Source organism: Stenotrophomonas sp., from assembly GCF_032099025.1.
Lineage (GTDB): Bacteria > Pseudomonadota > Gammaproteobacteria > Xanthomonadales > Xanthomonadaceae > Stenotrophomonas.
This window is the reverse complement of sequence record NZ_DAMCID010000014.1, coordinates 65,780-120,651: the sequence shown is the minus strand read 5'-3', so window position 1 is coordinate 120,651 and position 54,872 is coordinate 65,780. Positions and strand designations below refer to the sequence as shown.

42 protein-coding genes and 1 riboswitch (1 of these 43 cut by a window edge) are annotated in these 54,872 nt (G+C 68.0%); of the genes, 22 read left to right on the top strand and 20 right to left on the bottom strand.

Going from position 1 to position 54,872, the window contains the following annotated elements:
• The 5 genes from RT456_RS11920 to mdtD form a co-directional block, all read left to right on the top strand.
• Window positions 1-365: shikimate kinase (locus RT456_RS11920; RefSeq protein WP_313346815.1), on the top strand; the 365-nt coding region annotated here is incomplete at its 5' end.
• Window positions 362-1,471: a 3-dehydroquinate synthase gene (gene aroB, locus RT456_RS11915; protein ID WP_313346813.1), complete on the top strand. Its 1,110-nt coding sequence runs from the start codon at window positions 362-364 to the stop codon at window positions 1,469-1,471. The genes RT456_RS11920 and aroB, both read left to right, overlap by 4 nt.
• Window positions 1,472-1,553: 82 nt before the next feature.
• Window positions 1,554-1,805, top strand: coding sequence for a WGR domain-containing protein (locus RT456_RS11910; protein ID WP_313346811.1), 252 nt, complete (start codon window positions 1,554-1,556; stop codon window positions 1,803-1,805).
• A gap of 61 nt (window positions 1,806-1,866) precedes the next feature.
• Window positions 1,867-2,940, top strand: coding sequence for a uroporphyrinogen decarboxylase (hemE, locus tag RT456_RS11905; protein ID WP_313346808.1), 1,074 nt, complete (start codon window positions 1,867-1,869; stop codon window positions 2,938-2,940).
• A gap of 193 nt (window positions 2,941-3,133) precedes the next feature.
• The gene (gene mdtD, locus RT456_RS11900) at window positions 3,134-4,537 is read left to right on the top strand and encodes a multidrug transporter subunit MdtD (RefSeq protein ID WP_313346805.1); all 1,404 of its coding nucleotides are present in this window, start codon (window positions 3,134-3,136) and stop codon (window positions 4,535-4,537) included.
• A 46-nt stretch (window positions 4,538-4,583) separates the two neighbouring features.
• Here mdtD and RT456_RS11895 read toward each other — a convergent pair whose 3' ends face one another.
• The 4 genes from RT456_RS11895 to RT456_RS11880 form a co-directional block, all read right to left on the bottom strand.
• Window positions 4,584-8,081, bottom strand: coding sequence for an ATP-binding protein (locus RT456_RS11895; RefSeq protein ID WP_313346824.1), 3,498 nt, complete (start codon window positions 8,079-8,081; stop codon window positions 4,584-4,586).
• 158 nt (window positions 8,082-8,239) lie between these two features.
• On the bottom strand, window positions 8,240-11,416 hold the full coding sequence (locus RT456_RS11890) for a two-component regulator propeller domain-containing protein (RefSeq protein WP_313346802.1): 3,177 nt from the start codon (window positions 11,414-11,416) through the stop codon (window positions 8,240-8,242).
• Window positions 11,417-11,454: 38 nt separating this feature from the next.
• Window positions 11,455-14,949 carry an ATP-binding protein gene (locus RT456_RS11885; RefSeq protein WP_313346800.1) on the bottom strand — a complete coding sequence of 1,165 codons (3,495 nt, stop codon included), beginning with the start codon at window positions 14,947-14,949 and terminating at the stop codon, window positions 11,455-11,457.
• Window positions 14,950-15,109: 160 nt separating this feature from the next.
• Complete coding sequence (locus tag RT456_RS11880; protein ID WP_313346797.1) at window positions 15,110-18,670, bottom strand: ATP-binding protein; 3,561 nt, start codon at window positions 18,668-18,670, stop codon at window positions 15,110-15,112.
• Between the two features lie 152 nt (window positions 18,671-18,822).
• Here RT456_RS11880 and RT456_RS11875 point away from each other — a divergent pair, with 152 nt between their 5' ends.
• From RT456_RS11875 to RT456_RS11865, 3 genes are read left to right on the top strand one after another with little or no spacing between them, the layout of a single operon-like run.
• Window positions 18,823-19,509, top strand: coding sequence for a YceI family protein (locus tag RT456_RS11875; RefSeq protein WP_313346794.1), 687 nt, complete (start codon window positions 18,823-18,825; stop codon window positions 19,507-19,509).
• Window positions 19,506-20,078 carry a cytochrome b gene (locus RT456_RS11870; protein ID WP_313346791.1) on the top strand — a complete coding sequence of 191 codons (573 nt, stop codon included), beginning with the start codon at window positions 19,506-19,508 and terminating at the stop codon, window positions 20,076-20,078. Before RT456_RS11875 ends, RT456_RS11870 begins: the two co-directional genes overlap by 4 nt.
• Window positions 20,079-20,080: 2 nt before the next feature.
• Window positions 20,081-20,653 carry a YceI family protein gene (locus RT456_RS11865; protein ID WP_313346789.1) on the top strand — a complete coding sequence of 191 codons (573 nt, stop codon included), beginning with the start codon at window positions 20,081-20,083 and terminating at the stop codon, window positions 20,651-20,653.
• A 39-nt stretch (window positions 20,654-20,692) separates the two neighbouring features.
• Here the strand turns inward: RT456_RS11865 and RT456_RS11860 are convergent, their stop codons facing one another.
• The gene (locus RT456_RS11860; RefSeq protein ID WP_313346786.1) at window positions 20,693-20,938 is read right to left on the bottom strand and encodes a glutaredoxin family protein; all 246 of its coding nucleotides are present in this window, start codon (window positions 20,936-20,938) and stop codon (window positions 20,693-20,695) included.
• Window positions 20,939-21,069: 131 nt separating this feature from the next.
• Between RT456_RS11860 and RT456_RS11855 the strand changes: the two genes are divergently transcribed.
• Together RT456_RS11855 and RT456_RS11850 are read left to right on the top strand one after the other, a co-directional pair.
• Window positions 21,070-22,452: an L-serine ammonia-lyase gene (locus RT456_RS11855; protein WP_313346784.1), complete on the top strand. Its 1,383-nt coding sequence runs from the start codon at window positions 21,070-21,072 to the stop codon at window positions 22,450-22,452.
• 70 nt (window positions 22,453-22,522) lie between these two features.
• Window positions 22,523-23,524: an alpha/beta hydrolase gene (locus RT456_RS11850; RefSeq protein ID WP_313346781.1), complete on the top strand. Its 1,002-nt coding sequence runs from the start codon at window positions 22,523-22,525 to the stop codon at window positions 23,522-23,524.
• A 101-nt stretch (window positions 23,525-23,625) separates the two neighbouring features.
• On the opposite strand, the gene RT456_RS11845 is transcribed toward RT456_RS11850, so the two are convergent.
• Genes RT456_RS11845 through RT456_RS11835 form a run of 3 tightly spaced genes read right to left on the bottom strand, consistent with a single transcriptional unit; the run spans window position 23,626 to window position 26,959 of the window.
• The gene (locus RT456_RS11845; RefSeq protein ID WP_313346779.1) at window positions 23,626-24,693 is read right to left on the bottom strand and encodes a homoserine dehydrogenase; all 1,068 of its coding nucleotides are present in this window, start codon (window positions 24,691-24,693) and stop codon (window positions 23,626-23,628) included.
• Window positions 24,690-25,934, bottom strand: a complete 1,245-nt coding sequence (locus tag RT456_RS11840) for an O-succinylhomoserine (thiol)-lyase (protein WP_313346777.1) — start codon at window positions 25,932-25,934, stop codon at window positions 24,690-24,692. Before RT456_RS11840 ends, RT456_RS11845 begins: the two co-directional genes overlap by 4 nt.
• A complete protein-coding gene (locus RT456_RS11835; RefSeq protein ID WP_313346774.1) occupies window positions 25,931-26,959 on the bottom strand; it encodes a homoserine O-succinyltransferase in 1,029 nt (342 codons plus the stop codon). The genes RT456_RS11840 and RT456_RS11835 overlap by 4 nt, the downstream gene beginning before the upstream one ends.
• 79 nt (window positions 26,960-27,038) lie before the next feature.
• A riboswitch (SAM riboswitch) is annotated at window positions 27,039-27,158 on the bottom strand.
• Between the two features lie 156 nt (window positions 27,159-27,314).
• Between RT456_RS11835 and RT456_RS11830 the strand changes: the two genes are divergently transcribed.
• The 4 genes from RT456_RS11830 (at window position 27,315) to RT456_RS11815 (ending at window position 32,799) form a co-directional block, all read left to right on the top strand.
• Window positions 27,315-28,205: a M23 family metallopeptidase gene (locus RT456_RS11830; protein WP_313346771.1), complete on the top strand. Its 891-nt coding sequence runs from the start codon at window positions 27,315-27,317 to the stop codon at window positions 28,203-28,205.
• Between the two features lie 75 nt (window positions 28,206-28,280).
• A complete protein-coding gene (locus RT456_RS11825; RefSeq protein WP_313346768.1) occupies window positions 28,281-29,885 on the top strand; it encodes a peptide chain release factor 3 in 1,605 nt (534 codons plus the stop codon).
• A 91-nt stretch (window positions 29,886-29,976) separates the two neighbouring features.
• A complete protein-coding gene (locus RT456_RS11820; protein ID WP_313346821.1) occupies window positions 29,977-30,615 on the top strand; it encodes a hemolysin III family protein in 639 nt (212 codons plus the stop codon).
• 201 nt (window positions 30,616-30,816) lie between these two features.
• Window positions 30,817-32,799, top strand: coding sequence for an AsmA family protein (locus tag RT456_RS11815; RefSeq protein WP_313346765.1), 1,983 nt, complete (start codon window positions 30,817-30,819; stop codon window positions 32,797-32,799).
• Window positions 32,800-32,844: 45 nt separating this feature from the next.
• On the opposite strand, the gene RT456_RS11810 is transcribed toward RT456_RS11815, so the two are convergent.
• Genes RT456_RS11810 through mtgA form a run of 3 tightly spaced genes read right to left on the bottom strand, consistent with a single transcriptional unit; the run spans window position 32,845 to window position 35,044 of the window.
• Window positions 32,845-33,276 carry a CBS domain-containing protein gene (locus tag RT456_RS11810; RefSeq protein ID WP_313346763.1) on the bottom strand — a complete coding sequence of 144 codons (432 nt, stop codon included), beginning with the start codon at window positions 33,274-33,276 and terminating at the stop codon, window positions 32,845-32,847.
• A complete protein-coding gene (locus RT456_RS11805; protein WP_313346760.1) occupies window positions 33,236-34,255 on the bottom strand; it encodes a glycosyltransferase family 2 protein in 1,020 nt (339 codons plus the stop codon). Before RT456_RS11805 ends, RT456_RS11810 begins: the two co-directional genes overlap by 41 nt.
• A 39-nt stretch (window positions 34,256-34,294) precedes the next feature.
• Window positions 34,295-35,044 carry a monofunctional biosynthetic peptidoglycan transglycosylase gene (gene mtgA / locus RT456_RS11800; RefSeq protein ID WP_313346757.1) on the bottom strand — a complete coding sequence of 250 codons (750 nt, stop codon included), beginning with the start codon at window positions 35,042-35,044 and terminating at the stop codon, window positions 34,295-34,297.
• An 84-nt stretch (window positions 35,045-35,128) separates the two neighbouring features.
• Here mtgA and RT456_RS11795 point away from each other — a divergent pair, with 84 nt between their 5' ends.
• The 3 genes from RT456_RS11795 (at window position 35,129) to RT456_RS11785 (ending at window position 40,199) form a co-directional block, all read left to right on the top strand.
• The gene (locus RT456_RS11795) at window positions 35,129-36,022 is read left to right on the top strand and encodes an Hsp33 family molecular chaperone HslO (RefSeq protein WP_313346754.1); all 894 of its coding nucleotides are present in this window, start codon (window positions 35,129-35,131) and stop codon (window positions 36,020-36,022) included.
• A gap of 152 nt (window positions 36,023-36,174) precedes the next feature.
• Window positions 36,175-36,999: a hypothetical protein gene (locus RT456_RS11790; protein WP_313346819.1), complete on the top strand. Its 825-nt coding sequence runs from the start codon at window positions 36,175-36,177 to the stop codon at window positions 36,997-36,999.
• A gap of 368 nt (window positions 37,000-37,367) precedes the next feature.
• Window positions 37,368-40,199: a TonB-dependent receptor gene (locus RT456_RS11785; protein WP_313346751.1), complete on the top strand. Its 2,832-nt coding sequence runs from the start codon at window positions 37,368-37,370 to the stop codon at window positions 40,197-40,199.
• 144 nt (window positions 40,200-40,343) lie between these two features.
• Here RT456_RS11785 and RT456_RS11780 read toward each other — a convergent pair whose 3' ends face one another.
• Window positions 40,344-40,946, bottom strand: a complete 603-nt coding sequence (locus RT456_RS11780; RefSeq protein ID WP_313346748.1) for a TetR/AcrR family transcriptional regulator — start codon at window positions 40,944-40,946, stop codon at window positions 40,344-40,346.
• 156 nt (window positions 40,947-41,102) lie between these two features.
• Here RT456_RS11780 and RT456_RS11775 point away from each other — a divergent pair, with 156 nt between their 5' ends.
• From RT456_RS11775 to RT456_RS11765, 3 genes are all read left to right on the top strand, one after another.
• The gene (locus RT456_RS11775) at window positions 41,103-42,023 is read left to right on the top strand and encodes an alpha/beta hydrolase (RefSeq protein WP_313346745.1); all 921 of its coding nucleotides are present in this window, start codon (window positions 41,103-41,105) and stop codon (window positions 42,021-42,023) included.
• Window positions 42,020-44,497, top strand: coding sequence for an acyl-CoA dehydrogenase (locus tag RT456_RS11770; protein ID WP_313346742.1), 2,478 nt, complete (start codon window positions 42,020-42,022; stop codon window positions 44,495-44,497). The genes RT456_RS11775 and RT456_RS11770 overlap by 4 nt, the downstream gene beginning before the upstream one ends.
• Before the next feature lie 64 nt (window positions 44,498-44,561).
• On the top strand, window positions 44,562-45,035 hold the full coding sequence (locus RT456_RS11765) for a hotdog fold domain-containing protein (RefSeq protein WP_313346739.1): 474 nt from the start codon (window positions 44,562-44,564) through the stop codon (window positions 45,033-45,035).
• Window positions 45,036-45,709: 674 nt separating this feature from the next.
• Here RT456_RS11765 and RT456_RS11760 read toward each other — a convergent pair.
• Complete coding sequence (locus RT456_RS11760) at window positions 45,710-46,066, bottom strand: DUF1304 domain-containing protein (RefSeq protein WP_313346736.1); 357 nt, start codon at window positions 46,064-46,066, stop codon at window positions 45,710-45,712.
• Between the two features lie 29 nt (window positions 46,067-46,095).
• On the bottom strand, window positions 46,096-47,433 hold the full coding sequence (locus tag RT456_RS11755; RefSeq protein WP_313346730.1) for an MFS transporter: 1,338 nt from the start codon (window positions 47,431-47,433) through the stop codon (window positions 46,096-46,098).
• 175 nt (window positions 47,434-47,608) lie between these two features.
• Between RT456_RS11755 and RT456_RS11750 the strand changes: the two genes are divergently transcribed.
• A complete protein-coding gene (locus tag RT456_RS11750) occupies window positions 47,609-49,201 on the top strand; it encodes a choline dehydrogenase (protein ID WP_313346727.1) in 1,593 nt (530 codons plus the stop codon).
• Between the two features lie 154 nt (window positions 49,202-49,355).
• Window positions 49,356-50,753 carry a serine hydrolase domain-containing protein gene (locus RT456_RS11745; protein ID WP_313346725.1) on the top strand — a complete coding sequence of 466 codons (1,398 nt, stop codon included), beginning with the start codon at window positions 49,356-49,358 and terminating at the stop codon, window positions 50,751-50,753.
• A gap of 274 nt (window positions 50,754-51,027) precedes the next feature.
• Here the strand turns inward: RT456_RS11745 and RT456_RS11740 are convergent, their stop codons facing one another.
• The 6 genes from RT456_RS11740 to RT456_RS11715 form a co-directional block, all read right to left on the bottom strand.
• A complete protein-coding gene (locus tag RT456_RS11740) occupies window positions 51,028-51,579 on the bottom strand; it encodes a hypothetical protein (RefSeq protein ID WP_313346722.1) in 552 nt (183 codons plus the stop codon).
• A gap of 581 nt (window positions 51,580-52,160) precedes the next feature.
• Window positions 52,161-52,355, bottom strand: a complete 195-nt coding sequence (locus RT456_RS11735) for a hypothetical protein (RefSeq protein ID WP_313346719.1) — start codon at window positions 52,353-52,355, stop codon at window positions 52,161-52,163.
• A 128-nt stretch (window positions 52,356-52,483) separates the two neighbouring features.
• Entirely contained in the window at window positions 52,484-52,879 is a 396-nt protein-coding gene (gcvH, locus tag RT456_RS11730) for a glycine cleavage system protein GcvH (protein ID WP_313346716.1), read from the bottom strand.
• Window positions 52,880-52,975: 96 nt separating this feature from the next.
• Window positions 52,976-54,088: a glycine cleavage system aminomethyltransferase GcvT gene (gcvT, locus tag RT456_RS11725; RefSeq protein WP_313346713.1), complete on the bottom strand. Its 1,113-nt coding sequence runs from the start codon at window positions 54,086-54,088 to the stop codon at window positions 52,976-52,978.
• A gap of 171 nt (window positions 54,089-54,259) precedes the next feature.
• Window positions 54,260-54,691, bottom strand: a complete 432-nt coding sequence (locus RT456_RS11720; RefSeq protein ID WP_313346711.1) for an NfeD family protein — start codon at window positions 54,689-54,691, stop codon at window positions 54,260-54,262.
• A gap of 1 nt (window position 54,692) precedes the next feature.
• Window positions 54,693-54,872: the 3' portion of an SPFH domain-containing protein gene (locus RT456_RS11715; RefSeq protein ID WP_313346708.1), read on the bottom strand. The gene runs 783 nt beyond the window's last position; the window shows 180 of its 963 coding nt (coding positions 784-963); the start codon falls outside the window, past its right edge; it ends in the stop codon at window positions 54,693-54,695.

Below are 54,872 nucleotides of genomic sequence, written 5' to 3'. Positions count from 1 at the left end.
GCCAGCACGAGCGTGAGGTGCTGCAGGACCTGCTTGCGGGCACCGGCCAGCTGATTTCCACGGGCGGCGGTGCGGTACTGGACGCCGGCAACCGCGAGGCCATCGCGCGCCGCGGCTTCGTGGTGTACCTGCGGGTGAGCGTGCCGGCGCAGCTGGAGCGGCTGGCCCGCGACCGTGGCCGCCCCCTGCTGCAACGCCCCGACCGCGAGGCGGTGCTGCACGACATGGCCGCGGCCCGCGACCCGCTCTACCATGGCCTGGCCGACCTCACCCTCGACACCGATCTCTACACGCCCGCCGAGGCCACCGCGCAGCTGGTACTGCGCTTGGCCGCGCAGTGGCAGCGACTGGACACTTCCGCATGACATCCGCCCCCCGCACCGTCGCCGTCGGCGGCGAAACGCCGTACACCATCCACATCGGCCCGGGCCTGCTCGCCCGCGGCGACCTGCTGGCGCGTCACGTGCGCGGCCGCCATGTGCTGCTGCTCAGCGACACCTCGGTGGCGCCGCTGTACCTGGCCGGCGTGAAACAGGCACTGCTCGGCGAGCGCCCCGACCTGCACGTGGGCGAACTGGTGCTGCCCGCCGGCGAAGCGTCCAAGACCCTGGCCAATTTCGGCGCGGCAGTCACCGCGCTGGCCACGCTGGGTGCCACCCGCGACGCCTGCGTGCTGGCGCTCGGCGGCGGCGTGGTTGGCGACCTGGCCGGGTTTGCCGCCGCCTGCTGGATGCGCGGGGTGGATTGCGTGCAGTTGCCGACCTCGCTGCTGGCCATGGTCGACTCGTCGGTAGGCGGCAAGACCGCCGTGGACATCCCCGAAGGCAAGAACCTGGTCGGCGCCTTCCATCCGCCGCGTGCGGTGATTGCCGATACGGCGGCCCTGCGTACCCTGCCGCCGCGCGAGCTGCGTGCCGGCCTGGCCGAAGTGATCAAGTACGGTGCCATCCGCGACCCGCTCTTCTTCCAATGGCTGCAGGCAGAACAGGCTGCGTTGCTGGCCGGCGACGATGCCGCACTGGCCCAGGCCATCGCCCGCAGCTGCGAGCACAAGGCCGAGATCGTCGCGCGCGATCCACTGGAACGCGGTGAGCGCGCGTTGTTGAACCTGGGCCATACCTTCGGCCACGCCATCGAAACCGAACAGGGCTACGGTGCACCGGACAACGACAACCTCAACCACGGTGAAGCGGTGGCGGTCGGCATGGTGCTGGCCGCGCGCCTGTCGGCCCAGCTCGGCATGAGCCACGACGACGATACCCGCCGCCTGCGCGAGCTGCTGCTGCGCTATGAACTGCCCGTGGAGATTCCCGCCGGCTTGTCCGCCGAGGCGTTGCTGGCGCGGATGCGCCTGGACAAGAAGAACGTGGCCGGCCGCCTGCGCCTGGTGCTGTGGCAGGGCATCGGCCGCGCCGAAGTGGTGGCTGACGTCGACGAAGCCGACGTCCTGCGCGTGCTCGGCGCGGGCTGAACTGCGACCGTTGGCCGCAGCCGCCCAGCGGCGTGGTGACGGCCACGTTCGCGGTTCGCGGTTCGCGGCTACAATCGCCGGCATGCGCGTCTTCCTGCAGCAATCCCCGGGCGGGGCCGATCCGGCCCGATACCTCCAGCTGACCCTGCAACCGGACCTGTTCGGTGGCTGGGAGCTGCTGCGCGAGTCGGGGGTGCTCGGCGGCGCGTCCAAGCTGCGCCGCGAGCTGTTCCTGCAGGTCGACCAGGCCCAGGGCGCGTTCGAGAAGGCGCGCGATGCCGAACTCAAACGCGGCTACCAGATCACCTATACCAGTGGCGTGCCGCCGCGCTGAACCGCGCGCCGCGCCCCGCCTTCACCCGGCCCTGCGCCACCCGATTCCAAGGAAGCATCCCGTGACCAGCCCTTCCCGCCATGATCGCCTGCTGCGCGCCCTGCGCCGCGAACCGGTGGACTGCACCCCCATCTGGCTGATGCGCCAGGCCGGCCGCTACCTGCCGGAGTACCGCGCCACCCGCGCCAAGGCCGGCAGCTTCCTGGCCATGGCCAAGAACCCCGACATTGCCTGCGAAGTGACGCTGCAGCCGCTGCGCCGCTTCGATCTGGACGCGGCAATCCTGTTCTCGGACATCCTGACCATTCCCGATGCGATGGGCCTGGAGCTGTACTTCGTCGAGGGCGAGGGTCCGAAGTTCCGTCACCCGGTGCGCGATACCGCCGCGATCGCCCGGCTGGCCGTGCCGGACATGGAAACCGAACTGCGCTATGTCATGGACGCGGTGCGCGTGATCCGCCGCGAGCTGGATGGCCGCGTGCCGCTGATCGGTTTTTCCGGCAGCCCGTGGACGCTGGCCTGCTACATGGTCGAAGGCGGCGGCAGCAAGGACTTCGCCCGCATCAAGGCAATGGCGCTGAACGAGCCGGCCGCGCTGCACCAGCTGCTGTCGGTGGTGACCGATGCGGTGGTGGCCTACCTTGCCGCGCAGCGCGCGGCCGGCGCCCAGGTCCTGCAGGTGTTCGACACCTGGGGCGGCGTGCTCAGCCCGTCGATGTACCGCGAATTCTCGCTGCGCTACCTGACCCGCATCGCCCGCGAACTTGAGCGTGGCGACGGCGACCAGCGCACCCCGCTGATCCTGTTTGGCAAGGGTACCGGCCTGCACCTGGCCGACCTGGCCGACACCGGCGCCGATGCGCTGGGCGTGGACTGGACCCTCGACCTGGCCGACGCGGTGGCCCGCACCGGCGGCCGCGTCGCACTGCAGGGCAACCTTGACCCGGCCACGCTGTACGGCAACCCGGAGGCGATCAAACGCGCGGCGGGCAAGGTGCTGGACAGCTACGCCCAGGGCAACGGCGGCTCGCGCGAGGGTCATGTGTTCAACCTCGGCCATGGCATGTCGCCGGACATGAATCCCGAGCACGTGCAGGTACTGGTTGAGGCGGTGCACGCCCACAGCCGACGTTGATCGAAAGGCCGGACCTTGCCAAACATCAACGTTCGACCCCCAACCCGGTCGACCAAGGATCGTAGTGACACGCCATGCGTGTCAACGCCATGATCCTGCGCACGTAACCGAGCCATGCGTGTCCTGGGCGTCCGTCACCGGACGTTGCCCTGCTTCTGCGATCATGTGCACCTCGTTGATGACGGTGCACACGATGACGACGCCCAGCTACGCCTCGTTCCGGCCCCTGTTGTGGCTGGTGTCGCTGGCGATCTTCATGCAGATGCTGGATTCGACGATCGTCAACACCGCCCTTCCCGCCATGGCCCGCAGCCTCGGCGAGAGCCCGCTGCAGATGCAGTCGGTGGTGTTCAGCTACGCGCTGGCGGTGGCGACCTTCATTCCGGCCTCCGGCTGGATCGCCGACCGCTTCGGCACGCGGCGGACATTCCTTGCCGCCATCATCCTGTTCACGCTGGGCTCGCTCGCCTGCGCGCTCGCCCAGACCCTGCACCAGCTGGTGGCCGCCCGCGTCCTGCAGGGTGTGGGTGGCGCCATGCTGCTGCCGGTGGGCCGCTTGGCCGTGATGCGATCGGTCTCGCGCGAACAGTTCCTGCGCGCCATGAGCTTCATTGCCATCCCCGCCCTGATCGGCCCGCTGATCGGCCCCACCCTCGGTGGCTGGCTGGTCGAAGTGGCGTCCTGGCACTGGGTATTCCTGATCAACCTGCCGATCGGCGTCATCGGCTACATCGCCGCAGTGAAGGTCATGCCCGACCACTACGCCGAACACCGCACCCGCTTCGACATGGCCGGCTACCTGATGCTTGCCTTCGGCATGGTGGTGCTGTCCCTCGCGCTGGACGGCATCTCCGGCATGGCCACCCCGCACGCGCTGGTCATGCTGATGACCGTGGCCGGCCTGGCCGCGCTGGTCGGCTATTGGCTGCATGCAGCCAACTCCACCGCCCCGCTGTTTTCGCTGGCCCTGTTCCACGTGCCCAGCTACCGCATCGGCATCCTCGGCAATCTGTTCTCTCGCATCGGCAGCAGCGCCATGCCGCTGTTGATCCCGCTGCTGCTGCAGGTGGGCATGGGCATGAGCCCGATGAATGCCGGGCTGCTCATGATCCCCGTCGCCGCCGCCGGCATGCTGGCCAAGCGCTACGCGGTCAGGCTGGTGGAGCGGTTTGGCTACCGCCGTGTGCTGATGGTGAATACCGTGCTGGTCGGCCTTGCCATGGCCAGCTTCATTTTCATGGTGCCCGGCCAGCCGCTGTGGGTACGCGTGGTCCAGCTGGCCGTGTTCGGTGCGGTCAACTCGCTGCAGTTCACCGTCATGAACACCGTAACCCTGCGCGACCTTGACCGCGACTTCGCCAGTTCGGGCAACAGCCTGCTGTCGATGGTGATGATGCTGGCCACCGGCTTCGGCGCCGCCGCCGCGGGCAGCCTGCTGGCCGCCTTCGAACACCTCGATACCCTGCACGGGGCGACAGCCGCGCTGCACGCCACCTTCGTCTGCGTGGGCGCCATCACCCTGACCTCCACCGTCATCTTCTGGCAGCTCCCCGACACCCGCCCCTCCCCGCGGGACGTGGAGGAAGTCGCGGAATAACCGGCCAAGGCCGGATTGAACGGCATCGGACCTTCGGTCCGATGCGTTACAACCGCGCGTCCACCAGCACCCGCGCGATTGCCTGCTCCAGCAGGTCGCCGGTCACCGGCTTGCGCAGGAAGCCCTGCAGGCCGGCATCGCGCACCTGCTGTTCGATGCCCGGGTCCGTGCGCGCCGTGACGGCCACCAACGGCATGTCATAGCCCTGGTTGCGCAGGTGCCCGGCGAGCTCCATCCCGCCCAGTCCAGGCAGGTCAAGGTCGAGCAGCGCCACGTCGAACGGTGCATCACTGACTTCGCGCAATGCCGCCAGCGCATGCATGGCATGCACCACCTCATGCCCCCGCGCGCCCAGCAGGCCCACGATCACGCTCGCCACCGTCTCGTCGTCCTCGACCAGCAGGATGCGCAGCGGCGGCAGCGGCTGCCCTTCGGAAACACCGGCCGCGCCCACGCTCGCGTCCGCCATCTGCAGCGGCAGCGGCAGGCTCACGCTGAAACGCGTTCCCACGCCCAACTGGCTCTCCACGCCGATCTGCCCCTGCATCGCCAGCGCCAGTTCGCGGCAGATCGCCAGGCCCAGCCCACTGCCACCATACTGCGCCGCGGTTCGCGCACCGTCGGCCTGCTCGAAACGTCGGAACAGCCGCTGCTGCTGGTCGCTGCTGATGCCCGGCCCGGTGTCGGACACCTCGAAATACAGCCCGCGCTCGGGCGACGCCGCACGCACCGCGAGGCGCACCTCGCCGTGGCTGGTGAACTTCACCGCATTGCCCAGCAGGTTGAGCAGGATCTGCCGCACCCGCACCGCGTCACCCACGCTGAAGATACCGGGTGGCAATGCGTTGTCGACCACGAAGCGAAGCTTCTTCTGCTCGGCCAGCGCCGCCATCAGCATGCACACATCGTCGATCAATCCCTGCAGCGGGAACGGCTGCGTCTGCAGCTGCAGGCGCCCCGATTCGATCCGTGCCAGGTCCAGCGCATCGTTCACCAGGTGCAGCAGGTGCTCACCGGCATGCCGGATGGACTCGGTATAGCTGCGCTGCTGCGGGTTCAACGGCGAGCTCAGCAGCAGTTCGCTCATGCCCAGCACGCCGGTCATCGGCGTGCGCACCTCGTGGCCCAGGTTGGCCAGGAAGCGGGTCTTGGCCGCCGATGCCTGCTCGGCCAGTTCCTGCTTGTGCAGCGCCAGCTGGTACGCATGTCGACGCTGCAGACGACGCCGGTACAGCCACGCGAACAGGCTCATCAGCAGCAGCGCGATGGAGGTCAGCACCAGCAGGCCGGACAGGCTGCGCCACCATGGTGGCAACACGCGGAAATCAAGGACCTGCACGCGCGACCAGACCAGGTCCGCCGAGCGCGCCTGCACTTCGAGCCGGTAGCGCCCCGGCGGCAGGCTGGAGAACACGCGCTCGCCACCGGGCCCGACGTCCACCCAGTCCGGGTCGTAGCCGGCCAGGCGGTAGCGGTAGCTGTTGGACGACGAATCGGCGAAGGACAACAGCCGCGCCACGATGCGCAGGTCGCGATCGGCGTCTGCGATCTCCAGCGGGGCCAGGTGGGTCAGGTCGAGCACGCGTTCGCCACGGCGCACTTCCACCCGCTCGATCACCAGCGGCGCCCGCCGCGTTGCCGGCCGCACCTGGTCCGGGTCGAACAGCACCACGCCGGCCGGGGTACCGCCGGCGATGTGCCCACTGGCGGTCCGGATCAACGTGCCCCGGCGGAATTCCTGGCTCGGCAGGCCATCGCGCACGCCGTACTGGCGCACGCTGTCCTGTTTGGTGTTCACCCGGATCAGGCCGCGCGCACTGGCGGCCCATACGATGTCCTGTGTGTCGACCACCAGGCCCGTCGCCGACAGCTCCGGGTAGCCGGCGGCCCCACCGATCTGCGCCAGGCGTTGCAGCCGGCCGCCGCTCCAGCGGTACCGGGTCAGCCGCCCTTCCTCGGACACCCAGACGCTGTCGTCGTTGGCACGCGCCATGGCAAGGATGCTGGTCGTGGTGCCGCCGGGCATCGGCGCGAAGTTCGCGTGCGCGGATACCCACCGCATCACTCCCTGGCTGGTGGCCAGCCACAGTTCGTCCTGCGGGCCGCACATCAGGCCCTGCACCAGCTGCCCTGCCGCCAGGCCGGCCTGGCCGGGCCCGATCTGCTTCAGCACGCGTCCGTCCAGGTCGCGCTGCTGCAGGCCACCGGACGCATGGCTCCACACCGTTCCCCCAACGCACAGCACCAGCGATTCCACCACGCCTTCCAGCACGGCATCCGCCGGCGCATCACGCCCCCAGCGACGCAACGAGGCATCCGTCGGGTCATAGCGCAGCAGCGCATCATGCGAACCGATCCACACCTGGCCGCGTGCGTCTTCCACCACCGACTGCAACCACTGCGAGCCATCCACCCAGGTGCGATGCTGTTCAACGCGGCCCGTGACCGGGTCGAAACGGTCCAGCGCACCATGCGTGCCGACCGTCCACACCCCGCCGTTGGACGACGGCGCCATGCCCAGCACATAGCCGTTGCGCAGCGAGGCGGGATCATCTTCCAGCCGCGACAGCACCGAGAACTGCCACCAGCGCGGCAGCAGGTGCCACAGGCCACTGTTGGTGCTGGCCAGCCAGATGCCGCCCTCGCGGTCTTCATACGCGCCGGTCCAGTTGGGCCGGACCTGGCCGCGTGCAACCGCGCTGTACAACGGCACCTGCTGGAACTGGTTCTGGTAGGCCCGGCCGAGTCCCGAGCGCGTGTCGAGCCAGTGCCCGCCCTGCTCGTCGCGCAGCATCATGCCCAGCACCTGGTCGCCCTCGCCCACCTTCCACGGCGCAGGTTCAAAGCGACCGTCGGGGCGCCGCACCACCACCCCGGCATTGGTGCTGATCCACAGGCTGCCGTCCAGCTCGGCGGTCAGTCCGTTGACCACCGGCGTGGGCAGCTTCGATGCCGGCACCCGTTCAAAGTCATGCCCGGTCCAGCGCGCCAGACCGGCATTGGTGCCGATCCACAGGCTGCCATCGCGGGTGGTGGCCATGTGCGAGATCGAGTCCGCCGGCAGGCTGCGCGGATTGCCCGGCTCGGGCATGAAGCGGGTGATCGCACCGTTGCGATCCAGCCGGTGCAGCCCCCCGCCATAGGTCCCGAACCACAGCGCACCGTCACCGGTGGAGGCCAGGCTCCAGATCGTGTTGCTGCCGATCACCGGGTTGCTGGTGCGGTCGAAGAAACGCAGCTCGCGCCGGTCTGCCGACATCATCGCCAGGCCTGCGTTCTCCGTACCGATCCACAACTGATTGCGCGCATCCACGTGCACGCTCCATACGTGGTTGTCGCGCAGACCATCTTCGGCGCGCCAGATCCGGTAGTTGCGCCCGTCGAACCGCGCCAGCCCGTCATTGGTGGCCAGCCACAGGTACCCGTAGCCGTCCTCGGCCATGCGGTTGACGGTGTTGGACGGCAGGCCATCGAACACGGTCAGTTGTCGCGGCGTCGGCGGTACAGGCTGCGCCGCCACCAGCGACGGCCACAGCCACAGCATCCCGAACAGGAGCAGCCAACGCGTAGGCACCACCAATGGATCTCCCGGAGCGGTTCAAGGTCGGGCCGCGCAGCACGGCCGACCGGGCAGGACCCGCCGCACGTGGCGCGGGTCCGCTGGGGTAGATGGTAAACGCTTCGCCCGGCGGCGACGAACCGTCAGCCAGGCCAGGCCTTGTCCAGCGCGGCCTGCAGCGTGGCGGTGCAGGCGGGCTTGCGCAGCAGTGCCGCGCCCCCGGCGGCGGTGACCTGCCCCTCCAGCCCGGGCGTGTCCCGGTCGCTCATCACCAGCACCGGGGCACTCACCCCTTGGGCGCGCAGCATCCCGAGCAGCGAGAGCCCGTCGACACCGGGCAACGCCAGATCCAACAGCACCAGGTCCACGGGCGCGGACGCCAGTTCGGTCAACGCCGCCAGCGCGTGCGCGGCATGCACGGCCTGGTACCCCTGCGCGGCCAACAGCCCGCAAACGCGCGCGCCGGCGGCCGCATCACCGTCCACCAGCAGCACCCGGCGACCCGGGCCGGAGGGGGCCACGGCGTGGGCCCCACGCTGCGCCGGCAGGCACGCGTCGGCCGGCATCGGCAGGCTGACCAGCACCCGCCACTGCCGCCCCGCACCGGCATGGACACGCAGCGTGCCTCCCAGCGCCCGGGCCATGCGCCTGGCGCGCGCCAACGCCGTGGACAAGGCCGCCGGCGACGGCGCCGGTATGGCCCTCCCCGCACCGGGTGCGAATGGCATCCGGCGACCGGCCGTTCCGCTGGCCGCGAAGTCCAGCAGCAGGCCCTCGCGACCTGGCCGCCACCCCACCTGCAGGATGATGCGCCCGGCCCCCGTCCGCGACCCGAGTGTGCGTGACACGCTGTCCAGCATCTGGACCAGACGGTCAGGATCACCGTGCGCGCGCGCCCCCGGCGCCACATGCACGCAGAGGCTCAACGCCGTGCCATGCCTGCACGAGGGCAGCACCCGCCGGGCCAGCCACTGGCGGTGCACCTGCGCCACGTCGAACGGCAACGACTGCACGGGCGCGCAGCCGGCTTCCAGCCGTGCTTCGTCCAGGGCCTGGTTGACCCGCTGGAGCACGCGCAGCCCCCCTTGCCGGATGCGCTCCATCTGCGCCCGCTGGGTGGCATGCAGCGGAGAAGCGAGCAGCAGTTCGCTCATGCCCAACATGCCGGTCAGTGGCGTCCGCACCTCATGGCCCAGCGTGGCCAGGTACTGCTCTTTGGCGTGCGCCGTGCGCAGCGCGAGCGCCAGCCGCTGCTCCGAGGCCTGCGCGCGACGGGTCCGCGCCAGTCGCCGCAGTGCGGCCCACGAACCACCCCCGAGCAGCAATGCGCCGGCAGTCGCGCGCAAGCCGACAGTCGTCGGGTGATGCCAGCCGCTACGGTCTACCTGTAGCAATAAGGAGTGGGTGGCCGACCAGCCGCCGCCAGGCAGCCGTGCCTGGAACTCCAGGCGGTGTTCGCCTGGCGGCAGCTGCGGAAATCCGCGGGTGCCGGTGGTTCCCACGCGTATCCAGTCGCGGTCGAGCCCGCCCAGGCGGAAGCGATACTGCTGGCCCGCCTCCATCGCCGTGCCGAGCAACCGGATGCCGACCTGGATGTCGCGGTCGCCCGGTCGCAACTGCAGCACGGGCTGCGGCGCCAGCACCTGCAGTTGCCCATCGCGGTGCAGTTGCACCCGCTCGACCACCAGCGCGGGTTCGCCGGGGCACGCAGCCAATCCTGCGGGATCGAAGCGCACCGCCGCGCGTTCCTCCGGCAGCGCCAGCATATGTGCACCGTCTGCCCGCAACGCTGCGTTGAACACGGCCTCGGGAACACCATCGCTGCGCGTGTACAGCCGCACCTGACCCTCGCGCGGGCGCAGCCGCAGCAGCCCTCGCGCGCTGGTGGCCCACACCGCGCCGTGCGCGTCGGTCGCCAACGCGTTCAGCTGCACCATCGGCAGGCCGTGCCGCGCATCCACGACCACGCCGGGTCGCGCCACGTTGCCGTTGATCTGGTAGCGCACCACGCGGCCCGCGCCGGCCACCCACAGTGCCCCGTCGTCGGCAACGTGCAGCGCACTGATCTCGCCCTCCACGCCGGCCACTGGATGGAAGCGCCCTGCGCTCCAGCGCGCGAGGCCATGCCGCCCGCCCCACCACAGGCCTTGCGCCCCATCGCAGTGCACGGCCGACGCGCCTTCCGGCCAGGCGTTGTCCGGATCCTCCCGGGCCCAGCGCCGTACCCGCCCACCGCCGGGGGCAAGGCGCTCCATCTCCCGCGTGCCGATCCGCCAGCGGCTGCCATCGGTACAGACCAGCGCCTGCATCGGCTGCCCGGGTGTCAGCCGTATCCCCGCCACGGCCGGCCGTGCCGACACGGCAGCCTCGGCCGGCATGAAGTGCTGCCAGTGCGGCGGCAAACGCCACACGCCGCGTTGGACTCCCAGCAGCCATACGCCGCCGTGCCTGTCCTCGAGGGCTGCGCGGAACTGCGGCACGGGACTGCCGGCCGGCGCAAGGGCCACCCTGGAAAGCGGTTCGCCATCGCTGTGCCACAGCAGTGCCCCGTCACCCAGCCAAGGCCCGCCACGGCGTGCGGCGCCCAGCGCGCGCGTGTCGGTGCCTGCATCCACTGGCTCCAGGCGCCCGCCCTGCACGGATCGCCACGGCCCTGCCGCGCCCCCCACCCAGAGCCGCCCCGTCGCATCGACCACCAGCGCCGTCACCGGCGCGGTGCCCAGCAGGCCAGGTTCAGTCGCGAAGAAGCGTCCGTCGCGCCAGCGCGCCAGCCCACGAGGGGTCCCTACCCACAGTGAGCCATCGGCGGTCATGGTCAGGTGCTCGACCGTGCGATCGGGCACGCCATCGCCGCGCCGGGTGGGCAGGTACTGGCGCAGCCGCCGCTCGGGGCCCAGCCGGAACAGGCCTGCGTCGCGCGTGCCGAACCAGATCGTGCCGTCCGGGGCGGGCAGCACCACGCTGATCGCGGTGCCCGCCAGCGACGGGAAACGCGCGCCGTCGAACACCTCGACATGGGCCCGATCGGGAGACATCCGCATCAGCTGGCCATGGCCGGTACCGATCCACAACTGGTCGCGTGCGTCGGAGGCAATGGCCAGCAGCTGGTTGTCGGCCAATCCCTGCTCGATCCGCCAGACCTTGAAACGATGGCCATCGAAACGCGCCAAGCCGTCCTCCGTGGCGAACCACAGATAACCATGGCGATCTTCCACGATCTGGTGCACGGCGTTGGAGGGCAGCCCATCGGCGCTGGTGAAGCGCTGTGCGTCGTGGGGCGTCGCATGTGCCGCGCCGCTGAGCACCAGCCCCAACAGCACGCCGCACAGCGTCCTCCCGACGGCAGCCCATGTCTCCCTCACGCGGGCGCCCGGCATCGCGCGATACCGGCCGCCAGTCGCGCGCTGGTCAAGGGCAGACGCAGGAACAGATCGAAGCCTCCCGCGCGCGCATCCCGTTCGGCGCATGCGTCGGCCCGCGGTGTCAGGGCCAGCCGAGGCACGCCCGGCCACAGCCACGGCAGCCGGGCGTTGAGCCGCGCGCCGCCGGCCAGCATGTCCGGGTCGGCGGCGATCAGGTCCCACGGTCCGGGATCGACATCGCGCATCCATCCGTCCAGGTCGTCCACCCCGGTCACCCGGTGACCTTGTGCACGCAGCAGCGCACAGACCACGTCGGCGGCATCGGCGGACGGCAGCAGCACCATCACCCGCAGGCTGCGCGCCTCCGCGTCGCCGCCGCACGCCGTCCCGGTCGCCGCCGACGACGCCACCAACGAGGGCGCTGGCGACCACGGCAATACGAGCTGGAACCGGGTACCACGCCCGGGATGGCTTTCGACCTCGATGTCGCCGCCCATCGCCCGCGCGAGGTCGCGGCTGATGGCCAACCCCAGGCCGCTTCCGCCGTGCCGGGCCGCCGTCTGCGCGCCTTCGGCCTGACGAAAGCGCTGGAACAGCCCGTGCACCTGGTCGGCGTTCATGCCCGGACCGGTGTCGTCGACGCCCAGCACCACCCCCTGCCCATCGCGGCCCGCGCGCGCGCTCAGGCAGACCTGCCCGCGGGCGGTGAACTTCACTGCGTTGCCCAGCAGGTTGAGCAGGATCTGGCGCAGGCGCTGCACGTCGCCGTGGAAACACGCGTCCCCATCGAACGTGCTGCTCCAGTGCAGTGACAACCCCTTGCCGTGTGCGACCGGCAGCTGCAGCGCATGCAGCTCGCGCAGCAAGGGCTCGAGTGCGAACGGCGCGCCCTGCAGCTGCAACCGGCCCGACTCGATACTGGCCAGGTCCAGTGCATCGTCCATCAGGTGCAGCAGGTGGTGGCCCGCCTGCTGCAGGCTGCCGATCTGTTGGCGCTGGATCGGCGACAGCGGGGAGTGCAGCAGCAACTCGCTCCACCCCAGCACGGGTGTAAGCGGGGAACGGACCTGCCGGCCCAGCTCGGCCAGGAAGCGGCTGCGTTGCGCCGAGTCCTGTTCGGCGCGTATCCGCCCGGCGCGCGCCTGCCTTCGCCGGTCGCGCCACCGACGCTGGCGCTGGTGCAGGCGGGCCAGCAGGATCGCCACCGTGCACAGCGCACCCACGATCGTCGCGCGACCGGCACCGGTCTCCCACCACAGCGGCACCACCCGCAGCGATACCTGCCGCACCGCCGACCAGGGTCCCTCGGCATGCCGTGCCTGCATCAACAGCACGTGCTCGCCCGGCGGCAGCCGCGCGAACAGCCGCTGGGCGACCGGACCGGTATCGATCCAGCCGGGGTCCTGCCCGAGCAGCCGGAAGCGGTACTGGATGCGATCCGGATCGCCTCGACCGAGCAGGCTGACGGCCACCCGCACCGTGCGGTCGGCGGTGCTGAGCAACACCGGCGCTGCATCCAGCGGTACCGGCAGGAGACGGCCCTGGCGACGCCGGCTGATGGCCTCCATCACCAGCACCGGCACGTGATCGGGCTCACGCAGCGCACGCGGATCAAAGGCCAGCAGGCCACCTTCACCCATCCTCGCCAGCAACGCGCCCGACCCCAGCCGCAGCAGCGCCTGGCCCAGTACTTCCTGCACCGGCAGCCCCTGCGCATGTCCCAGCAGCCGCACGTCGCCCCGGCGTGGTCCTACCCGCACCAGTCCACGCGCCGTGCCTGCCCAGGCGGCGCCGTCGGTGCCTACCGCAAGCGCGTCCGCACGCAGCTGCGGGTAACCTTCCGCCGCAGCCACACGACGCAGCCGCTGAAGCCGGCCCCGATCAAGGCGATAGTGTTCCAATGCGCCGTGGCGACTGACCCATAGCGTGCCATCGTCGGCTTCGGCTACTGCCGCCGCCATGCCCCCGCTGTCCCCGTCGAGCGGCTCGAACCGCTCACGGCCCGATGACCAGCGCATCATTCCCTCCGGATCGGTGGCGAACACGTTGCCATCCCGGGTACACAGCAGCTGCCGCGCCGGCACGTCGGCGGTCAATCCGAGCGCCGCCGGCACGGTACTGCGCAGCAACGTTCCCGCGGTCGACCACTGTTGTATCGCCTGTGGATGCGACAACCACAGCTGCGTGTCCGCGCAGCGGTGCAGGGTGATCGCGGCGTGGCGCGTACCCAGCCCCGTGCGCCATTCCTGCCACTGGCGGCGAGCGGGATCGTAGCGGGCCAGGCGGTCCGCGCTGGCCGTCCAGACCCGGCCGGCAGCGTCTTCGGTCAGGCCGATCGCCAGCGCGCCGTCACCTGCGTGCGCGTAACCGATGTGCTCGCTGCTGCGCCCGTCGCGCAGGTCCAACCGCTGCAGGCGGCCCCCCCTGCCCATCACCCAGGCATGGTGTTCGCCCGATGCGGCCAGCGCCACTGCGGGCGGGCTGCGTAATCCAGGCCCGCCTGCCTGCACGCCAGGCAATGCGCTGAACTGCCGCCAGCGTGCGGAAAGCCACCACACCCCATGCCGCTCGGTCACCCACCACAGATCGCCATGGCGGTCCTGCAGTGCCTGGCGCACGACCACCGGCCCGGGCGCCGGATGCAGCGCAACCGGACGCGCCTGGTCACCATCGCGCCATTGCAGCACGCCATCGCGCTGCTGCCAGAGGACCGCATCCGCGCTGCGCAGCACGCTGCGCGTCCGCAGCGGCCCGGCCCGCACCCGCTGCCCGGCATCAAGCGCCCAGGTTCCGCGCGCGGTGCCCACTTCGATGCCGCCCTGCGGGTCCGGCCACAGCGACTGCACCGGCGCCACCACGGGCAGCGGGACAGTCACGAACGCGTTCCCGTCCCAGCGCCAGAGTGTCGTTCCTGCGCCCGCCCAGAGCGCGCCGGCGGCATCGCGGGCGAGCATGCCCACCGCGTCGTCCTTCAACGGATGATGCTGCCAGCGCGCCTGCCGCGGGGGTAAGCCATACAGGCGCCGGTCGTCGCCGATCACCCAGACCCAGCCGTCGCGCGTGCCCGTCACCTGACGCACGTGACCGGTACGGATCGCCGCCGGTGCCGACGCATCGACGCGCTGGAAGCCATTGCGGCTGGGGCCCATCATCACCAGGCCGCGCGTCGCCGTGCCCAGCCACAGCCGGTCCTGGGCGTCGACGTGCAGCGTGCGAACGTCGGCGTCCGGCAGGCCTTCGTCGTGCCGCCAAAGACGGTAGCGCTGGCCATCGAAGCGCATCAGCCCATCGCTGCCGGCCAACCACAGATAGCCGGTCGCATCTTCGGCGATCTCCCGTACGTGGGGATCGGGCAGGCCATCGGCGGCGCCAAGCTGGCGCGGCCACGGCACCTGCACGACGAGGGCGGAGACCAGACCCGGCCAGGCCAACCCCGCGACCAGCAGCAGGGTGGCCAGTTGCCCACGCGGGGCGACTCGCGGACGCGTCACCGTCTAACGCAGCGGCATCATTCTCATTCCTGCCACGGTAGAGGCACCCGTGCCAGGTTGCACGATGCGTTCTGTAAAGAGATCACACCAGCGCGAATCAAGTTTCAAATCAATTTCAGGATTCGACAACACGCAGACTATGAAAGGGCGACGCCCGCGCTCAGCGGTCGGGCATGCGGGCCGCGCGGGACGCACGGGCCTGCGCGATGGCATCGACCAGCAGGTCGCCGGTGACCGGCTTGCGCAGGAAACCGTCGAAGCCGCCTGCCAGCACCTGCTGCTCGGCATACGCGTCCGAGCGCGCGGTGACCGCGATGAGCGGCAACTCATAGCCCATCCCCCGCAGTTGCCCGGCAATGGCAATGCCGTCCAGCGCGGGCAGATCGAGATCGAGCAGACCCACGTCGAAGGCGCCAGCCGTTATTTCCGACAACGCGGCAAGACCATGCAACGCGTGCACCACGGTGTGCCCGCGCGCGCGCAGCAGGCCGGCGATGACCTCGGCGACCGTGGCGTCGTCCTCGACCAGCAGGATGCGCAGTGGCGGCAGCTCGATCCGCGCCCCATCCTGAGGGGCATGGTTGTCCGCACCGCCCCGGACACGCCACGGCAGGGGCAGGTGCACGGTGAACCGCGCGCCTTGCCCCAGCTGGCTGTCGATGCCGATGCGTCCGCCCATCGCCACCGCCAGCTCCTGGCAGATGGCCAGGCCCAGCCCACTGCCGCCATAGCGCGAGGCGGTGCGCGGGCCGTCGGCCTGCTCGAAGCGATGGAACAGCCGATGCTGCTGGTCCTCGTTGATGCCCGGTCCGGTGTCGGACACCTCGAACACAACGCCCAGGCCCTCGCCGAGCAGTTCGATCCCCAGGCCGACGTGGCCCTGCTCGGTGAACTTGATGGCATTGCCCAGCAGGTTCATCAGGATCTGCCGGACCCGCATCTCATCGCCGCTGACCTGCACCGGACCGGGCAGGTTGAAGCTGCGTTCGAAGGCCAGGCCGCGGTGATGCGCCATCGGTTCCATCAGCGCTTCCACCTGGGTCAGCATCGACATCAGGTCGAACGGACGGATGTCCAGCTCCAGCCGGCCCGCCTCGATGCGTGCCAGGTCCAGCGCATCGTTGACCAGCCGCAGCAGGTGGGTGCCGGCGTGCTGGATGGACGCGGCATAGCCGCGCTGAAGCTCGTCCAGCGGCGTGGCCAGCAACAGTTCGCTCATGCCCAGCACACCGGTCATCGGTGTACGCACTTCGTGCCCCAGGGTGGCCAGGAAGCGGCTCTTGGCCTGCGAGGCCTGTTCGGCGATCTGCTGCTTGTGCACGGTCAACTGCCACTGCTGGCGTCGGCGCAGCCGTGCGCGTGCGACCAGCAGCAGTACCGCGATCAACAGCAGCCACAGGATCAGGTAACCGAAAATGGCCCAGCCGCTGCGCCACCAGGGCGGCTGCACCTGCACACTGATGGTGCGCGACGGCGTCCACGCGCCGTGTGGCGTGGCCGCCTGTACGTCGATGGCGTACTGGCCTGACGGCAGCCGCGAAAGCAGGCGCTCGCCCTCGGCACTCTGCATCACCCAGTTCTGGTCGTAGCCCGAGACGCGGTAACGGTAACGGTTGCCCATGGGGCTGGCATACGACAGCAACCGCGCGGAGATGATCAGGTCGCGATCGTCCGGCCCCAGCAGCACCGGCGCATTGACCGGCAGCGACTGCTGCCCCTCGGCATCGTCGCGGCGCACCTGGATGGTGTCGATCACCAGCTGCGAGGGCGGCAGCTGCAGGTCGGCGGCATCCGGGTCGAACCCCACCAGCCCGGTCGCCGTCACGGCCAGCACCCGCCCATCGGCGGCGCGCACCGGCGGGCGTCCGCTGAACTCGACATCCGGCAGCCCATCGCGTTCGCCGTACAGCCGCAGGCGCCGCTCCGTGGAATGCCAGCACACCAGGCCACGCGGCGTGGTCGCCCAGACCTGGCCATTGCGACCGAGCACCACACCGCCCATCGACACCGGCGGCAGGCCCTGCGCGGCCCCGACGCGCTCGCGCAGGGTCATGCTCAATCCGTCCCAGCGGTAGCGCTCCAGTCTGCCGTCGCGCGCCATCCACACGTCATCCGGACCCGCCCACGCGATGTCGTAGACCATGCCCTCGGAGACCCCGGGTACGCGTTCGAAACGGTCCTGCTGCCAGCGCATCAGGCCCATGTCGCCCATGATCCACAGCTGGCCGCGCGGGTCGAACGCCATCTGCTCCACCGGGTTCTCCGTCAACCCCCGGCCCTCTTCGATACGGATGGAGTCGAGCAGGTTGCCCTGTGCATCGCGGCGCTGGATGCCGAAGTTCATGATCGACAGCCACAGGTCGCCATTGGGCGCCTGGCGGATCAGGTCGATGCGTTGGCGCACATCGGCTCCCCCGCCGATCTTCCACTCGCGCAGCTGCTTCGACTGTGGCTGGTACAAGCCCAGCCGGCCGGCACGGCCGATCCACAGCGCGCCGTCGGCACGCGGCAGCACGGACCAGATGGCGCCCACACCGAGCTGTTTGTCGTCCGCGATCTGGCGCAGGCGCCCCGTGTCGTCCAGGTGGTACAGCCCATGCGCGCCGGCAATGTAATACGCATTGCCCGCGGCGGCCACGCCGAGCAGGTAGACGCTGTCGAGCGGCTTGCCCTCGAGCTGGTACCAGGTCGAGAAGCGCTTCCAGTCCGGTGGCAGGTAGGCCAGGCCTTGGGTCAGCATGGCCACCCACAGGCCGCCTTCGTGGTCCTGCAGCATGTCCAGCACGCCGCTGCGTTCGGTCAGGAAGCCACTGCCACCATCGCCGGCAAGCAGGCGAAGGGTGTGCTCATCGCCGCGATACAGGCCGTCTGCGGTGCCCAGCCAGTAGCCGCCGTTGCGGTCATGCACGACCGTGGCGGCGCGCACGTCGGCACCGAGCGTCCACGGTGCCGGGCGCACGCTGCCGTCGACGCCGATACGGAACAGGCCGCCTTCGGTACCGGCCCAGACCGTGCCGTCCGGGTCGCGGGTCAGGCGGAACACGCTCTTGCTGCCCAGCACGGCCGGTGCGATGCGGGTGAAGCCGCGGCCGTCCCACCGTGCCACGCCGCTGCCGGTACCCACCCACACGCGCCCTTGGGGATCGGTCAGCAGGCTGTAGATGGTGTCGTCGGGAAGGCTGCGCGGATCGGCTGGATCGGCGCGGTACTGCAGCAGCGTGCCGTCCTCGTCGCGTCGGCAGATGCCATGGCGGTTGGTACCGATCCACAGCGACTTGGCCGCGTAGGCCAGGGACCAGAACTGTCCCTCGCAGCGCTCGTTGAGCTCGGGGAAGCGCTCGAAGCGCTCGCGCCCCGGTCCCAGCATGCTCAGCCCGACGCCATTGCTGCCCACCCAGACCCGGTCCAGTGGATCGATCAGCAGCGTCTCGATCTCATTGCCGGGCAGCGAACCCGGGTCGTCCGGCTCATGCCGCCACACGCGCAGGCCCACGCCATCGACACGGGCCAGGCCATCGTCGGTGGCCGCCCAGATATAGCCCTGGCGATCCTGCGCCAGCGCCAGCACCATGCGCGAGGGCATGCCTTCGGCCGCACCGAGGCGGCGCATCCGGGGTGTTTCTGCCGATGTCCCTGCGGCCCACAACACTGATGACACCGAATACAACGCCAGTGCCAGCAGCACGATGCCTGCCCGCCAGCCGCGCGTGCCCACTGCCATCGAGTTCTCCCTGTAGCCTGCGATTGTCACACAGCGGCCGTTGCACCGTCCCGCTGGACGCGCCGGGGCCACCACGATCTGTTGCATCCATGGAGCTGCCAGCCATCACGGAACAGCGCGTATTATCGGCCCGACCGCTTCTGGAGCCGGCCGTGATCAAACGCCTGACCCTTGCCCTGCTGCTGTGCGCTGCCTCGACGGCGGCCGCCGCCGCGCCCGAAACCTATCGTCTGGACCCGGTGCATACCCGGGTGATGTTCGCGGTGGAACATGCCGGCTTCTCGCATGCGCTGGGCACCGTGTCGGGCAGTGAAGGCACGCTGTCGTTCGATCCGGACGACTGGACCACGGCCAGCCTGTCGGTGCGCGTGCCGCTGCAGCGGCTCGATCTGGGCGATGACAAATGGAACAAGGCCGCATTGGCGCGCAACCTGCTCGATGCCGAGCGCCATCCCGACGCAACCTTCGTCTCCACCCGCGTCGAGCCGGTCGATCCGCAGCACGCCCGCGTGATCGGGCAGCTGACGCTGCACGGGGTAAGCCGTGAGGTTGAGCTGGCCGTCACCCTCAACGCACTGAAGCGCCACCCGCTGCCGCCGTTCCGTCGTACCGCCGGCTTCTCGGCCACCGCCACGCTCAGCCGCAGCGCATTCGGCGTGGATGGGTGGCCGTCGATGATCGGCGACGACGTGCAGCTGCGTATCGAGGCCGAAGCACTGCGCGACCGCAACGCCACCGATCCGCAGGACACACCGTCCGTCGACGACGCGGGAACTCCCGCACCGGTCGATGACTCCGACACCCCATCCTCCTCGCCCGCCCGGAAGCGCTCGCCATGACCACCCGAAACACCCGTGACCGCTGGGGCGGCATCAGCCAGGGCCTGCATTGGCTCATTGCGCTGCTCATTCTCGCGCTGGGCATCGTCGGCCTGACCATGGGCGAACTGCCGCGCACCCCGAAGTACTTCTGGGTCTACACCGCGCACAAGTCGCTGGGCATCACCGTGCTGGCGCTGGTGGCGCTGCGCCTGGGCTGGCGCCTGTATGCCGGTGCCCCCGAGCCGGTGCCCGGCACGCCCACGTGGCAGGAACGTATCGCCTCGGCCACGCACTGGCTGCTGTATGCATTGATGTTCGCGCTGCCGTTGTCCGGCTGGATCTACGATTCGGCCAGTGGCCTGCGTCCGTTCCGCTGGTTCGGGCTGGTGGATGTGCCGAAGCTGGTCGCCCCGGACCCGGCCGCACGTGATATCTCCCATGCCATCCACGAGTGGGGCTTCTGGGTGCTGATCGCCGTGGTGGTCGCCCATGCCGGTGCCGCGCTGTACCACCACCTCTTCCAACGCGATGCCACCCTTGCGCGCATGTTGCCGCAGGGATGGCTCGCCTCCCCCCAGAAGGATTGACGATGAACATCAAGCTCACCTCCCCCGCGGCCGTCGCCGCTGCCCTGGCCGGATTGATGGCCACCGCCCCGGTGCTGGCCGCCGATTACGTGCAGGCGCCGGGCGCAGGTTCGCACCTGGCCTTCGCCACCAAGTACGACGGCGAAGTCTTCTCCGGCAGCTTCCCGGGCTTCTCCACCCGGGTCAGCTTCGATCCGGCCAACCCCGCCGCCGGTACGCTGGACGTGACCATTCCGCTGGCGGGCGCCAAGACCGGCAACGGTGACCGCGATTCGACCCTGCAGACGGCGGACTTCTTCAACGTGGCTCAATTCGCCACCGCGAAGTACACCGCGAAGGGCTTTACCAAGAGCGGTGACAACACGTACGTAGCCAATGGCACGCTGGAACTGCGCGGCGTGAGCAAGCCGGTCACCTTCACCTTCGCGTGGACGCCGGGCGCCAACCCGGTGTTGACCGGCAAGGCCACGGTCAAGCGCCTGGACTTCGGCGTGGGCCAAGGCGACTGGAAGGACATCAAGACCATCCCGGACGACACCGCCATCAGCACGATCGTGAAACTGCAGGCGAAGTAGACCCGGTGGGGCCGCTGGCCGGCTGCCCGCGGTCAACGATCAGGCGAGCCGGCCCCCGGCCGGCACTACCGCGACAAACGCAGCCACCGCGCGGGCGTCAAAGGGCCAATCCAGCTCCCGGCCCTGCGCGTCACGCAGGACCGGGACGCGCGCACCGTAGCGCTGGTCCAGCGTCGGATCCTCGTCGATGAACACGCTGTTCAGCCCACGCACCCTCGCCTCGGCCAGAACCGCGAGGGCCAGATCGCACAGATGGCAGTCGTCACGCTGGTAGAGGGTGAACATCGGTCGGGTCCTTGCCAGGCAGGCCGTGGCACCCGGGGAAGGCGGCACGCCGAAATGGTGCGCCGCAGCCAGGGTGGCTGCCGCGAAGAGCATAGAATAGCGCTCCATCCGATACCCGCAGTTTGGCAATCATGGCTGTCAGCACGTTCGACGTTTTCAAGATCGGCATTGGCCCGAGCTCCTCGCACACCGTGGGACCGATGAAGGCCGCCGAACGCTTCGTGCACCGCTGGCTGCTGGACCCCGGTTGCCTGCAGGACGTGGTGCGCATCCGCGCCGACGTCTACGGCTCGCTCGCGCTGACCGGCCGCGGTCACGGCACCGACAAGGCGGTCCTGCTCGGCCTGGAGGGGCAGCGCCCGAACCTGATCGACCCGGACATCATTCCCGACACCTTGGAACGCATCCGCGGCAGCAAGCGCATCCGCTTGATGGGTACCCACGAGATCGCCTTCGACGAGAAACGCGACCTGGGCCTGAACAAGCGCCAGAAACTCCCTTACCACACCAATGGCATGCGCTTCACGGCGTATGACGCACAGGAACAGGTGATCGCCACCCGTGACTACTACTCGGTCGGCGGGGGCTTCGTGGTCAATCAGGACGACGCCGCCGACGATCGCATCGTGCCGGATGAAACACCGCTGCCCTATCCGTTCAAGAGCGGTGACGAGCTGCTCGCACAGACCGCCCGCAGCGGCCTGAGCATTGCGCAGATGATGTTCGAGAACGAGAAATGCTGGCGCACCGAGGACGAGATCCGCGAGCAGCTGCGCGAGATCTGGGAGGCCATGCAGCAATGCGTGGCCCGCGGCATCCGCCAGGAAGGCACCCTGCCCGGCGGCCTGCAGGTCTCGCGCCGTGCGCCGGCGCTGTACCGCGAACTGTCGTCCAAGCCGGAAGCGGCCATGCGTGATCCGCTCACCACGCTGGACTGGGTGAACCTGTACGCGCTGGCGGTCAATGAGGAAAATGCCGCCGGCGGCCGCGTGGTCACCGCGCCGACCAATGGCGCGGCCGGCGTGCTGCCGGCGGTACTGCATTACTTCGACCGCTTCTGCCCGGGCGCCAACGAGCAGCGCGTGTTCGATTTCCTGCTGACCTCTGCCGCCATCGGCATCCTGTACAAGGAAAACGCCTCGATCTCCGGCGCCGAGGTAGGGTGCCAGGGCGAGGTCGGCGTGGCCTGCTCGATGGCCGCCGGCGGCCTGGTCGCCGCGCTGGGCGGCAATCCGAGCCAGATCGAGAACGCCGCCGAGATCGGCATGGAGCACAATCTTGGCCTCACCTGCGACCCGATCGGCGGCCTGGTGCAGATTCCGTGCATCGAGCGCAACGCCATGGGCGCGGTCAAGGCAATCAACGCCTCGCGCATGGCGATGCGCGGCGACGGCAAGCACAAGGTGTCGCTGGACAAGGTGATCAAGACCATGCGCGACACCGGCCGCGACATGCAGGACAAGTACAAGGAAACCAGCCGCGGCGGCCTCGCGGTGAACGTCATCGAGTGCTGATCGGTCACGCGCGGGCTGCCGCGCGTCGCGGCAGGCGGTTATCCTCGGGGTTCCCCCATTGGAGACCGCCATGCGCATCCTGGCCGCCGCCCTGCTTGCCTGCCTGCCCCTGACCAGCCTTGCCGCCGACACCTACGACGCGCGCCTGCAGACGTTCGACTACGGCTGGCCGGTCAAGACCTTCAGCTTCGAATCGCAGCGCCAGCCGCTGGAAATGGCCTATCTGGACGTGCCGCCGGCCGGCCGGGCAATGGCCGGTACCGTCGTGCTGCTGCATGGCAAGAACTTCTGCGCGGGCACCTGGCGCGACACGATCAAGGCGCTGAGCGCGGCCGGGTACCGGGTGATCGCGCCTGACCAGATCGGCTTCTGCAAGTCCAGCAAGCCGCTGCGCTACCAGTATTCGTTCGGCCAGCTGGCGTCCAATACCCAGGCCCTGCTCGCCCATCTCAAGCTGGACACGACCCAGGTGGACCTGGTCGGGCATTCGATGGGCGGCATGCTCGCGGCACGCTATGCGCTGATGTACCCGCAGCGGCTGCGCCAGCTTGCGCTGGTCAATCCGATCGGCCTGGAGGACTGGAAGGCCAAGGGCGTGCCGTGGCGCAGCGTGGATGCGTGGTATGCCAACGAGCTGAAGACCAGCTTCGACAGCATCAAGAAGTATCAGCTGGATGTGTATTACAACGGCGACTGGACGCCGGAGTACGAGCACTGGGCACGCATGCAGGCCGGCATGTACGCCGGTCCCGGTAAAGAAGCCGTTGCGTGGAGCCAGGCGCTGACCTCGGACATGGTGTTCAACCAGCCGGTGGTCTACGAGCTGGACAGGATCACGGTGCCCACCACGCTCTTCATCGGCCAGAAGGACCGGACCGCGATCGGCCGTGACCTGGCACCCGCCGCATTGAAGGCCACCCTGGGCGACTACCCCGCCCTGGGCAAGGCGGCCGCCGCGGCGATTCCCGGCGCGGTGCTGGTGAGCTTCGACGAGCTCGGCCATTCGCCGCAGGTGCAGGAGCCCGAGCGGTTCAATGCGGCGCTGTTGAAGGCGTTGTCGGGCAGGAAGTGATCGCGCCCGCCTCCGCAGTGTCCGGAATACCACGGGCGTAGAGCCACGCCCTGCGTGGCTGCGCGGTGCCTGAACGAAGAGCAGCCACGCAGGGCGTGGCTCTACGCGCCAGCTATCCGCAGCACATCGTCGAGGAGCGCCGCGGCGGTTACGTCGGCGCCTGCACCTGGCCCCTGGATCAATAGCGGTTGGCCGCTGTAGCGGTCGCTGTGGATGGCCACGCGGTTGTCGGTCTGGGCGCCACCGGCCAGGGGATGGTCCAGCGCCACGATGCGCAGGCCGACACGGGCGCCATCACGGTCGAAGCCGCCGATGAAGCGCAGGCAGCCGTTCTGCGCCTGGGCCTGCTCCCACTGCCGTTGCAGTGGTGCATCCAGCAGCGACAGCTGGTCGATGGCCGCGGCGACGGGCAACACGGCCAGTGCATCGGGAACCAGCGATGCGACCTGCACCTGCTCGGCCCGCAGCGCAATGCCACTGGCGCGTGCCAGGATCAGCAGCTTGCGCCGCACGTCTTCGCCGGACAGGTCCACCCGCGGATCCGGTTCCGTATAGCCCGCGTCGACGGCGTCGCGCACCCAGGCCGAGAACGGACGCTGCCCATCGTAGTGATGGAAGAGCCAGGCCAATGAACCGGACAACACCCCTTCCACCCGGTGGATGCGGTCACCACCCGCGACCAGGCTGCGCAGGCTGCTGAGCAGCGGCAGGCCGGCGCCCACAGTGGCGCTGTCGCCATAGCGCGCGCCGCCGCCATGGCCGCTGTCGGCGATGGCCTGCGCCCGTGCCAGCTGCGCGCCCCGCCCCAGCTTGTTGGCGGTGACCACGTGCACGCCACGCGCCAGCCAGTGCTCGTGCCAGTTGGCCACCTCGTCACTGGCGGTGGCATCCACCACCACGTCCCCACGCTGCAGGCCGTCGGCCTCGGCCCAGGGCTGCAGCGCCGGCGTGCCGCGCTGGGCACGGTTGGCTTGTTCCAGCGCGTGTTCGGGCAACTGTTCGCAGGCACGTGCCGTGCGCGAGTTGGCCAGCCAGGAGAACCGCGGCAGCTCGATGCCGCGCGACTGCAGCGACTGATACCGATGCACGAACGCCGTACCGACCGTGCCGGTGCCCAGCAACGCCAGGCGTAGCGGCAGCTCACGGGCGAACGGGATCACCGCGCTCATGCGTCCACCTGTTTGCGCCGTGCCGCCTGCGACTGCAGGTCGATCACGGCCTGCGCGCGCTCCAGCCCGGCCTGCAGGTCAGCGACCAGGTCTTCCACGGCTTCGATGCCAACCGACAGGCGCAGCAGGCCCTCGCCGATGCCGGCGTGCGCACGCGCTTCGGCGGTCATGGCCGCGTGGGTCATGGTGGCCGGATGGGCCACCAGGCTTTCCACGCCGCCCAGCGATTCGGCCAGGGTGAAACAGCGCAGGCCATCGACGAAGGCGCGCACCGCCGCGTGCGGATCGTCGCCCGGGCACGAGGCCAGTTCGAAGGACAGCATGGCGCCGAACCCGCTCTGCTGGCGTGCGGCGATGGCATGGCCCGGATGCTCGGGCAGGCCGGGGTAGTACACGTTCGCCACCGCATCGCTGGCGGTCAGCAGCGCGACGATGCCAACGGTGTTTTCCTGGTGCACGCGCAGGCGCGCGCCCAGCGTGCGCAGTCCGCGCAGGGTCAGGAACGCGTCGAACGGCGATCCGGTCAGGCCCAGCGCATTGGCCCACCACACCAGCTGCTCGTGCAGCGCAGGGTCGCGCGCGATCACCGCACCACCGACGACGTCGCTATGGCCGTTGATGTACTTGGTGGTCGAGTGCAGCACCACATCGGCCCCGAAGGCGATCGGCTGCTGCAGTGCCGGTGACAGGAAGGTGTTGTCCACCACCACCTTCGCGCCGGCCTTGTGGGCGGCATCGATCACGAAGCGCAGGTCGGTGATGCGCAGCAGCGGGTTGGACGGGGTTTCGATCAGCACCAGCGTGGGCGACCCGGCCAGCGCGTCGGCCAGCGAACGCGGGTCGGTCAGGTCGGCGGTGACGAGGTTGAAGTGACCCTTCCTGGCCAACGCGTTGAACAGGCGCCAGCTGCCGCCATACGCATCGTGCGGTACCACCAGGGTGTCGCCCGGCTGCAGCAGCGCGTTGAGCACCAGGTTGATCGCGCCCATGCCGGTGGAGGTGATCACGCCACCGGCACCGCCTTCCAGCTCGGCCAGCGCCTCGCCCAGCAGGTCACGGGTCGGGTTGCCACTGCGCGTGTAGTCGTACTGGCGCTTGTTGCCGAAGCCGTCGAAGCTGAAGTTCGACGACAGCACGATCGGCGGGGTCACCGCCCCATGCGCGGTATCGCGGTCGATACCGGCGCGCACGGCGGCGGTGACACGGCTACAGGACGGTTCGGAACCGGCGGACAGGCTCATGCGTTTTCTCCCGGGGTACGAAATGCGGTGGCGAGGATCGCGTCGATGCGATCGGTTTCTTTCAGGAAGGCGTCGTGGCCGTACGGCGAGCGCAGCACGCGCAGGCTGCCGCGCGGGCCCAGCCCTTCGACCAGGCTGACCAGGTCGGCCAGCGGCACCAGGCGATCGCCTTCGACGGCCACCACCACGGTGGGCACGCTGATCGCGGCGGGGTCGACCCGGTGCAGGTCAATGGATTCGGACAGCCGCAGGTACGCCTCGACCGGCGTGCGGGCGACATACTGCGCGCCCGCCGCATCCAGGTAGTCTTCCGCGGCCACGCGCACACGGCCGTTGACGACTTCCGGTGGCGCATCGAAACGCTCGCCGAATTCTTCCGGCGTGCGGTAGCTGAGCATGGCGAACTGCCGGGCCAACGCCAGCCCATGGCTTTCGGCGCACTGCAGCTGGCCCAGTGCAACGGCCCGGCGCTGGAGCGCGCGCCAGGCGGCGGCATAGGGATGCGGGCGATGCGCGCCGCTGACCGCCACCAGTTTCAGCAGCCGCTGGCGATGGCGCACCGCGAACTGCTGGCCGACCAGCGCGCCATAGGAGTAGCCCACGAAGGCGTGCAACCGGGCGATCCCGAGATGGTCGAGCAGCAGCGCCAGCGCATCGGCCTGGTCGGCGGTATCGATCGGCAGGTCCAGTGCACCGTCGGCACCGATGAAGTCGAAGGCAAGGATGCGCAGCGACGCAGGATCGAGCGTGCGCCCGGCACCGACCAGGCCCTCGGCCCACCCCTTTTCGGGGAACTCGGTGTTGGCGGCAACGTGGCGGTGCGCCGAGATGCCACCGGCCAGGACCACCACCGGTGCGTCGGGACGGCCCACCAGTTCGTAGCGCAGTCGTACCGGACGGGGGCCGCCATGGCGCATCGACAGGATCGCGCCGAGTTCACCGCGCACGGCACTGCGCCCGGCATCAACCGGAACGCTCAAGGGGGCGAAGGAGTCGGTGGCAACAGCGGCGGTGGCGAAGCTCATGGCGGTATCCCGATAAGGAGAAACGGCCATCGAGCTTTCGCGGAGCTCGCGTTCGAAGCGCACGTACGGTGCACGGTTCGAACCATCTTTCGGAAGACACCACGGTCCCCGCAGGATTTGGCACCTACGCAGGTCGCTTGCGCGCCTGCGGGCTGCCCCGGCTTCAAAGGGCCTGTCCCTCTGCCGGTCTCGATGGTGGAGCCACGATGCCAGCCTCCCGGCACCGTGTCAATCCTTTCATCGGGATGAAGCGATATAGTTTTTTCTCATCAGGCCGGATGCGGCGGCTGACGGGCCTCTTTCCTGAACGAATGCAGTTGCGTAGAGTCCGCGCACCCTCACTGGAAGATCGACGATGCGCCGGATCCTGCTGCTGTCCCTGATACTGTGCCCGCTGGTCTCGCTGGCGGCCGGCACCACTGCGGCACCCGAGTGGCGCTCCGGCTGGGGCCTGGTCAGGCCGGCCGATGGGGCCACGCAGGGTCCGACCGCCGGCAACATCGCGTCGATCAAGCTGGAAGGCGGCGCCAGCCGCTGGCAGGCCCGGGTGGACAACCATCTGGCCGGGCCGGTGCAGGTCGCCCTGCGCCAGGACAGCGGGGCCGCGCTGCTGCCGGGGCTGCCGATGCAGGCGGTGCTGCCCGGTTCGGCCAGCGTGGTGGTGGTGCGCCTGCAGTTGCCCCCAGACACCCAGGGCCTCAACCTGCTGCTGGATGCGGTACCGGGCGACCCGGCCGCGCAGCCGCGCGACGTGGCCTACCAGCTGCCCTTCGACGCCAAGCGCTTCCAGGTGACCCAGGCGCCGCAGGGGCGATTCAGCCATACCGACGCCGAGAACCGCGACGCGGTCGACTTCGCGCTGCCGGAAGGCACGCCGGTGCTGGCCGCACGCGCCGGCAAGGTGATGCAGGTACAGGGCAACTTCACCGCCAATGGCCGCGACCCGGCGCGCGACCGCGAGCGCGCCAACTTCATCCGGGTGCTGCACGAAGACGGCAGCATGGCCGTCTACGCCCACCTGCAGGCCAATGGGGTGCTGGTCCGCAGCGGGCAGCGGGTCGAGGCCGGCCAGCGCATCGGGGTCTCGGGCAACACCGGCTACAGCACCGCGCCGCACCTGCACTTCGTGGTGCAGGCCAATGTGGGCATGCAGCTGCGCTCGATTCCGGTACGGATCGTGGCCCCGCAGGGTGAGCTCCACTTCGCGCGTGAAGAGGCCGACCCCGGCCGGGCCGCGTCGCCCTGACCCGCCGACCGCGGCGGCCCGGTATAATCGCCGGCTTATCTCTTTGAAGAGCGCCCCGGGCGGGCGCGTCACGCCATGTCCGAAGTCGCTACCGAAGCTGCGCGCCGCCGCACCTTCGCCATCATTTCCCATCCTGACGCCGGCAAGACCACGCTGACCGAAAAGCTGCTGCTGTTCGGCGGCGCGATCCAGATGGCCGGTTCGGTCAAGGGCCGCAAGGCGGCCCGCCATGCCACCTCCGACTGGATGGCGCTGGAAAAGGAACGCGGAATCTCGGTCACCTCCTCGGTGATGCAGTTCCCGTACGAAGGCAAGATCGTCAACCTGCTCGACACCCCGGGCCACGCCGACTTCGGCGAGGACACCTACCGCGTGCTCACTGCGGTCGACTCGGCGCTGATGGTGATCGACGTCGCCAAGGGCGTGGAAGAGCGCACGATCAAGCTGATGGAGGTGTGCCGCCTGCGCGACACGCCGATCATGACCTTCATCAACAAGCTCGACCGCGAAGGCAAGGAGCCGATCGACCTGCTGGATGAAGTCGAGAGCGTGCTGGGCATCCAGTGTGCGCCGGTGACCTGGCCGATCGGCATGGGCCAGCGCCTCAAGGGCGTGGTGCACCTGATCAGCGGCGAAGTGCATCTGTACGAACAGGGCCGCAACTTCACCCGCCAGGACTCGACCATCTTCCCATCGATCGACTCGCCCGGCCTGGCCGAGAAGATCGGTGAGCGCATGCTGGCCGATCTGCGCGACGAACTGGAACTGGTGCAGGGTGCGAGCCATCCGTTCGATCTGGAGGCCTACCTGGCGGGCCGTCAGACGCCGGTATTCTTCGGCTCGGGCGTGAACAACTTCGGCGTGCAGCCGCTGCTGGACTTCTTCGTCGAGCACGCGCCGTCGCCGCAGCCGCGCGCCACCACGGGCCGCGAAATCGCTCCGCAGGAAAACAAGCTGACCGGGTTCGTGTTCAAGATCCAGGCCAACATGGACCCGCAGCACCGCGACCGGGTGGCCTTCATGCGGATCTGTTCGGGCCGCTTCGTGGCGGGCATGAAGACCTTCCACGTGCGCACGGGCAAGGACATGAAGCTGGCCAATGCGCTGACCTTCATGGCCAGCGACCGCGAGATCGCGGCCGAGGCCTGGCCGGGCGATGTCATCGGCATCCACAACCACGGCACCATTTCCATCGGCGACACGTTCACCGAGGGTGAGGCGGTGAGCTTCACCGGCATCCCGAACTTCGCCCCGGAACTGTTCCGCCGCGCGCGGCTGCGCGATCCGCTGAAGCTCAAGCAGCTGCAGAAGGGCCTGGCGCAGCTGTCCGAGGAAGGCGCCACGCAGTTCTTCCGCCCGCTGATGAGCAACGATCTGATCCTGGGCGCGGTCGGCGTACTGCAGTTCGACGTGGCGGCCTACCGCCTGAAGGACGAGTACGGCGTGGAAGCGAGCTTCGAGCCGGTCAGCGTCACGACGGCGCGCTGGGTCACCTGCAGCAACGAGAAGAAGCTGGAAGAGTTCCGCGAAAAGAACGCCAGCAACCTCAGCATCGACGCTGCCGGCCAGCTGGTGTACCTGGCCCCGACCCGGGTGAACCTGCAGCTGGCGCAGGAACGCGCGCCGGACGTGCGCTTCGCGGCAACCCGCGAAGCGGCCCACAGCGTCTCGGTCGGCTGACGGCTGACCGGGTGCTGGACGATGGCGCGTGCAAGCGCGCGTCATCACGGCGATGATAGGGGGGAGCGGGTCCCCCTCCCCGCGCAATCTCATCGCCATGACCTCAGTTGCTTCCGTACGTGAAGAAATCGCCAGCGCCCTGACCCACGGGTTGGGCGCCGTTGCCGCACTGGCTGGCAGCGCGGTGCTGATCACCCTTGCCGCGATCTACGGCGACGCCTGGCAGCTGGCCAGCGCGATCGTGTTCGGCGTGGCCCTGCTGCTGCTCTACACGGCCTCCACGCTCTACCACGCGATCCAGCACCCGGTCGCCAAGGGTCGCCTGAAGGTGTTCGACCACTGCGCGATCTACCTGCTGATCGCGGGCACCTACACGCCGTTCACCCTGATCGGCCTGCGCGGTCCGTGGGGTTGGGGCATGTTCACGGCCATCTGGGCGCTGGCGCTGTCGGGGGTGATCTTCAAACTCTTCTTCACCGGCCGCTTCAAGCTGCTCTCGACCATCATCTACATCGCGATGGGCTGGATGGTGCTGGTGGCGATCAAGCCGATGTGGTCCTCCATCGACGGCTGGACACTGGGCTGGCTGTTCGCCGGCGGCCTGTCCTACACGCTCGGCACCTACTTCTACCACCGCGAATCGATCCCCTACTCCCACGCCATCTGGCACCTGTTCGTGATCGGGGGAAGCGTATGTCACTTCATAGCGGTAACCGCGCAGGTGCTGTAGCACCGGCGCGGTTTCCGCTATGAAGTGACACCCGATCCTGCTTCGCAGGATTGGGCCCCGTGGGCGTGCCACCTATCCCCGCGCCTGTCGGCGCGCCCCCTTAACAAAAGGGGGCTTGCGCGTTCTGCAAGCTCACCTCGCTGACGTATCGCTTACGTAAGCTTCGCGTTACGTGCACGATGAACGGGCAAGGATGGGTGGGTGAATACCGTTCCCGCTCCTGCGTCGCCTACTCCCTCCTCCCGCTCACGTTGGCGCCTGCGCCGCCCTGGCAAGCGGGGGCAACGCTGGCTGGCGGTGCTGGTGTTCCTGTTTGCGCTGGTGCTGGTGGTCATCGCGGTGTGGGATTGGAACTGGTTCAAGGGGCCAGTCGAGCGCGCCGTGCAGGCCAAAACCGGGCGCGAATTCCATATTGGCGGCAACCTGGATGTTGACCTGGGGCGCACCCTGACCGTGCGCGCCGATGGGCTGACCTTTGCCAACGCCGAATGGTCCAAGAAGCCGCGCATGGCCAGTGCCGACCGGGCCGAGATTGATCTGCGCGCCTGGCCGCTGCTGCGGGGTGATATCCAGATTCCCGAAATTCGCCTGACCCGCCCGGACCTGCTGCTTGAAACCGCGCCCGGCAAGGATCAGCCCGGCAATTGGGATTTCCTGGGGCCCAGCGACGGCAACCCGCCGGTGCTGCGTCGTCTGCTGGTCGAGGACGGTAGACTGCAGTTCCTGGATGCTGCCGGCAAGACCGACATTCTCGTTGCCCTCACCAGCGGCAAGCCGCGCAACGCGGATAGTGCCCCGCCCCTGCTGGTCAACGGCAAGGGCCGTTGGCAGGGCAATCCGTTCACCCTGGAAGGCAATACCGAATCGCCGCTGGAATTGACCAACAGCGATCATCCGTTCCGCATCCACCTGGACGGCCGCGCCGGCAATACCCACGCCATTGCCAGCGGCACCCTCACCAACCCGTTTGCACTGCGCACTTTCGATCTTGATCTGGCCCTGAGTGGCCAGGACATGGAAGACCTGTATCCGCTGATCGGCCTGGCCATTCCGTCCACCCCACCGTACCGGCTCAAGGGCAGGCTCAAGCGCAACAACGATATCTGGCGCTACGAGAACTTCACCGGCGTGGCCGGCGACAGCGATCTTGGCGGCACCGCCCAGATCGAAGTGGGTGGAGATCGCCCGTTGCTGAAGGCCGATCTGGTCTCCAAGCGGCTCGACTTCGACGATCTGGCCGGCTTCATCGGTGCACCGCCCAAGACCGGTGCCGGTGAATCGGCAAACGCCGAGCAGAAGGCCGAGGCCGCTGCGCTCGCCGTGAAGGCCAAGGTACTGCCGGATACGCCGTACAACCTGGGCAAGCTGCGCGCGATGGACGCCGATGTGCGGTGGAAGGCACAGCGCATCAATTCTCCGGTACTGCCGCTGGATGACATGGATGCGCACCTCAAGCTCGACGACGGCCTGCTGCGGCTGGAGCCATTGAACTTCGGCGTTGCGGGCGGCGACATCCGCAGCACCATCCGCATGGATGCGCGCAAGCCGACCATTGCCACCCAATTCAAGGCCAGCATCCGCAAGGTGCAGCTCGGCCGCCTGTTCCCCGATGCCAAGCTTGCCGAGCAGGCGTCCGGCGGCATCAGTGGCGAGGTCAACCTGAGCGGGACCGGCAACTCCGTCGCGGCGATGCTTGGCAGCTCGGATGGCTCCGTTGCGATCGGCATCGGCCGCGGCCATGTCGGCAACCTGATCATGGAGCTGGCCGGCCTGGATGTGGCCGAATCGCTGAAGTTCCTGTTCACCGGCGACAAGCAGATTCCGCTGCGCTGCGCCTGGGGCGACTTCGGCTTGGCACGTGGCGTCATGACCTCGCAGCAGTTGGCCTTCGACACCACCGATACGCTGATCCTTGGCGAAGGCACAGTGGACCTCAAGCAGGAAAAGCTCGACCTGCTGCTGCGTCCGCGCCCCAAGGACATCAGCATCCTGGCGCTGCGTTCGCCGCTGCGCATCGGCGGCACGTTCAAGGATCCCTCGTTCCGCCCCGACTTCAAGGCACTGGGCGTGCGCGGCGTGATCGCGCTCACGCTGGGCAGCATCGCCCCGCCTGCCGCCCTGCTGGCCACGATCGAAACCGGGCCGGGCGAAGATTCGAACTGTGGTGGCCGCTACGCGAAATGAACACGTCCCGCGCGCCGGTCCACGACCGGCGCTGGCGGGCGGCGATCAGCCCGCCACGATGTACTGCTGCAGCTGGTCCAGCTTCTGCGCCTGCTCGTCGATCACCGACTTCACCAGATCGCCGATCGAGATGACCCCGATCACGCCGCTGCCGTCCACCACCGGCAGGTGCCGGATGCGGTAGTCGGTGACCAGTTGCAGGCAGTGCTCCACCTGCTCGCCCGGCGCAACGGTGACGACCTTGGCGGTCATGATGTCGCTGACCCGGGTAGTGCGCGAGGACCGCTCGTGCAGCACGATCTTGCGTGCGTAATCGCGCTCGGACAGGATGCCGACCAGCTGCCGGCCTTCCATCACCAGCACCGCGCCGATGCCTTTCTCGGCCATCAGCCGGATCGCGTCGATCACCGCCGATTCCGGGGCTACTGCGAAAACCTCAGGGGACTTGCCTTCCAACAGCTGTCGTACCGTGGTCATCTCGCTGCTCTCCACCGATGGGATGCAGGGCCGAGTCTGCCACGAACGGTGCCTGCCAGGTGTCAATCAGGTACAGCGGCCGCTGCTTGGATTCCTCATACAGCCTGCCCAGGTATTCACCGATCAGGCCCAGCGCGATCAGCTGCACGCCCCCCAGGAACAGGATCACCGCCATCATGGTGGGATAGCCGGCCACCCGGTCGCCGTACAGTGCCGCCTTCACCACCACCCACATGCCGAACACGAACGCGGCGGTGGCCGTGGCCAGCCCGAGATAGGTGGCGGCGCGCAGCGGCACCGTGGAGAAACTGGTGATCGCTTCCAGCGCCAGATTCCACAGCTTCCAGAGCCCGAATTTGCTGTTGCCGACCATCCGCGCCTGCCGGTGGTACGGCAGCGCCTTGCGCCGGAAGCCGACCCAGCCGAACAGCCCTTTCATGAACCGGTGGCGTTCACGCAACTGACCCAGCGCCTGCAGCGCACGCGGCGAGAGCAGGCGGAAATCGCCGGTATCGGCCGGAATGGGCGTCTTCGACAGACGCCCGATCACCCGATAGAACGCCGCCGCGGTGCTGCGCTTCAGCCAGCCCTCGCCGTCGCGCACCAGGCGCGTCCCGTAGACGTTGTCGTACCCCTGTTGCCACAGCGCGACGAAGTCGGGAATCAGTTCCGGCGGATCCTGGCCATCGGCGTCGAGAATCATCACCGCACCGTCCTCGACCCTGTCCAACCCTGCGGTCAAGGCGGTTTCCTTGCCGAAGTTGCGCGACAGGCGCAGCAGGCCCACCGCCGCATCATCGGCCGCCAGCTGCTGCATCACCCGCCAGGTGGCATCGGTACTGCCGTCGTCCACGTAGACGATCCGGCCATCGATACCGTCCAGCCCATCCAGCACCGCACGCAGCCGCGGGTGCAGCAGGGGCAGCGCCATGGCTTCGTTGTGGGCGGCAATGACCAGGGTCAGGCGTTGGGCAGGCATGCGCGGAGTGTACCGTTGCGCCGTCACGCGCATGCATCGTCAGTTGTCATCGAGGTAGGCACCGCCTCCCAGCTGGCGTGCCTGGCGCTGGATCCACGCGGCGCGGCGCTGTACGTAGGGCCCGGGCCTGGCGGCGTTGTAGCGGCGCGGCGCGGGCAGCACCGCCGCCAGCTTCGCGCTCTCGCCCGGGGTCAGGCGCGCCGCGTCCTTGTTCCAGAACTGCCGGGACGCGGCCTGGGCGCCGTAGATGCCATCGCCGAACTCGGCGATGTTGGCGTACATCTCCAGGATCCGCGACTTCGGCCAGAGCGCCTCGATCAACACCGTGTACCAGACCTCCAGGCCCTTTCGGATCCAGCTGCGGCCCTGCCACAGGAACAGATTCTTGGCCACCTGCTGGCTGATCGTGCTGGCGCCCCGGAGCCGGCCACCGCGCGCATTGTGGTCACGCGCCTTCTCGATCGCCTGCAGGTCGAACCCGTTGTGCTCCGGGAAGCGCTGGTCCTCCGCTGCCACCAGCGAGATTGGCAGGCTGGCCGCCATCTGGTCCAGGTCGCGCCATTGATGGTGCAGCCGGTAGCGCCAGTCGCCCTGGCCCAGCGCCTCGCCGTAGCGCCAGAGCATCACCGTGGACAGCGGCGGATCGACCACGCGCAGCACCACGACCTGCAGCACGCTGCCCACCACGAACAGCACGGGCAGCCACAGCAGGTACTTCCAGCGCCAGCGGCGTGGGCGTGACGGTTCCAGGCCCGGATCGGCCTTGTGGTTGCTGCGCTCTGCCCCCATTACTGGTGCATCCTCTGCTTGCATGGTTGTCGGCGCATTATCCGGCAACACGCCCCCATTTAAATAAGCGCAGCCACCGACCCGATGACCGCCCAGACCGATTCCCTCGTCCGCTTCCTGCTCCCCGATGCCGGCGTCCGCGGCGTGCATGTGCACCTCGACGCCACCTGGCAGGAAATCCTGTCCCACGCCAGCTATCCGCCCGTGGCGGCCGAACTGCTGGGCGAAGCCAGCGTGGCCTCGGCCCTGTTCACCGGCCACACCAAGGTGGATGGACGCCTGTCCATCCAGCTGCGCAGCAGCACCGCCATGCGCACCCTGTTCACCGAGTGCACCGCCGCCGGGACCCTGCGCGGGATCGTGCAGATGTCCGACGAGGGCGATGCCCCACGCGACCTGACCGCCCTGGGCGACGACGCGCTGCTGGCCATCACCATCGAAAACCCCGGCCTGGACCCGCGCGAGCCGCAGCGTTACCAGAGCCTGGTCGGACTGGGCGCGCCGGGCCTGGATGAGGCGTTCGAAGACTACTTCCGCCAGTCCGAACAGCTGCCGACGCGCCTGCTGCTGGCCGCCGACGGCACCCGCGCCGCCGGCCTGCTGCTGCAGAAGCTGCCCGGCGACGGGGGTGACGAGGATGGCTGGGTCCGCGCCAGCGCCCTGTTCGAGACCCTCGGCAAGCAGGAACTGCTCGACGTGGACGCCGAAACGCTGCTGGTGCGTCTCTTCCACGAGGAGAACCCGGAACTGCTGGGTGCCCGCCCGCTGCGCTTTGCCTGCTCCTGCTCGCGCGAGCGCGTGGAGAGCATGCTGCAGTCGCTGGGCGAGGAGGAAGCCCGGGCCTCCGCCGAGGCCACCGGTTCAGTCGATATCCGTTGCGAATTCTGCGGACAGGAGTATCACTTTCCCTTGACGGAATTCGACATACTGTTCAGCGACGCCGTCGTTTCATCGCCGGCACCTGAACGGCTTCAGTAATCGCCGCGCGAGTTTTGTTCTGGGGAGAACCAAGACTTGTTAAGAAATCATAAACGCCCTAGGATCAGTGTCCCGCTTCGGCGGGAACTTGTGTTCATCACCGCTGTCTGAGAGTTCCCATGCGTGCCCTTCTGCGTCTACCGCTGGCCCTGATGATCGCCCTCGCCGCGATCCCGGGCGCGCATGCGCAATCCAAGGCACGCCAGGACAGCACGGTGATTCCGGTGTGGAACAAGGGCAGCGGCAAGGTCGAGGCCCTGCTGTACCTGGAACCCACCGGTGAGCAGGCGGCCGGCGCGCGCTGGCACTTCGGGCGCAGCTCGCTGGACGCGGCCTTCGGGCTGTCCTCCGGCGATTCGCTGGGCCTGCTGTGCAACAGCAGCCGCGGCACCAGCATCAGCGGACTGGCCAGCCATTGCATGCTGGCCAGCCTGGGCGACGATGACGACAACACCCTGAGTCGCCGGGTCACCGGCACGGCGGCGTTCAACCGCCCGGGCGGTCGCCTCGGCATCACCGCCGGGACCGGCAAGGACACGCTCCCGGCCTGGCTGGCCGGCCCGAACAAGTCGCCGGCGCTGCGCGCCGAGCAGAACGACCTCACCGTGTTCGGCCAGAAGAACATCGGCCGCGAGGGCTTCGTATCCATTGGCGGCACCTACGCCAAGGCGCGCCTGGTGCCCCTGTCCGATGTCTCCCCTGCCCTGGTGGACCGCTGGGACAGCAAGAGCCTCACTCTGGGTGCCGGCTATGGCAACTTCAGCGGCAACATCATCGGCCGCGTGGTCGATGTGCCGGGCCAGCCCGGCAAGTGGGAAGGCCTGGGCGTCGGCCTGACCTGGCGTACGCCCTGGAGCGGCCAGCTCACTGTGGGTGCGGAGAACGTCATCACCCGCGGCAAGAACCCCTTCGCCCCGCGCAATGAAAGCACCGACGAGGGCACGGTGCCCTACGTCCGCTACGAACAGGATCTCTGAGAGGGTCGCCCCTCCAGTCTGCTGACCAAGGCGCGTCTCCGACGCGCCTTTTTTCTGCGCGTCGCCTGTGACCGGCCCTCCATTCAGACAGGGCCGATGGCGCCAGATTTGAAAAAATGTGCTGAAAGTCATGTCTCAAGTTGACCCCCTCAAGACCCCATTTGCCCCCCTCGGTGACGGAAAGCCTTGTCCCGCAAGGACTTTGCCGAATTTCACCCAAAACACATGAAGTATTAACGGGTCTTTAATTTCTCTGACGACGTGGTTACTATCGAGTCAGCTTCACGATTTGGAGTCGCCTTTCGCCTCCGCGTCGAAGCCCATCCAATACCACGTAGCACCCAAGTCCCCTTGGAGAGAGAGAGCCAATGAATTGCAGGACAAACAAGCTGCGCGACGCCATCGCGTTCGCGCTGGTGGTCACCGCTGGCAGCAGCGGCGCCGCCTTCGCACAGGACAACACCCAGACCCTGGACAAGATCGAAGTCACCGGTTCGCGCATCAAGCGCGCTGACCTGGAGTCCTCGCAGCCGGTCTTCACCATGAGCCGCGAGCAGATCCAAGCCCAGGGCCAGACCTCGATCGGCGACATCATCCAGAACATCGCCACCAGCGGCTCGACGCTGAACAGCACCTACAACAACGGCGGCAACGGCGAAACCCGCGTGAACCTGCGCAACCTGGGTTCCAGCCGCACCCTGGTGCTGGTCAACGGTCGTCGTTGGGTCGGTGGTACCGGCCTGGGTGGCGCAGTCGACCTGAACACCATTCCGTCGGCCGCTGTTGAGCGCGTGGAAGTCCTGAAGGACGGCGCCTCGACCATCTACGGTTCGGACGCCATCGCCGGCGTGGTCAACATCATCCTGCGCCAGAACTTCGACGGCGCCGAAGCCAACGCCTACTTTGGTCAGTACGACAAGGGCGACGGTTCGCGTGAAGCCTATGACTTCACCATCGGCTCGGCCGGTGACAAGTGGCACGCCACCCTGGGTGTCGGCTACGTGAAGGAAGAGGCCGTGTGGGCGGGCGACCGTGCCATCTCCTCCGTGCCGGTCTACGGCGCAGTGCCGTACACGGGCAACAGCTCCACCACCCCGGAAGGCCGCTTCGGCTTCTACCAGCAGGTCGGCACCAACCCCGACGGTTCGCCGCGCTTCGGCGCTGCGCGTCCGAATGGCACGGAAGGCTACTTCATCACCGGCAACGGTGGCAGCACCTTCCGTAACTACACCCAGGCCGACAGCTTCAACCACGCGCCGGGCAACCTGCTGATCACCCCGCAGGAACGCACCTCGATCTTCGCCGACGCCGGTCTGAACATCACCGACAACGTGCGCTTCAAGACCACGGTGACCTACAACGAGCGTGAGTCCGAGCAGATCCTGGCGGCCATGCCGATCGTGCTGGGTCGCGCCGCACCGGGCACCAACGGCGCCAATATCGTCATCGACGCCGACAACATCTACAACAACACCGGCCGTGATATCGACTACATCCAGTACCGTGCAAACGAGACTGGCGGTCGTATCTACAAGCAGAACGTGAAGACCTACGCGTTCAACGGTGCGTTCGAAGGTGACTTCGAAGTCGGCAGCCGGTTCTGGAACTGGGAAACCGGTATGTTCTACGGCAAGAACGACCAGACCGACGTCACCACTGGCTTCTTCAACATCTCCGCGCTGCGTAACGCCCTGGGCCCGTCGTTCATCGATGCTGGCGGCGTGGCACGTTGCGGCACCGCAGCCAACACGGTCGACGGCTGCGTGCCGATGAACATGCTGAGCGGCGCCGGCTCGCTGACCCCGGAAATGATCGATTACGCCGGTTTCACCGCGCATGACGTCTACGGCTACGAGCAGAAGACCTATTACGGCAGCATCGGTGGCGAGCTGTTCGACCTGCCGGGCGGCGCGTTCGCCTTCTCGCTGGGTGCCGAACACCGTGAAGAGTCCGGCTTTGACGGCCCGGACGCCCTGATCAACTCCGGCGACACCACCGGCAATGCGCGTACTGCGACCGACGGCAGCTACAAGCTGGACGAAGCGTACCTCGAACTGGCAATCCCGCTGCTGTCCGGCGTGACCGGCGCGCAGCTGCTGGACTTCAGCGTGGCGACCCGCTTCTCTGATTACAGCAACTTCGGCAACACGACCAACAGCAAGTTCGGTTTCCGCTGGAAGCCGATCAACGACCTGATGATCCGTGGTAACTGGTCCGAGGGCTTCCGCGCTCCGACCATCAGCGAACTGTACTCGGGCATCAGCGACACCTTCGAAGACGTGGCCGATCCCTGCGCCGGCGTCCAGACGGGCAACGCCAACACCCCGCCGGCCAGCTGCGCAGGCGTGCCGGCGTACAACCAGTCCAACTCGCAGATCCGTACCACCACCGGTGGCAATCCGAATCTCGGGCCGGAAACCTCGACCTCCAAGACCCTGGGCTTCGTCTACAGCCCGAGCTTCGCACCGGGCCTGGACGTTTCGGTTGACTGGTGGAACATCAAGATCGAAGGTGCCATCTACGCGCAGACCGCCCAGCAGACGCTGGACTCCTGCTATGACCAGGGCGTGGCTTCGCAGTGCGACCTGATCGAGCGTGATAGCACCGGCCAGATCTCGAACCTGCTGGCCGTGCCGAGCAACGTCGGTACGATGGAAGTGGAAGGCTGGGACGTGACCCTGGGTTACCGCCTGCCGGATACCACCTACGGCAGCTTCAGCTTCGTGCTGGATACCGCGTACACCTCGAAGTACACCATCGAAGATCCGGTGACCGAAGGCTACAACCGCGTCGGCAACTACCTGAGCCGCGACAACTACTGGCGTGTGCGTTCCAACCTGCTGGTTGCCTGGCAGCTGGGTGACTTCGGTGCGACCGCATCGGCACGTTACTACTCGCGTCAGAACGAAGACTGCACCGGCACCGCTTTCGGTGGCGCCAACTTCGCTCTGCTGTGCTCGGACGCCGATCATATTGGCCTGAAGGGTGAACCGGATCCGCAGCGCAAGATCTCCAGCGTCACGTATACCGATCTGAGCGCCTACTGGCAGTCGCCGTGGAACGCCCGCATCACCGTGGGTGTCAACAACGCCTTCGACCGCGATCCGCCGAAGTCGTTCACCACGTTTGCCAACAGCTTCGACCCGCAGTATGAAATCCCGGGTCGCTTCCTCTACATGCGCTACAACCAGAAGTTCTGATCTGGCTGTAACCGTGTAGTGTTGGACGACAACGGCCCCGCAAGGGGCCGTTGTTGTTTGTGCGGCAGGCAGTGCTCCGAGCACCGCGACGAAAAAAACGGCCCTCGCGGGCCGTTTCTCGTCTGCATGGTGGTCGGCGATACCTCAACCGATCGGAATCAACGTCTCGATCACGTGCTCCACATACGCCTCGAAGTCCTCGCGCGCCGGCTTGGGCTGCTGCAGCTGCAGCGACAACTGCAGAAAGCCCACATAGGCGGCGTACGCCAGACGCGCGCGATGCTGCGCATCGGTACGGCTCAACCCGGCCTGGCGGAACGATGCCACCAGGTACTCCAGGCGGCGGTGCGAGACGCGGTCGATGACCGGGCGCACCATCGGGTGATCCAGCGCCTTCAGCAGTTCGCTGTAGATGATGTGCGGCTGCACTTCATGGGCCACCACCTGGAACAGCTGGCGCAGGCGCGCACGCGGGTCCGGTACGTCTTCCAGGCTGCCGAACACCTGTTCCTGTTCGAACAGCTCCCAACGCTCCAGCGCGGCCTGCAGCAACGCATCGCGCGAGGGGAAATGCCAGTAGAAACTGCCCTTGGTCACGCCGAGGCGGCGGGCCAGCGGCTCCACCGCCACCGCACCGACGCCTTGTTCAGCGATGAGGTCCAGGGCGGCCTGGGCCCAGTCTTCCGCGCTCAGGCGGCTGTTGCGGCCGGCACGTGGCTCGCCGGCGGAAGCGTCAGGTTCATTCATGGTCATGATTTAACCATACGCCGGGGTCGGTTTGTATGGAATTGCGCGCCCATGGGACCCCAGACCCTGTAGAGCCACGCCCTGCGTGGCTGCCCCACCACCCGAACCATACTAGAGAGTATTGACATGCCAAAAGCCAGGTCCATACTAGCAAGTATGGTAACCCCGACCCCCTCCCTGCCCGCCACCACCGACGAGAGGCTGACCGCCGCTCACGAGGCCGTGCTGGCCGCCACCTGTTCGGGCCCCGGTCGTCGCGGTACCGTGCTGTTCGCGCACGGCTTTGGCCAGACCCGTCATGCATGGACCGCCACTGCAGAGTCGCTGGCCAGGGCCGGCTATGAAACGCTGGCCTACGACGCGCGCGGTCACGGCGATTCCGACTGGAACGCGGCGGACCTGCCCTACCACGGCGAACAATTCGCCGACGACCTGATCGTGCTGGCCGGCGAACAGCCGCAGCCGCCCATTCTGGTGGCAGCATCGATGGGCGGGCTGTTCGGCCTCCTCGCCGAGGCACGCTGGCCGGGGCTGTTCTCGGCGATGGTGCTGGTCGACATCACCCCCCGCTGGGACACGGCCGGGGTCGAACGCATCCTGATGTTCATGACCGCCCATCCGGACGGATTCGCCTCGCTGTCGCAGGCGGCCGACGTGATTTCCGCCTATATGCCGCATCGTCCACGCAAGTCCGATGATTCGCTGCGCGCCCTGCTGCGCGAGGACGGTCAGGGACGCTGGCGCTGGCATTGGGACCCGCGCCTGGTCGCCGAACTGGCGCGCGACAGTGAACACCACCAGGATGCGCTCGCCGACGCGGCGCGCCAGGTGAAATGTCCGGTGCTGCTGGTCAGCGGCGGGCGCAGCACCCTGGTCACCCCGCAGACGGTGGCCGAGTTCCTGGCGTTGGTGCCGCACGCACGCCACGTGCAGTTGCCGGAGGCCACGCATATGGTCGCCGGCGACGACAACAACGCCTTTACCGCTACTGTGTTGGACTATCTGGACGTGTTGCCCTCGGCCTCCGCCGTGGCACAGTCCGCCACAACCGAGCACGTCACCGGAGCACGCTCATGAGCATTGTCGTCCCCTTCCTCGCCATCCTGCTGGCAGGCGCAGTCGTCGCCTACCATCGGATGCGGCTGATCACCTGGACGCTCACCAGCCTCGTGCTGCTGGCGGCCTGCTGGTTCATTCCCTACATCAACCAGACCGCAACGATCGTGGCCGCCGCCATCGTCGCCGTCATCGCCGTTCCGCTGCTGCTGCCGTTCATCCGCAAGCCGCTGCTGACCGCGCCGATGATGAAGGTGTTCCGCAAGGTGCTGCCGCCGCTGTCGCAGACCGAGCGCATCGCGCTGGAAACCGGCTCGGTCGGTTTCGAAGGCGAACTGTTCACCGGTGACCCGGACTGGAACATCCTGCTCAGCTACCCCAAGCCGCAGCTCACCGCCGAAGAACAGGCCTTCCTCGATGGCCCGGTGGAAGAGCTGTGCCGCATGGTGAACGACTGGGAGATCACCCACGTCTACGCCGACCTGCCGCCGGAACTGTGGAGCTTCATCAAGAAGAACAAGTTCTTCGGCATGATCATCCCGAAGGAATACGGCGGCCTTGGCTTCAGCGCGCTGGCCCACCACAAGGTGATCCAGAAGCTGGCGTCGGTGTCGAGCGTGGTGAGCTCCACCGTCGGCGTGCCCAACTCGCTCGGGCCGGGTGAACTGCTCAACCACTACGGCACCCAGGCGCAGAAGGACCAGTACCTGCCGCGCCTGGCCGATGGCCGTGAAGTGCCCTGCTTCGGCCTGACCGGCCCGTTCGCCGGCTCGGATGCCACCTCCATTCCCGATTACGGCATCGTCTGCAAGGGCGAGTGGAACGGCGAGCAGGTGCTGGGCGTCAAGCTCACCTTCGACAAGCGCTACATCACGCTGGCCCCGGTGGCCACGCTGATCGGCCTGGCCTTCCGCATGTACGACCCGGATGGCCTGATTGGTACCACCCGCGACATCGGCATCACCCTGGCCCTGCTGCCGCGTGATACCGCCGGCGTGGAAATCGGCCGTCGCCATTTCCCGCTCAACTCGACCTTCCAGAACGGCCCGATCCGCGGCAAGGATGTCTTCATCCCGCTGACCCAGCTGATCGGCGGCGCCGAGAAGGCCGGCAAGGGCTGGAACATGCTCAACGAGTGCCTGGCCGTGGGCCGCTCCATCACCCTGCCCTCCACCGCCAGCGGCGGTGCCAAGGCCGGCGCGGTGGTGACCGGTGCCTACGCACGCATCCGCAAGCAGTTCGGCCTGTCGGTCGGCCGCTTCGAGGGCGTGGAAGAAGCGCTGGCCCGCATCGGCGGCAAGGCCTATGCGATCAGCGCGCTGTGCCAGGCCACGGCCGCTGCCGTGGATCGCGGCGACGTGCCGTCGGTGCCCTCCGCCATCGCCAAGTACCACTGCACCAGCATGAGCCGTGAGGTGATCTCGGACGTGATGGACGTGATCGGCGGCAAGGGCATCATCCTGGGGCCGCGCAACTTCGCCGGCCGCAGCTGGCAGGCCGCACCGATCGCGATCACGGTCGAGGGCGCCAACATCATGACCCGCAGCCTGCTGATCTTCGGCCAGGGTGCGATCCTGTGCCACCCGTGGGTGCTGAAGGAAATGAAGGCCGCGCAGGATCCGGACACCCGTGCCGGCCTGCAGGAATTCGACCGCAGCCTGTTCGGCCACATCCGCTTCGGCATCTCCAACGCCGTACGTTCGTTCTGGTTCGGCCTGACCGGTGCCCGTTTCGGCGCCGCTCCGGGCGATGCCTACACGCGCCGCTACTTCCGCAAGCTGGACCGCTACTCGGCCAACCTGGCGCTGATGGCCGACATCTCGATGATGACGCTGGGCGGCAAGCTGAAGTTCAAGGAATCGCTGTCCGGCCGCCTGGGCGACGTGCTGAGCCACATCTACATGACCAGCGCCATGCTCAAGCGTTACCACGACGAAGGCGCACCGACGGCCGACCAGCCGCTGCTGGCCTGGGCCTTCCATGACAGCGTGCACAAGATCGAAGAGTCGCTGTCTGCAGCGCTGCGCAACTTCCCGATCCGTCCGATCGGCTGGCTGATGTGGCTGCTGATCTTCCCGTTCGGCCGCCGTGCCGAAGCGCCGGGCGACCGCCTGGGCCACCGTGTGGCGGCGCTGCTGATGGCCCCGAACGAAGCCCGCGACCGTCTGGCCAGTGGCGTGTTCCTGACCCCGTGCGAGAACAACCCGGGCGGTCGCATCAACAGCTACCTGTCCAAGGCGATCATGGCCGAGCCGGTGGAGCGCAAGTTCATCAAGGCGCTCAAGACCAAGGGCATCGAGGCGCTGGACTTCGTCACGCAGCTGGACGAAGCCGTGGCCGAAGGCGTGATCACCCAGGACGAACGCACCCTGCTCGAAGAGCTGCGTGCCATCACCCTGGAAACGATCACGGTGGACGACTTCGACCCGAAGGAACTGCGCTCGGCCGGGTACTACGACCGCGAACAGAAGGACGTGCAGTCCGAAGCGGCGTAATTCCGCATCGACGCACCCCATACGGCGGACTTCGGTCCGCCGTTTTTTTTGAGGAGACACATCCATGGCCGCTCCCCTGTTGAACCTGTACCACCGCATGCAGCGCTGGCCGGCCGGCCAATGGCTCTTCTCACGTGCGGTCTGCTTCAAGGCCCCGTACTTCGCCAGCATCGCGCCGCGCATTACCGTGCTCGAACCCGGTCGCTGCGAGGGCCGCATCGCGCACCGGCGCAAGGTCACCAACCACATCGGCACGGTGCACGCGATCGCGCTGTGCAACCTGGCCGAACTCACGGCGGGCCTCATGGTGGATGCCTCGCTGCCCAAAGGCATGCGCTGGATCCCCAAGGGCATGGAAGTGAAGTACCTGGCCAAGGCCACCGGCCCGCAGCACGCGGTGGCTACGCCTGCGCAGCCGATCGTCGCGGCCGAGGCAGGCTACGCGTTGCCGGTCAACGTGCAGATCCGCGACACCTCGGGCACTGCGGTGTTCGACGCGCGGATTGATATGTGGGTGTCGCCGGTCAAGAAGTCTTGAGGCTCCACGCGAAGGGCAGCGTTTCAATTCATACGAGCTGGGGCGGCCGTCGGGCAGCCCCGCTCCGGGATATCCCGTGCCTTCGGCCCGCGATATCCGCGCATTCCACCTCATCCCCGCGCCGTTGGCGCGCCCCCTTCAACAAGAAGAGGGCTCTTCCCCCAGCAGGGTCCGCGAACGAAGTGCAGACACGCATGGCGTGTCTCTACGAGGGACGCCGAGCCCACCGCGACCCCGGCAGCATGCACGCATGCTCGCGCACGCGTCCCCGGTAGGGTTGCTTCCCAAACAACCGCCCGCGATGCCGATCGCATGGCGACGCCTAAAAAAACGGAAACCGCCGTCGCCGTTGATCTCCATAGGCCACCCGCCAACCGTCAAAGGGTCGGCGGGGGTGGGTTTGCGGGACTGTAGAAAACATGGGCACGGCGCATGCGCCGGGCGGGTTGGGCAGGACGCCCAACCCAGGCCTTGCCGTGTACGCAGGATTGCGTACACGAGCAAGTTTTCTACCCCATGGACGGATTCACGGCGTGTCCCGCAAACCCGCACCCGCCGGCCCAGCGCGAGCACGTTCGCAGACCTGGGCTGTTCGCCCAAATGCATGAAGCAGCCGGGCAACGCCCGGCTCTACCGGACGTCATGCAACCCGAGCTGTCATACAACCCGAGCTGTCAGGCCGGCACGAACTGCCACGCAACAACGGCCAGGATCGCAGGCACGGCCTGGATGAAGAAGATCCGCTTGTTGACGCTGTACGCGCCATAGCAGCCGGCCACGATCACGCAGCCGAGCATGAAGTTCACCAGCATGGGCAGGTGGTCGAACAGGCCCCAGAACAGACCGGCGGCCAGGAAGCCGTTGTACAGCCCCTGGTTGGCCGCCAGCACCCGTGTGAGCTCCGCCTTCTCCGGCGTGTTGCGGAACGTCTTCAGGCCCAGCGGACGCGTCCACAGGAACATTTCCAGCACCAGGAAGTACACGTGCAACAACGCGACCACCAGGGTCAGGATCAGTGCGGTCCAGTACATGCGCAACCCTCGAACAAGATGAAGAGAGCTTACTCCGGCCGCTCGGCCGGCAGCTTCTTTTCTTCGCGCAGCACCCGGAACGCCGCCGCGGTCATGATCCCCGCCACCGCCAACCCGCCCGCGAACACCGCGTGCGACCCGAACAGCGACAGCCCCTTGTGCACCCAGGCGAAGGTCAGGTCCGCACCGCGGTACACCACCGTGTCGATCGCCGCACCGGCCTTGTAGCGCCACTGCCGGTCCACACGCGTGTAGATCGTCTCGCGTGCCGGCTTGGCCAGCGAGAACTCGCTGGCGCGCGTCATCACCTGCACCATCGCCACCATCAACGGCAGCGGCGACGCCGCCAGCACCGAAAAACCGACGATGATCGCAAAGCCCGGAATCAGCAGCGCCGGCGCGATTCCGTAACGCGACAGCAGCCAGCGGGTCAGCCCCAGCTGCAGCACCAGCGTCAGCGCATTGACCGCCAGGTCCACACGCGAGAAGAATGCCGTACTGGCCGCCGGGTCCGTGTACAGCCTGCGCACGATGGACGCCTGCTCGTTGTACAGCAGCGTGCCGATGCCCACCCCGAACACCACCATTACCGCCAGCCAGCGCAGCAGCGGCTCGCGTGCGATCAGCTTCAGCCCATCCAGCACCCCGCCGCCCATCGGGGTCTCGCCCGAGACCCGGCTTTCCTCACGCTCGCGCGCCACCGCCCACAACCGCAGCCGCCAGATGCATAGCAGGCACACACTCAGGAACCCGGCCGATACCAGCATCAGGTTGGCGATGCCCACCCGCTGCACCAGCGTCGACGTCAACGTTGGGCCGAGGAACGCCCCGATCGTGCCCGCCGCCCCGATATAACCGTAGAAGGCCCGTGCCTGGGTATTGGAGAACACATCGGCCATGAAGCTCCAGAACACCGCCACCGCGAACAGGTTGAAGACCGTGATCCAGAAGAAGAACAGCATGCCTCGCCCCGGCACCCCGCTGTCGAACAGCGCGTAGAAGCCCAGCAGCGTGACAATGAAGAAGCCGTAGACCACCGGCAGGAACACCCGGCGTGGGTAGCGGCTCACCAGCGCCCCGTACAGCGGCTGCAGCACCAGCATGATCGCGAACACACAGGTGAACAGGAACTGCAGCACGAAGTCCTGCAGCGCGATGCCGTGGGCGGAGAACCAGCCGATCAACGACGCCGGGAACACCGTCTGCAGGTCGGCCGAGGCCGCCATCGCCTCACGCACCGGCCGCAGCACGTAGTAGCCACTGAGCAGGCAGAAGAAGTACACGCTGGCCCAGAGCAGCGGCGGCGACTGGCGCAGCGACGCGCGCAGGCCCGGGCGCGCGGACGGGGAAGGCACCGGGGCGGTCATTGCACGCGGGTCCCGCGCAGGCGGCGTCGCAACGGCAGCATCGTGGGGATTCCGGGCAGCAAAGCGCGCAAGGTAAACGATGCACCGCAACATCGCCAGTGGTCGGCGTGCGCACCCGTGCAACGCAGTGCCGCGCGCTGGCTTATGCTCGTGGCATCACCGTTGGGGAACGGACATGTACGACTACATCATCGTCGGCGCAGGCTCGGCCGGCTGCGTGCTGGCCAACCGGCTCAGCGAGGATCCGCAGTGCCGCGTCCTGCTGCTCGAAGCCGGCCCCCGCGACCGCAACCCGTTCATCCACATGCCGGCCGGGCTGGCCCGGCTGGTCAACAACCGGCGCATCAACTGGAACCTGTACACCGAACCCGAACCGGCGCTGGACGGACGGCGGCTGTGGTGGCCGCGCGGCAAGGTGCTGGGCGGCTCCAGCTCGATCAACGCAATGTGCTACGTCCGCGGCGTGCCGGCCGACTACGACGCCTGGGCAGCGGACGGCGCCCTCGGTTGGGACTGGGCGCAGGTCCTGCCGTGGTTCTTGCACTGCGAGGCCAACAGCCGCGGTGCCAGCGCGCTGCACGGCGATGCCGGACCGCTGTCGGTGTCCGACCTTCGCCACCACAACCCCCTCTCCGACGCATTCCTGGACGCAGCCGTACAGGCCGGCCACCCGCGCAATGACGACTTCAACGGCGCGCAGCAGCTCGGCGTGGGCCTGTACCAGGTCACCCAGCGTGACGGCGCCCGCTGCTCCAGCGCCACCGCCTACCTGCGCCCGGCGCGCCGACGGCGCAACCTCACCGTGTTGACCGGCGCCCACGCGCGCATGCTGACCTTCCAGGGCGACACCGCCAGCGGCATCTACTTCCGCCATGCCGGTGCACATCGGCATGCCAGCGCCAGCACCGAAGTGATCCTCAGCGCCGGTGCCATCCACTCCCCGCACCTGCTGATGCTGTCCGGCATCGGCCCGGCACGGCGCCTGCGCAGCCACGGCATCACCCCGCGCGTAGACCTGCCCGGGGTCGGCGGCAACCTGCAGGACCACCTGGACATCTGCACCCTGGTGCACACCCAGCCCGGGGTCAGCTACGACCGCAGCAATCAGGCGCGCATCGCCTTCGACTATTTCCTGCGCGGACGGCGCGGCGCGGGCACCAGCAACATCGCCGAGGCCGGCGGCTTCGCGCGCTCGCCGCTGGCGCCCGATGCCCGCGCGGACGTGCAGTTCCACTTCGTCCCGGCCATGCTCGATGACCACGGCCGCCACCGCCTGCCTGGCGATGGCTACACCCTGCACGCCTGCGCGCTGCATCCGCGCAGCCGGGGACGCATCCACCTGCGCGATGCCGACCCGGCGTCGCCGCCGCGGATCGAGGCCAACTACCTGGGCGACGCCGACGGCCACGACATGGCGATGTTGAAGGCCTGCGTGCGCATGTCGCGCGAGATCCTGCGCCAACCGGCGTTCGACCGCTGGCGGGGCGCGCCGATCTTCCCGGACCGCGATGACCTGGACGGTGCCGCGATGGCCGCCTTCATCCGGGCCAAGGCCGAGACCATCTACCACCCGGTGGGCACCTGCGCGATGGGCACCCATGCCGACGCCGTGGTCGATCCCCACCTGCGCGTGCACGGGTTGCGCCGGCTGCGCGTGGTGGATGCCTCGGTGATGCCGCAGCTGGTCAGCGGCAACACCAACGCGCCCACCCTGATGCTGGCCGAGCGGGCCGCGCACTGGATCCGTGCGGCCGCCACGCCAACCTGAACAGGGCTGCGCCGCGACGCTGGCTCGAGCCCCTCCCATTCGATGCAAAAACCGGGCCTTTTCAATGCGATACGCATTCATCTTCGCTTCGTTTGTGCAATCAGGAAAAGCAGCGCTAGAATCGGTCACAGCAGTTGCGCACGGGCCCCACACGATGAAACAGAACAGCAGGCGCCGACCGATCCGTTCGGCGGCAACCGGGTTGCTGGGCATGCTGATGCCCATCGCAATGTCTTCCACCGCACAGACGTCCAGTGCCGCGCCGGCCGCGTTCCCCGTCAACATCGAGAACAGCGCCGCGGCCAACGTGCCGCACACCCAGCCGGCCGCCTATCGCGCCACGGTGGCCAACCCGAAGGTGCTGCCGCCGGCGCCCGGCTTCAACGTCGCCGCGATCGAATCGATGGCCCAGCAGCTCACCTATGGCGAGCGCGTGCCGGGCATGGCCGTGGCGATCGTGCAGGGCGGCCGCGTGCTCAGCGCGCGCGGCTACGGCGTCACCGACGTCAACAACCCGCAGATGGTCGACGCGCACACCGTGTTCCGCCTGGCATCGCTGTCCAAGGCGTTCGCCGGCACCATGGCCGGCCTGCTGGTCAACGATGGCACCCTGCGCTGGGACAGCAAGGTCACCGACTACGTGCCGGGCTTCCAGCTCAGCTCGCCGGAGGCGACCGAGCGGCTGACCGTCGCCGACCTGCTCAGCCATCGCGTCGGCCTGCCGTACAACGCCTACGACCGCGATGTGGAGGCCAACGCCGAGTACTACACGCTCACCCACAAGCTGGCCTCGACCTCGCTCAAGTGCCAGCCGGGCGATTGCTACGCGTATCAGAACGTGGCCTTCAGCTTGATCGGCGACGTGGTTTACGCCGCCTCCGGCAGCTTCTACGAGCAGTCGGTCGAGCGCCGTCTGTTCAAGCCGCTGGGCATGGACGATGCAAGCCTGGGCCTGGCCGGCATCCAGGCCAGTTCGCGCTGGGCGCGTCCGCACGTACGCAGCCGCAACGGCTGGGTATCGCTGTCTCCCAAGCCGACGTACTACCGCCTCGCCCCCGCGGCCGGCGTCAACGCCAGTGCCAGCGACATGGCGCAGTGGCTGCTGGCCCACACCGGCCACCGCCCCGACGTGTTGCCCGCGCCGCTGCTGGCCACGCTGCATTCGACCCTGATCAACACGCCCGGCGAGATGCGTTCGGGCTGGCGCCGCGAACGCTTGAATTCGGCCGGCTACGCGCTGGGCTGGCGCAACTTCGACTACGCCGGGCATGAAGTGATCTTCCATGCCGGCGCGGTGCAGGGCTATCGCGGCCTGGTCGCCCTGATCCCGGAACGCGACCTCGGCATCGCGATCATGTGGAACGGCGAAAGCAGCCTGCCCAGCGGCCTGCTCCCGACCGTGCTGGACGCGGCGATGGGCCTGCCGAGCCAGCGCTGGCTGGACGTGGACACCGACTTCGGCAGCGACAACCTGATGACCGAAGACAGCAGCCCGGGCCCGGGCAAGCGCAAGGGTGTGTCGTCAGATCGCGCGGTGGCGTCGCCGAGGTAAGCGACGTTGGACGTATGAAAAGAACGAGGCGGCCAATGGCCGCCTTTTTCGTCTGGTAGTGCCGGCGGCTGGCCGGCGCATCGTCTGAACCAGGGTAGTGCCGGCCGCTGGCCGGCTCCCGACACCGCCTGGGCCGGCCAGCGGCCGGCGCTACATGTCGGGATCAACATTCGTTGATCCCTCGCGGGAGGGACTTTTTTCTGCTGGCAAAAAAAAAACCCCCTCCCGCTGGGCTGCCGGGAAGGGGGTTTCAGGTACGGCTATCGGGAATGGATCAGATCAGCGGTGCCGGGGTTGCCGGCAGGGCGACCGGTGCAGCCTTCTTCTTGCGGACCGCCGGCTTGCGCTTGGCGACCTTCTTCACTGCCTTCTTGGCCGAGCCCTTCTTGGCTGCCGGCTTGCGCGCGGTGGCCTTCTTGGCGGTGGCCTTCTTGGCTACCTTGCGGACAGCCTTTTTGGCGGTCTTCTTGGCAGTCTTCTTGGCAGCCGCCTTCTTGGCTACCTTGCGGACGGCCTTCTTGGCGGTCTTCTTGGCGGCGGCCTTCTTGGCAACCTTGCGGACTGCCTTCTTCGCCGTCTTCTTCACTGCCTTCTTCGCGGTCTTCTTGGCGGCGGCCTTCTTGGCGACCTTGCGGACCGCCTTCTTTGCCGTCTTCTTTACTGCCTTGCGGGCAGTCGCCTTCTTGGCTGCCTTCTTTACCGTCTTCTTGGCCGCCGCCTTCTTGGCGACCTTCTTCACGGCCTTCTTGGCAGCCGCCTTCTTGGCGACCTTCTTCACGGCCTTCTTGGCGGCCGGCTTTTTCTTCGCAGCTTTCTTAGTTGCCATGGGATGGCTCCTCGTCAGTGATCTATGGAGTTGAAACGCCCAGGTAAAGCAAACCCGCCAATGGTGCTGCGCGGGGACCGCCGTCGCGTCGTGCGCGTCGTGACGGATACGGGGACACCTGCCGCGACCGATCGGGCAGGTGTCGAATCAGAAAGGGGGGTGCGGTTCGCCGAAGGAAGCGAAGCCATCTCCACCGTCATCGGACGCGAGGTGGATGTCCAGGTTGTGCTTCGCGACTTGATGTCGATTCTGCTCACTCTGCTCGCAGGAAAGGTCTGCTGGGCGAAACCTAATCACGCTTTTTTTCACTGTCAACAACCCCGGCGAAAAATTTTCACGCCGGAGCTCGGTCGCGCACCGCCTCGAACGCCCTCGCCGACCTCCCGCACGCCACCGCGACCGCCCTTCGGCGAACACCCGCATCGCCACCAAGGCCACAACGTTGAAAAGAAAAGCACTTAAAAGAAGCACTTTGGTGTAACGCTCCTGCAAACCACGCGCGCAACGGCCGGCACCTTCGCGGTGCGCGCGTGCGCCCGCCGCGACCACCCGAGCGGGCGCTAAACAGACTGCAAAACTTTTCACACGCCGGCGCGTTTTTTGACGCCGGATTCGCGCAACTGCGCAAACTTTTCCCGGTCCACGACCACCTCTTCCGACCGCGTTGATCGCCTTCGGGCACCCTCGAGTGGATGCAGCGATGCCTTCGCGTCGACCTTGTCGGCGTCCGTTCCACGCTCATGAGGCGACCACGTCGAGATCCAACCGATCGTCATGAGCGTGGGTGCACCTGGCCGAACGCTGCCGCGCGCCGCGTTGATCATCACGTACCACTAACGCCGCCGGCGCGCGCGCAAAAAAAAACGGCCGCACGTGGCGGCCGTCTTCGTCGGGACGACGACGATCAGTGGTCGTCGTCTTCCAGCACGTCGGCGTAGTCGTCCGGTGCCAGCAGGTCGTTCAACTCTTCCTTGGCCGACAACTCGATCACACAGATCCAGCCATCGCCGTAGGCGTCTTCGTTGATGGTTTCCGGCTTGTCGGCCAGCGAGGTGTTGACCTCGACCACAGTACCCGACACCGGGCTGTACACGTCCGAGGCCGCCTTGACCGATTCCACGACGGCGATCTGCTCGCCCGCCTTGGCTTCGGCACCGACGTCCGGCAGCTCGACATAGACCAGGTCGCCGAGCAGGCCCTGGGCGTGGTCGGAAATGCCGATGGTGACGCGGCCGTTGCCTTCAACGCGCGCCCACTCGTGGGACTTGAGGAATTTGAGGTCGCCGGGGATCTCGCTCATGGGACTGCTCCGAAGAATTTCAGGGGGTCAAGAAAACGGGGATAGTGTAACCAACCGGTGCGGACCGCTGACAGGCCGCGCCGGGAACTGCCGCACTCAGCCGTCGACCAGCACGCCGGGTTGGGCCTGGCCTTCGCGCACGAACGGGAACTTCACCACGCGCACCGGGACGTGCCGGCCACGAATGTCCACGCGGACCTCGCCCAGCTCGCCGGCCGGGACGCGCGCGAACGCAATGCCCTTGCCCAGTGTCGGCGAGAAGGTGCCGGAGAGGATCTCGCCCTCACCGCCTGCGGTCAGCACGACCTGGCCGTGCCGCAGCACGCCCTTCTCGTCCATGACCAGGCCGATCATCTGACGCGCGGTGCCGGCCGCCTTCTGCGCCTCCAGCACGTCGCGACCGATGAAGTCGCGGCCGTCATCCAGTGCCACCGTCCAGGCCAGCGCGGCCTCGTACGGGCTGATGGTTTCGTCCATGTCCTGGCCATACAGGTTCATGCCGGCTTCCAGGCGCAGCGTATCGCGCGCACCCAGCCCCGCCGGCTTCACCCCGGCGGCCGCCAGCGCGTTCCAGAACGCCACCACGTTGTCCTGGGCGACCAGGATTTCGAAGCCGTCTTCGCCGGTGTAGCCGGTGCGCGCCACGAACAGGGCCTCGCCCGCTGCACCGGTGGCGTCGACCGCGGCGAACCGGCCCAGCGTCTGCAGCGTCGCACGGTCACCCTCGCCGACCAGACCGATCACGCGCTCGCGCGCATCCGGGCCCTGCACCGCGATGATCGCCAGGTCTTCGCGCTCGGTGACCTGCACGTCGAACGCGGCGGCCTGCTCGCGGATCCAGGCAAGGTCCTTCTCACGGGTGGACGCATTGACCACCATGCGGAAGAAGTCATCGGCCAGGTAATAGACGATCAGGTCGTCGATGACCCCGCCGCCGGTGTTGAGCATGCACGAGTAGAGCGCCTTGCCCGGCACCTTGAGCTTGTCCACCGAATTGGCCAGCAGGCGGCGCAGGAATGGCCTCACCTGCGCACCACGCAGGTCGACCACGGTCATGTGGCTGACGTCGAACATGCCGGCACCGGCGCGCACCAGATGGTGTTCGTCGAGCTGCGAGCCGTAGTGGATGGGCATGTCCCAACCGCCGAAATCGACCATCTTGGCGCCGAGCGCGCGGTGGGTATCGTTGAGAAGCGTCTTCTGCGTCATGACCGGATTCCGGGGGATTGAAAGCAAGATCGCGATTATCCCAGAAGCGCCCCATCAACGCCTGCGGCGGTGCGCCATCGCGGGATATCCGGCACGGCGCAGCCACGCAGGGCGTGGCTCTACGGCGCCAAACCGTGCATGGGTAGAGCCACGCCCTGCGTGGCTGCGCCATCAGGCGGGCTGCACCTTCAACGTCATGCCGTCTACCGCCACAACGCGCACCGGCGTGCCCGCCGGCAGGTCCGGGCCGGCCACCGTCCAGAACGCATCGTCGACCTTGGCGCGACCGATGCCCGCCACGATCGGCTGGTCGAGCGCGACCACCCGCCCAACCAGCTGCTCGGCCCGGCGGTTCAGCAGTGGCGCATCACTTTCCCGCACCCGCGTGCGCCCCCATTGCCGGTAGCACTGGATGGAGACCACGCTGAGCAGCACGAAGGCCACCACCTGCCATAGCAGCGGAATATCGGCGAACACCGCCACCAGCACGAACACGGCCGCCGCGCCGAGCCCGATCCAGAGCATGAAGGCGCCCGGTGCCAACGCCTCGGCGGCGAACAGCAGCAGCGCCAGCGCGCCCCATCCCACGACTTCCCAGCGCATCTCAGCCTCCCATGCGCGGTGGCACCGCGCGGGCGGACTTCTTCTCTTCCTGTTTGGCGAACGCTTCCCTGGCCAGCTCGGCCACGCCGGCGATCGAGCCGATCACGCCGCTGGCCTCCATCGGCATCAGCACCAGCTTCTGGTTCGGCGAGGTCGCCAGTTCCTTGAACGCTTCCACGTA

Coding starts and splice junctions, on each gene's coding strand:
- aroB (WP_313346813.1), top strand. CDS start 362: ATGACATCCGCCCCCCGCACCGTCGCCGTCGGCGGCGAAACGCCGTAC.
- RT456_RS11910 (WP_313346811.1), top strand. CDS start 1,554: ATGCGCGTCTTCCTGCAGCAATCCCCGGGCGGGGCCGATCCGGCCCGA.
- mdtD (WP_313346805.1), top strand. CDS start 3,134: ATGACGACGCCCAGCTACGCCTCGTTCCGGCCCCTGTTGTGGCTGGTG.
- RT456_RS11895 (WP_313346824.1), bottom strand. CDS start 8,081: ATGCTGTGGCTGTGGCCGTCGCTGGTGGCGGCGCAGCCTGTACCGCCG.
- RT456_RS11880 (WP_313346797.1), bottom strand. CDS start 18,670: ATGGCAGTGGGCACGCGCGGCTGGCGGGCAGGCATCGTGCTGCTGGCA.
- RT456_RS11870 (WP_313346791.1), top strand. CDS start 19,506: ATGACCACCCGAAACACCCGTGACCGCTGGGGCGGCATCAGCCAGGGC.
- RT456_RS11865 (WP_313346789.1), top strand. CDS start 20,081: ATGAACATCAAGCTCACCTCCCCCGCGGCCGTCGCCGCTGCCCTGGCC.
- RT456_RS11860 (WP_313346786.1), bottom strand. CDS start 20,938: ATGTTCACCCTCTACCAGCGTGACGACTGCCATCTGTGCGATCTGGCC.
- RT456_RS11855 (WP_313346784.1), top strand. CDS start 21,070: ATGGCTGTCAGCACGTTCGACGTTTTCAAGATCGGCATTGGCCCGAGC.
- RT456_RS11850 (WP_313346781.1), top strand. CDS start 22,523: ATGCGCATCCTGGCCGCCGCCCTGCTTGCCTGCCTGCCCCTGACCAGC.
- RT456_RS11845 (WP_313346779.1), bottom strand. CDS start 24,693: ATGAGCGCGGTGATCCCGTTCGCCCGTGAGCTGCCGCTACGCCTGGCG.
- RT456_RS11840 (WP_313346777.1), bottom strand. CDS start 25,934: ATGAGCCTGTCCGCCGGTTCCGAACCGTCCTGTAGCCGTGTCACCGCC.
- RT456_RS11835 (WP_313346774.1), bottom strand. CDS start 26,959: ATGAGCTTCGCCACCGCCGCTGTTGCCACCGACTCCTTCGCCCCCTTG.
- RT456_RS11830 (WP_313346771.1), top strand. CDS start 27,315: ATGCGCCGGATCCTGCTGCTGTCCCTGATACTGTGCCCGCTGGTCTCG.
- RT456_RS11825 (WP_313346768.1), top strand. CDS start 28,281: ATGTCCGAAGTCGCTACCGAAGCTGCGCGCCGCCGCACCTTCGCCATC.
- RT456_RS11810 (WP_313346763.1), bottom strand. CDS start 33,276: ATGACCACGGTACGACAGCTGTTGGAAGGCAAGTCCCCTGAGGTTTTC.
- RT456_RS11805 (WP_313346760.1), bottom strand. CDS start 34,255: ATGCCTGCCCAACGCCTGACCCTGGTCATTGCCGCCCACAACGAAGCC.
- mtgA (WP_313346757.1), bottom strand. CDS start 35,044: ATGGGGGCAGAGCGCAGCAACCACAAGGCCGATCCGGGCCTGGAACCG.
- RT456_RS11795 (WP_313346754.1), top strand. CDS start 35,129: ATGACCGCCCAGACCGATTCCCTCGTCCGCTTCCTGCTCCCCGATGCC.
- RT456_RS11790 (WP_313346819.1), top strand. CDS start 36,175: ATGATCGCCCTCGCCGCGATCCCGGGCGCGCATGCGCAATCCAAGGCA.
- RT456_RS11785 (WP_313346751.1), top strand. CDS start 37,368: ATGAATTGCAGGACAAACAAGCTGCGCGACGCCATCGCGTTCGCGCTG.
- RT456_RS11780 (WP_313346748.1), bottom strand. CDS start 40,946: ATGAATGAACCTGACGCTTCCGCCGGCGAGCCACGTGCCGGCCGCAAC.
- RT456_RS11775 (WP_313346745.1), top strand. CDS start 41,103: ATGGTAACCCCGACCCCCTCCCTGCCCGCCACCACCGACGAGAGGCTG.
- RT456_RS11770 (WP_313346742.1), top strand. CDS start 42,020: ATGAGCATTGTCGTCCCCTTCCTCGCCATCCTGCTGGCAGGCGCAGTC.
- RT456_RS11765 (WP_313346739.1), top strand. CDS start 44,562: ATGGCCGCTCCCCTGTTGAACCTGTACCACCGCATGCAGCGCTGGCCG.
- RT456_RS11760 (WP_313346736.1), bottom strand. CDS start 46,066: ATGTACTGGACCGCACTGATCCTGACCCTGGTGGTCGCGTTGTTGCAC.
- RT456_RS11755 (WP_313346730.1), bottom strand. CDS start 47,433: ATGACCGCCCCGGTGCCTTCCCCGTCCGCGCGCCCGGGCCTGCGCGCG.
- RT456_RS11750 (WP_313346727.1), top strand. CDS start 47,609: ATGTACGACTACATCATCGTCGGCGCAGGCTCGGCCGGCTGCGTGCTG.
- RT456_RS11745 (WP_313346725.1), top strand. CDS start 49,356: ATGAAACAGAACAGCAGGCGCCGACCGATCCGTTCGGCGGCAACCGGG.
- RT456_RS11740 (WP_313346722.1), bottom strand. CDS start 51,579: ATGGCAACTAAGAAAGCTGCGAAGAAAAAGCCGGCCGCCAAGAAGGCC.
- RT456_RS11735 (WP_313346719.1), bottom strand. CDS start 52,355: ATGACGATCGGTTGGATCTCGACGTGGTCGCCTCATGAGCGTGGAACG.
- gcvH (WP_313346716.1), bottom strand. CDS start 52,879: ATGAGCGAGATCCCCGGCGACCTCAAATTCCTCAAGTCCCACGAGTGG.
- gcvT (WP_313346713.1), bottom strand. CDS start 54,088: ATGACGCAGAAGACGCTTCTCAACGATACCCACCGCGCGCTCGGCGCC.
- RT456_RS11720 (WP_313346711.1), bottom strand. CDS start 54,691: ATGCGCTGGGAAGTCGTGGGATGGGGCGCGCTGGCGCTGCTGCTGTTC.